Below are 52859 nucleotides of genomic sequence, written 5' to 3'. Positions count from 1 at the left end.
CCGACGCAGGCTGGGCTGCGGCGGTCGCGGTGTCGGACGCGGGAGCGGCAGCCGGCGCAGCAGGGCGCACAGGGTTCTTGCCGTACAACGGCGCGTTGGGGTCCCAGTTCTTGTTCTTCGTGGCCTCGTCCTGCTCGGACGCACGCGGCGTGCTCTTGTTCAGGAAGGGCACGGGCACCTTGGTCACATACACGGCCACGGCCAGCGCGGCTCCCAGGCCCACGATCACCCCGAGGATGAAGCCCACGATGGTGCCGCCGCGTTGCTGTTTCTTCATATCAGTGGTCACTTACATTCTGGCTGGCGCAGACACGCCCAGCACCGCCAATCCATTGTGCAATACCTGCGCTGTGGCCGCGACGAGCGCCAGCCGCGCCTGCTTGACAGCCTCGTCGTCCACCAGAATGCGTTCGGCGTCGTAATAGCTGTGGTAGGCGGCGGCCAGGTCGCGCAGGTAGAAGGTCACGTCGTGCGGCGCATTGCCGGCCGCGGCCGCGGTGAGCATCTCCGGATACTTGGCGAGCAGCAGCATCAGCGCCTGGGCCTGCGGGCCTTCCAGCGGCGACAGGTCCACATCGCGCAGCGCGGCCACGTCGTAGTCCTCGCGCCAGCCGCGCAGCACCGAGCAGATGCGCGCATGGGCGTACTGCACGTAATACACGGGGTTGTCGTTGTTCTGCGCCACGGCCAGGTCGACGTCGAAGGTGTATTCGGTGTCGGGCTTGCGCGACAGCAGGAAGAAACGCACCGCGTCCTTGCTGGTCCACTCGATCAGGTCGCGCAGCGTCACGTAGCTGCCGGCGCGCTTGCTGATCTTGACCTCCTCGCCATTGCGCACCACGCGCACCATGGTGTGCAGCACGTAGTCGGGGTAGCCCTGGGGGATGCCCACGTCCGCCGCCTGCAGGCCGGCGCGCACGCGCGCGATGGTGCCGTGGTGGTCCGTGCCCTGGATGTTCACCACCTTGGTGAAGCCGCGCTGGAACTTCTGGATGTGGTAGGCCACGTCAGGCACGAAGTAGGTGTATGTGCCATCCTGCTTGCGCATGACACGGTCCTTGTCGTCCCCGTAGTCGGTGGACTTGAGCCACAGCGCGCCGTCCTGCTCGTAGGTCTTGCCGTTGGCGACGAGGCGCTGCACGGTCGCGTCCACATGGCCGTTGGCGTAGAGGCTGGACTCCAGGTAGTACTGGTCGAATTGGAGGTTGAAGGCCTGCAGATCCTTGTCCTGCTCATTGCGCAGGTAGGCCACGGCGAACTGGCGGATGTTCTCGTAATCCTCGACATCGCCATTCGCCGTGAACGCGCGGTCATCGGCCTGGACGGTGGACTTGGCGAGGAAGGCGTCGGCGATGTCCTGGATGTAGTCGCCGTTGTAGAAATTCTTGGCCAGCGGGTTGTCCGCGTCGGTGGGCCAGCAGTCATCCCCCGGTTTGAAGCCCTTGGCGCGCAGTTGCGTGCTCTTGGTGAGGGTGTCGATCTGCACGCCCGCGTCGTTGTAATAGAACTCGCGGTGCACACTCCAGCCCTGGGTGGCGTACAGATGGCTGATGGCGTCGCCGATGGCGGCCTGGCGGCCGTGACCGACGTGCAGCGGGCCGGTGGGGTTGGCGGAGACGAACTCCACCAGGACTTTCTCGCCGCGCGCCGGCTGGTAACCATATTGCGCGCCTTGCGCCAGCACCTCGTGCACCACCTGCTGCTTGGCGGCGGGCTTGAGGCGGATGTTCAGAAAACCGGGGCCGGCGATCTCGATGGCCTGTACCCATTTTTGGAACGCGGGCGTGGCCTCCAGCGCGGCCTGTAGCTGTTCGCCCAGTGCGCGGGGATTCTGCTTGAGGGGCTTGGCCAGCTGCATGGCGGCCGTGCACGCGAGGTCGCCATGAGCAGCGACCTTGGGAGATTCGAAGGCCGCGCGGCTGCCTGCGCCGGGCGACACCTTTTCCAGCTCGTCGGCCAGCGCCGCGAGCAATTCCTGTTTGACGGAGAGCATGGGGGCGGATTCTACGGGCCGACCCGTCATCCATTCGTGACCGCCCGGCGTTATGCTGGGTGGCCCGTGGGGCACTGCGTTGCCGGCGGGCGCATTCACCTTTTCCTTTTTTGCAGGAGCATTACATGAAGAAACTGCTTCCCCTGTTGGCCGCTGCCGGCTTTGCCCTTTCGTTCGCCGCACACGCTGCGGACGCCCCCGCGGCCGGCGCCTCTGCCCCCGCCAAGGCGCCCACGGCGCAGCAGACGCGCATGAAGACCTGCAATGCCGACGCCGGCGCCAAGAACCTCAAGGGCGACGAGCGCAAAGCTTTCATGAAGGAATGCCTGAGCGGCAACAAGGCGTCCACCCAGCAGGACAAGATGAAGAGCTGCAACGCGGACGCCGGTGCGAAGAACCTCAAGGGCGACGCCCGCAAGGCCTTCATGAAAGAGTGCCTGAGCGGCGCGGCCAGCTAAAGGACCGACGCACCGCACGGGCCCGCCCATCGGGCCTGCACGAGCAAACCCCGCGCGCCTGCCGCCCGCGGGGTTTCTTTTTTTGCCCTTCCCTCGGCGCTCAGCGCGTGCCCACGCCGCGTGCCAGGAAGACGGCCAACAGCGGAATCAGCGCCAGCAGATGGGCCTCGATCATCACCAGACGGCGCGTGCTGCGCACCTGGTCATCCGAGGGCAGCGCGCCGCCGGCGCGCACCGCGCGGCGCCAGCGCAGGAAGCGCATGGTCGGGACGATGGACATCAGCCCGATCACCACGAACAACGTGACCTTGGCATGCAGCAGCGGCTGCGACCAGTACCACGCCCCGCCCTTCATGCCCCACCAGGTGCGCGCCAGCCCGGTGGCCAGCACCAGCAGCGCCGAGATACCGTACAGCATGTCCACCCGCGCCAGCCGCTCGACTGCGGCCGCGTTCATCCACTCCTTGCGGCACAGCGCGGTTTCGCTGGCGAGGAAGGTGGCGGCCATGAGGAAGGCCAAGATGTGGGCATAGGCGAGCAGGGCTTCGGTGGTCACGGGTTTCCTTTCGGCAGAGGTACGCGCGGCGCGCACAGGTCAGGGGCGGCGCGCGGAGAACTCCCGCGCCACCCAATCGTCGATCAGCGTCTTTTCGTGGCGCAGCTTGTCGCCAGGATAGCGGTCCCCGCGCATCTTGAATGCCAAGCCCGGCAGCGTGCGACTGCCTTCGGCCAGGGTGCGGCCGTCTGGCGAGAGGCGCTTGAACTCCAGCGCGATGCGCGGCGGGTGCACGTCGCGCACCACGCGCACCGCCTGGGCGGTGGCACCCGCCGCGGGCTCGAATGCACCGGCGCGGCGCACGTCGGTGATGTGCACCTCCGCGCGCTCGCCCTCCGGCAAGGCTGCGGCCACGCGCTCGGCCAGGTGCTCGCACAGCGCATCCATCCAGGCACGCCGGGCCGCGGCGGGCTCGTGCGGGGTTTGCTCGCGCGCCTCGGCAAAGCCGGCCGGATCCGCGTAGGTGACACTGACCATGCCGGCCGGCACCCCGTGCGCGCGCGGCGTGGTTTCCGCGTGCCGGGCGGGCAAGGCGCAGCCGGCGACCAGGGCCAGCGCCATGACGGCCAGCATCCAGCGAGCGGCGGGCAACGCGGGGAGAACAGAAAGAACGGGAATGCGCATGAAAGCTCCTGTACGGTGGGCCGTGCATACGGCCCCGGCATGATGGCGGCCGGGCGGGAGGAATGCCGCGGCATTGTGCCCCGCGTTCATGTCAGACAGAGGCGGGCCGTGCCCAGAATTCGGGCTGCGCGTAATGGTGCTTCAGGTACTCGATCCACAGCCGCACGCGCAGCGGCAGGTGCTTGCGCTGGGGAAAGACGACATAGATGCCGTTGGGCGGCGCGGCGAACTCCTCCAGCACCGCCACCAGGCGGCCGGCCGCGATCTCGGACTCCACCTCCCAGGTGCTGCGCCAGGCGATGCCCCAGCCGCCCAGGCACCAGTCGTGCAGTACCTGGCCGTCGGAGCAATCGAGGGGCCCGCCGGGCTTGAAGTGCACGACCTCGGTGGCGCCGCCACCGCCGGCCACCGGCACGCGAAACGCCCAGCCGCGCGTCTGCGAGGCATCGCTGGAGAGGGTCAGGCAGTCGTGCTGGGCCAACTCGCCCGGGTGAGTGGGTGTGCCGCGCCGCTGCAGGTACTGGGGCGTGGCCACGCACAGGCGACGGTTGTCCGCCATGCGCACGCTGACCAGGGACGAGTCGGGCAGGTCGCCCACGCGCACGGCGCAGTCGTAGCCCTCGCCCGCCAAGTCCACCACGCGGTCGCTCAGGTTCAGCGAGAGGGTCACCTCGGGGTGCAGGTCATGAAAGCGCGGCACCAGGGGCGCCACATGGCGCCGGCCAAAGCCCGCGGGCGCAGTGACGCGCAGATGCCCCGTGGCCTTCACGCCGCCGGCGGATACGCTGGCCTCGGCGTTGGCCACGTCGGACAGCAGGCGCTGGCAGTCCTCCAGAAAGGCGCTGCCCTCGTGCGTGAGCGAGATGCGCCGCGTGGTGCGCACCAGCAGCTTCACGCCCAGGTGCTCCTCCAGCGCGTCCAGACGCCGCCCCATGATGGCCGGGGCCACGCCCTCGGCCTTGGCGGCGGCGGTGAGACTGCCCCGCGTGGCCACCGACACGAATGACTCGAACGCTTTGAGTTTGTCCATGAATACAAGCCAAATCAGGCTTCAAGCCTTATACAGCAAGCGCAAGCAGCTATCAATTTCATGAAAGCATGCACCGCACTCCCCATGCGGAGTGTGCCAACCTTTGCAAAAAAGTCATTAGTTAAGAGATATGTGCGCGATTTATTAATGGAAATATTTCCAATACAGTGGCATGCAAGGCTCCGCCATGGGCCACGGCTTTTCAATTACCGCTAGGGGGTTTCTCATGACCGCACGTACCCACGTCCACGGCCTGCAGGTGGCCAACGAACTGCACGCCTTCATCAACGAGCAGGTGCTGCCGGGCACCGGCGTCGAGCCGGCAGCCTTCTGGAAGGGCTTCGATGCCCTCGTGGCCGACCTGGCGCCCAAGAACGCGGCCCTGCTGGCCGAACGCGACCGCCTGCAAAAGGAACTGGACACCTGGCACAAGGCCAACCCGGGCCCCATCCAGGACATGGCAGGCTACCGCGCCTTCCTGAGCCAGATCGGCTACCTGGTCGAGCCCCCCAAGGGCGCGCAGGCCACCACCACCAACGTGGATGCCGAGCTGGCCATCCAGGCCGGCCCACAGCTGGTGGTGCCCATCCTGAACGCACGCTACGCCCTGAACGCCGCCAACGCGCGCTGGGGCTCGCTGTATGACGCGCTGTACGGCACCGACGTGATCGGCGAAGAAGGCGGCGCCGAGAAGGGCAAGGGCTACAACCCCGTGCGCGGCGCCAAGGTCATCGCATTCGCACGCGACTTCCTGGACCAGGCGGCCCCGCTGGCCAGCGGCTCGCACAAGGACGCCACGGCCTACAGGGTAGAGGGCGGCACGCTGGCCGTCACGCTCCAGGGCGGTGCCACCACCGGCCTGAAGAACGCGGCCCAGTTCGTGGGCTACCAGGGCAATGCGGCCGAGCCATCGTCCGTGCTGCTGGTGAACAACGGCCTGCACATCGACATCCGCGTGGACCGCAACACCCCCATCGGCAAGGGCGACGCCGCCGGCGTGGCCGACGTGGTGGTGGAAGCTGCGCTGTCCACCATCCTGGACCTGGAAGACTCCGTGGCCGCCGTGGACGCCGAGGACAAGGTGCTGGGCTACAGCAACTGGTTGGGCATCCTCAAGGGCACGCTGACCGACACCTTCGACAAGGGCGGCAAGCAGGTCACGCGCGGCCTGAACCCCGACCGCGAATACAACGGCGCCGACGGCAAGCCCGTGAAGCTGCACGGCCGCTCGCTGATGTTCGTGCGCAACGTGGGCCATCTGATGACCAACCCCGCCATCCTGTGGGGCGGCGAGGGCAAGGAAATTCCCGAGGGCATCCTGGACGCCATGGTCACCACGGCCATCGCCATCCACGACCTCAAGGGTGGCGCGGGTGGCATCCGCAACAGCCGCACGGGCAGCGTCTACATCGTCAAGCCCAAGATGCACGGCCCTGCCGAAGTGGCGTTTGCCAACGAGCTGTTCGGCCGCGTGGAGCAGGTGCTGGGCCTGCCCGCCAACACCGTGAAGCTGGGCATCATGGACGAAGAGCGCCGCACCAGCGTGAACCTGAAGGCCTGCATTGCCGCCGCTCCGGCGCGCGTGGCCTTCATCAACACCGGCTTCCTGGACCGCACGGGCGACGAGATGCACACCGCCATGCAGGCCGGCCCCATGATCCGCAAGGGCGACATGAAGAGCAGCGCCTGGATCCAGGCCTACGAGCGCAACAACGTGCTGGTGGGCCTGTCCATGGGCCTGTCCGGCCGCGCGCAGATCGGCAAGGGCATGTGGGCCGCGCCCGACCTGATGAAGGCCATGCTGGAGCAGAAGATCGCCCATCCCAAGGCCGGCGCCAACACTGCCTGGGTGCCCAACCCCACGGGCGCCACGCTGCACGCGCTGCACTACCACCAGGTCAACGTGGCCGCCGTGCAGGCCGAGCTGCTCAAGGTGGACGCCGACGCCGAGCGCGACAACCTGCTGACCGGCCTGCTCACCGTGCCCGTGAGCAGCAACCCGAACTGGAGCGAGACCGAAAAGCAGCAGGAGCTGGACAACAACATCCAGGGCATCCTGGGCTACGTGGTGCGCTGGATCGACCAGGGCGTGGGCTGCTCCAAGGTGCCGGACATCAACGACATCGGCTTGATGGAAGACCGCGCCACGCTGCGCATCTCCAGCCAGCACGTGGCCAACTGGCTGCTGCACGGCGTGGTGACCGAAGGCCAGGTGCGCGCCACGTTCGAGCGCATGGCCGCCAAGGTGGACCAGCAAAACGGCGGCGACCCGCTGTACCAGCGCATGCACGGCCGCTTTGCCGAGTCCATGGCCTACCAGGCCGCCTGCGACCTGGTGTTCAAGGGCGTAGAGCAGCCCAGCGGCTACACCGAGCCGCTGCTGCACGCCTGGCGCCAGAAGGTGAAGGCCGCGCAGAAGAAGGCTTGATTGCTATCTAAATAATAGCTACTAGCGCTTGATGGACGGGCGCCAGGGGCCATTTTGACCACAACGGCACCCACGGGTGCCGTTGTGCTTTCGTACACTCTCCCCCCATGCCCACCGCCGCTCCTACCACCACGCACTGCCCGCTGTGCGGCCAATCCAACGGTTGCGCCGTGGCCGCCGGGCTGCCGGCGCAGCAATGCTGGTGCATGCACGAGAGCGTTTCGCGCGACGCACTGGCGCGCCTGCCCGCCGAGGCGCGCGGCCGCGCGTGCATCTGCCCGCTGTGTGCCCGCGAAGAGCCCGCCGCGCCGCAGGCCCCGGAGCCTATCCTTCCCCGTCCCTAAACCCCAACCGGAATCCCACCACCATGCCCACGTACCACATCGAGATGATGGAAGGCCGCACCGTCGAGCAAAAGCGCAAGCTGGTCGAGGAGATCACGCGCGTGTCCGTCGAAATCCTGGGAGGCTCCCCCGAGTCGGTGGACATCCTGATCACGGACGTGAAGCGCGAGAACTGGGCCACGGGCGGCAAGCTCTGGCTGGACCGGCAGTAAGCCGCCCTCCAACGCACCACAGGCCGATCGCCCATGTGCCAGCTCCTTGGCATGAATGCCAACACGCCCACCGACGTGACCTTCAGCTTCACGGGGTTTGCGCAACGCGCCGGCAACACGGCCGACCACACGGACGGCTGGGGCATCGCCTTCTTCGAGGGGCGCGGGCTGCGCCACTTCGTGGACCATGAGCGTGCCACCGATTCACCCGTGGCGGAGCTGATCCGCCGCTACCCCATCAAGAGCCGCAACGTCATCGCCCACATCCGCAAGGCGACCCAGGGCGTGGTGAGCCTGGAAAACTGCCACCCCTTCGTGCGCGAGCTGTGGGGGCGCTACTGGGTGTTTGCGCACAACGGCGACCTCAAGGACTTCCGTCCGCGCCTGCACGCCCACTTCCACCCGGTCGGCACCACCGACAGCGAGCATGTGTTCTGCTGGCTGATGCAAGAGCTGAGCAAGTCCCACGCGGGCATGCCGAGCATCGAGGAGCTGACGCTGACGCTGCGCGAGCTGGCGGCGCGCATTGCACCCCACGGCACGTTCAACTTCCTGCTGTCCAACGGGCAGGCGCTGTGGGCCCACGCGTCCACCCACCTGTACTACATCGAACGCCGCCACCCGTTCTCGCAAGCCCAGCTGTGCGATGAAGACCTGCGGGTGGACTTTTCCGCCCACACCACGCCCAACGACAAGGTGGCCGTGGTCGTCACGGCGCCGCTGACCTCCAACGAGCAATGGACCGCCTTCCAGTCGGGGGAGATGCGGGTGTTCGTGGACGGCCAGTGCCAGGCCGCCTGAGCGCCCCGGCCGGCGCAGCCGCACCGCAGTGGCGGTAGGAGACGGCTGACCCGCCCCTCCTGCACGGGCCGACAGCCCCTTCGCAGGGCCGTTTCGATACTGGCCCTTTTTTCTAGGGGGACAGCCATGCCAAAGATCTGCACCGCCAGGCTGGTGACCGCAGCCTGCGGACTGGTGCTCGCCGCAGCGGCCCATGCCGATGCCAGCACGAAAGACCGCGAATTCCTGACGCAGGCCGCTACCGGCGGGCTCTACGAGGTCCAAGCCGGCAAGCTTGCACAGAACCGCGCTACGGCCAACGAAGTGAAATCGTTTGGCGCGATGCTGGTGAAGGACCACACCGCCGCCAACGACGAACTCCGGGCCTTGGCGGCGCGCAAGGGCGTTGCGCTGCCCACCACCCTCCCCGGCGACAAGCAAAAGCAACTGGACCAGATCGCCAAGGCCCAGAACTTCGACCAGGAATTCCTCTCGCAGGTGGGCCTTAACGACCACCGCCACGATATCGCGCTGTTCGAGGCGGCCGGCAAAGACGCAGACGATCCGGAGATCCAGACCTTCGCCCTCAAGGCGCTGCCGAAACTCAAGGCACACAAGGACCACGCCGAAGACCTGGCGGTTTCCATCAAGCGATGAAGGCCCGGCCGATGGGTGGCCGCATCGCCACCCGCGGGAGGGAGGCGATGACTGACTCCGGCGGCCGGTGGCACGTCCAACCTGGCCCGACCTCACCGCACGCGGGCAGCAGCACACGCGGGTAGCGGCGCGCTAGGGCGTCAACACCACCTTGCGGCACTCCTCTTCCTTCTTCTCGAAGATTTCATAGCCGCGCGCGGCATCGGCAAGCTTCATGCGGTGGGAAATGATGACCTCCGGCCGCATGCGGCCGTTGGCGATGTGTTCCAGCAACTGAGGCATGTACTTTTGCGCGTGCGTCTGCCCCATGCGGAAGGTCAGCCCCTTCTCGAACGCATCGCCGAAGAGGAAGCCGTGGATGAAACCCGCATAGACCCCCGGCACGCTGAGGACGCCGCCCCGGCGCGTCGCGGCGATGCACTGGCGCACCGCCTTGCCACTGGAACCCTCCAGCCGCACGGCGGTGAGCGCCGTCTCCAGCGCGCTGCCCTTGGCCTCGAAACCCACGGCGTCGATCGTGGCATCCACGCCGTGCCCACCCGTGGCCGAGAGAATGGTTTCGGCCGGGTCCTCGTCCTTGTCGAAGTTGATGGGCACCACGCCGTACGTGGCCTGGGCAAACTGCAACCGGTACTCGTTGTGGTCCACCATGAAGATCTGCTCCGCGCCCAGGAAGCGCGCCGCCAGGGCGCTCATCAGCCCCACCGGTCCCGCGCCGAAGATCGCCACAGAAGAGCCCGCCCCGATCTGTGCATTGACCGCCGCCTGGTAGCCGGTGGGAAGGATGTCGGACAGGAAAAGCACCTGCTCGTCGCTCAGCACCTGGGGCACCTTCAGCGGCCCGACGTTGCCGTGCGGCACCCGCACGTACTCGGCCTGCCCGCCGGGGTAACCGCCGTAAAGGTGGCTGTAGCCGAACAGCCCTGCACCCGCGGTGGCGTTCTTTTTGTTGAGGATGGCGCCGCGTCCCGGATTGGTGTTCTCGCAGGCCGCGAACAGGGTTTTGTCGCAATAGAAGCAGGATCCGCAGGCGATGACGAACGGCACCACCACGCGATCACCAGGGCGCAGCGCCGTCACTGCAGGGCCCACCTCTTCCACGATACCCATGAATTCATGGCCGAGGATGTCGCCGTCCTTCATGCCAGGGATCTTTCCGCGGTAGATATGCAGATCCGAGCCGCAGATGGCCGTGGCAGTGACGCGCAGCAGCACATCGTCCTGTGCGAGCAGCACGGGGTCGGGCACGTTTTCCACGCGCACGTCCTTGGCGCCTTGGTAGGTGAGAGCTTTCATGCGATCACTCCGTCAATGGCCGGGGACACCGGGCGCACGGCGCGCAGGGCTGTGCGCCGGGGTTCAGATTTCCATGCCTTCGGGTTCGCCGGCCTCGATCAATGCGCTGTTCAACAGCGTGACGTCCGTTGCCAACGCGTTGCGGCGACCATCGCCGCCGATGCGGAAATGGGCCATGGGACTGTTGACGAACTGGAGCGCCGAGCCGAAGCAGGGAGAAGGCAGGATCAGCGTTCCCACCGCGGCGTTATCGACCAGTTGGAACGTCGGCAGCATGACGCGGTTGGACTCGGAAAACCCGATCTTCAGAAACGTGCGGAAGGACCCGGCGCGCATCCCCGTCAGCTCGATGAAGCCGGTGGCCATGGGCACGGTGAAGCCCTCCGCGCTAAAGGTGTCGATACCGGAAAGCAAGGCCGCCCGCACATGCTTGACCTTCGTGACGACGTAACTGTCCCAATCCGGTTGAAAGGTCTGGGCTTTTTGCAGATTCGTTCCCCAGGGATGGGGAGTTGATGTGGTCATGGGTAGTCCTATGGGAGCGGACCAGATGCTGTATCCACCAGAGTTCGATCACGTTTGAAACGTCTCATCCTGCGGACATGCCCTCGTACGGGATGTAGGAGCACGCTTATATAGCTGACAGCTTGGGGCTCAAGCGCGCGTGCCGACCCGCGCGGGACACCGGCTGGATCGAAGGCCCTGCCTACTGCGGGCCTCCGGTCCCGTGCCAGACGTCAACGGTCGTTCTTGTGGCTCTGGCTGCCGGCGTGTGCCTGCTGCTGGCCGCTGCCGCCCCGGGTATTGCCCGAGCCGGAAGAGGCGTTGTTGCCCCCACCGCCATGGCTCTTGGCCCCCGCAGCGCGGGCTTCCTGCGATGTGAACTCGTGGGCGTTGCCCGAAGCGTGCGCTGCACGCCCCCCCTCTGCGGCGATCTCGCGCTGACGGTCGGGGTCCATCGAGGCAAATCCGCGCCCCGAGCCCGACTGCCCTTGGTTGTTGTCCCGGCTCCCCTGGCTCTGATTGCGGTTGCCTTGGTTCTGGTTGCCCTGATTGGTGTTTGCCATTTCCATCTCCGGTAAGTTGAACAAGTCACACGGAAACTGCCGTGTGAAGTTCACTGTCGGGGGACTGCAAAGGGCCAACCGTAGGTTAGGGACTACCCGTCCGTAGGCGCGGCTTGACGAATGGACGGTGGGAACAAAAAAGCCCTTGGGAACAAGGGCTGGGGAATGTGGCGCGGCTGGCGGGGATCGAACCCACGACCCTTGGCTTCGGAGGCCAATACTCTATCCACTGAGCTACAGCCGCTGGGAAAGTCCGCCCGATGGCGAACAAGCGGCGGATTATCGCACGTGGCTGTGGCTACAGACGAAAACCCAACCCCCGCAGATAGGCGTCGATGGCGCCTCGGCTGACGGTCACCAGATCGAAGCGTCCATGGGTCAGCAACCAGGACTGCAGCAGGCCATCGAACAGCGCCTGTACACCCATCGCGGCGGTGTGTGGCTCCATCGGCAATTGCAGGTTCTGGTCTTCTGCCGCCGAACGCAATTCACCCTCGATCAGCGCGCAAAAATCTGCACAGCCTTCGATATGGTTGTCGCGCACCGCCGCGAGGTCGTTGACGTATTCGACCCGGTACAACGCGATCTCGAACACCCGGCGCGTGCGCTCGTCCTGGACGATGGTGCGTTGGACGAAGTCCACCATGGAGCGCAGCCGCTCCAACGGGGGCAGAGTGGCCATGCTGGCGCTCTTGCTGCCCACCTGCTCCAGCGGGTGGGTCACCCGGTCCATCATGGCATTGAACAAGGCCACTTTGTCCTTGAAATGCCAGTAGATCGCGCCGCGCGTGGCGCCCGCAGCCTGGGCAATGTCGCTCAGCGAGGCGCGCGACACGCCTTTTTCGTAGAACACACGCTCGGCAGCATCCAAAAGGCTGTTGCGCGTAGCATCTGCATCTTCCTTGGTACGTCGTGCCATGGATGGGAACCTCCAAAACGTGGATACGGCAACGGCCGCGCTTTCCACGTAATTATACATTCATGGATGTATGTATAATCATTCCCCTTTGCGCGTCTGTCATTCACCCGTGTCAGCATCACCCGCCGGTCTCAAACAACATCTAACGCATACCGCCGTCAAAGGATTTCCATGCCTCGCCTGAACAACGCAACAGCCCGTGCTATCTGCCCCTTCCAGCGCACCTCTGTCCCCGCAGCCCTCGCGGTTGCGCTGGCAGCGGCCCTTGCGCTCGGCGCCTGCAGCCAGAAAAGCGACGCCCCCACCGCGGGCGCATCACCCCGCGCACCGGAGGTGGGCGTGGTCACCGTGCAGCCAGGTGACATCGGGCTGGTCACCGAATTGCCCGGCCGGCTGGAAGCGTCGCGCGTTGCCGAAGTGCGCGCTCGGGCCGCGGGCATTCTGCAAAAGCGCCTCTTCAGGGAAGGCAGCGATGTGAAGGCCGGCCAGCAACTGTTCCTGATCGACAGCGCGCCCTACCAGGCCAGTGTGGCCCAGGCCGAAGCCAGCGTCGCCCAGGCCGAGGCGAGCCTGGCGCAAAGCCGTGCGCTGGCCGAGCGCTATCGCCCGCTGGTGGCCGTCAACGCCATCAGCAAGCAGGAATACGACAATGCGGTCGCCGCGCAGAAGACCGCCGAAGCCAATGTTGCCGCCGCAAAGGCCGCGCTGACCACGTCGCGCATCAACCTGGGCTATGCGACGGTCACCGCTCCGATTTCGGGCCGCATTGGCCGCGCCCTCGTCACGGAAGGCGCGCTGGTGGGCCAGGGCACACCCACCGAACTGGCGGTGATCCAGCAGATCGACCCGCTGTATATCAACTTCACGCAGTCCGCCTCGGAGGCCCTCAAGCTGAAGGCCGCCATGGCCAGCGGCAAGTACAAGCAGTCCGGTGCCAATGCGGCCAACGTGCGCGTAGTGCTGGAAGACGGCAGCGTGTATCCGCAGACCGGCCGCCTGCTGTTCACCGACCTCACCGTGGACGCCACCAGCGGCCAGGTGACCCTGCGTGCCGAAGTCCCCAACCCCGAGCGCGCCCTGCTGCCCGGCCTGTACGTGCGCGTGCGTCTCGAACAGGCCCAGGTGGACAACGGCATTCTGCTGCCCCAGCAGGCCGTCACCCGCTCCGGCAAGGCCGACACGGTGATGGTGGTGGGGCCCGACAACCACGTCACACCGCGCGTGGTCAAGCTCGGCCCGGCCCAGGGTTCCAACTGGGTGGTGCTCGACGGCCTGAAGTCGGGCGAACAGGTCATGGTGGACGGCTTTCAGAAGCTGCCCCGCGGCAAGCCGGGCGACCCGATCGTCGTCCAACCCGTGCCGTGGCAACCGCAAGGTGCCGCCAAGGCCCCAGCGGCGCCAGCGTCCGCCGCCAGCCAGCCCGCCGCAACGCCGGCCCAACAATAAGAACCAGGAGCGCGGCACATGGCCAAGTTCTTCATCGAGCGCCCCATTTTCGCGTGGGTGATCGCTATCTTCATCATGGTGGTCGGCGCGGTCTCGATCACCCAGCTACCCATTGCGCAGTACCCGGCGGTGGCGCCTCCGACCATCCAGGTATCGGTGGCCTATCCCGGCGCCACCGCCCAGACCCTGGAGGACAGCGTGCTCGCCGTCATCGAACGCGAGATGAACGGCGCCACCGGTCTGGCCTACATGGAAACCACCAGCCAGGCGAACGGCACGGGCTCGATCGTGCTGAGCTTCGAGCCAGGCACGAACGACGACCTGGCCCAGGTGGATGTGCAAAACCGCCTGTCGCGCGCCACCCCGCGCCTGCCAGCCGCGGTGACGCAGCAGGGCGTGCGCGTGGAAAAGTCGCGCTCCAACTTCCTGCTGTTCTCCATCCTCACGTCTGACAACCCCAACGTGAGCATCGAGGCACTCAACGACTATGCCGCGCGCAACGTGGTGCCTGAACTGCAGCGCCTGCCGGGCGTGGGCGGTGTGACGCAGTTCGGCTCCGAGCGTGCCATGCGCATCTGGATCGACCCGGTCAAGCTCAAGGGATTCAATCTCTCGCTCGACCAGGTCAATGCCGCGATCCGCGCCCAGAACGTGCAGGTGTCGGCCGGCAACCTGGGCGACCTGCCCGCCGCGGAAGGCCAGACCACCTCGGCCACCATCGTCGTCAAGGGGCAGCTGTCCACCGTGGAGCAGTTCGGCGACATCGTGCTGCGCGCCAACACCGACGGCTCCACCGTCCGCATGAAGGATGTGGCGCGCATCGAACTGGGCGCGCAAAGCTACAGCACCAGCGCGCGGCTGAACGGGTCGCCCTCGGTGGGCATGGGCGTGCAGCTCACCTCCACCGCCAACGCACTGGCCACGGCCGAAGCCGTGAAGACCAAGCTGGCCGACCTGCAGAAGTACTTTCCCGAAGGCGTGAAGTACGCGATTCCCTACGACACCTCCACCTTCATCTCGGTGTCCATCGAGAAAGTGGTCCACACGCTGCTGGAAGCCGTGGCGCTGGTGTTCCTGGTGATGTTCCTGTTCCTGCAGAACTTCCGCTACACCATCATCCCCACCATCGTGGTGCCGGTGGCGCTGCTGGGCACCTTCGGCGCCCTGCTGGCCATGGGCTTCTCGATCAACGTGTTGACCATGTTCGGCATGGTGCTGGTGATCGGCATCGTGGTGGACGACGCCATCGTGGTGGTGGAGAACGTGGAGCGCATCATGGCCGAGGAGGGGCTGCCGCCGCTGCAGGCCACGCGCAAGGCCATGGGCCAGATTTCTGGCGCCATCGTGGGCGTGACCGTGGTGCTGATCTCGGTGTTCGTGCCGCTGGCGTTCTTCGCGGGCTCCACCGGCAACATCTACCGCCAGTTCGCGGCCACCATGGGCACGTCGATTGCGTTCTCGGCCTTCCTGGCACTGTCGCTGACGCCCGCGCTGTGCGGCACGCTGCTCAAGCCCGTCGCGGAAGACCACCACGAGAAGAAAGGCTTCTTCGGCTGGTTCAACCGTGTCTTCAAGAGCACCACGCACCGCTATGAGTCGGGCCTGTCCCGCCTCGTGCGCCGCGGCGGCCGCATGCTGATCATCTACGCCGCGCTGATCGGTGCCGTGGGCATCGTGTACATGCGCCTGCCCACCTCCTTCCTGCCCAATGAAGACCAGGGCTACCTGATCGCCAACGTGCAACTGCCCGCCGGGGCATCGCTGGAGCGCACGCAGAGCGCACTGAGCGCGGTGGAGGACTTCGCCCTGAAGCAGACCGAGGTGAATGACATCGTCACCGTGGCGGGCTTCTCGTTCTCCGGCCAGGGGCAGAACGCGGGCCTGGCGTTCATCACCCTCAAGGATTGGAGCGAGCGCCCCGGCGCCGCGCACTCCGCCGACGCCGTGGCCGGCCGCGCTATGGGCGCGCTGTCGGGCTTCCGCGATGCCTTCATCTTCGCGCTCAGCCCGCCGCCGATTCCCGAGCTGGGCACGGCCTCGGGCTTCACGTTCCGGCTGCAGGACCGCGGGTCCAAGGGCCACGACGCCCTGGTGGCGGCACGCAACCAGCTGCTGGGCATGGCGTCGCAGAGCAAGGTGCTCGCTGGCGTGCGCCCCGACGGCATGGAAGACGCACCCCAGATGCAGATCAACATCGACCGCGACAAGGCCAATGCCCTGGGCGTGTCGTTCGATAGCATCAGCAGCGCCCTGGGCACCGCGCTCGGCTCGTCTTATGTGAACGACTTCCCTAACCAGGGCCGGTTGCAGCGCGTGGTGGTGCAGGCCGATGCCTCGGCACGCATGCAGCCCGAGTCGGTGCTGGATCTGCCCGTGCTCAACAACAAGGGGCAGGTGGTGCCGCTGTCTACTTTCGCGTCCACGCAATGGATCAGCGGTGCCATGCAGACTGTGCGCTACAACGGCTATCCGGCGATGAAGATCGCCGGCAATGCGGCACCGGGCTTCAGTACCGGCGACGCCATGCAGGAGATGGAGCGCCTGTCCGCGCAGCTGCCCGAGGGCTTCGGCTTCGAATGGACGGGCCAGTCGCGCGAGGAAAAGCTCGCGGGCTCGCAGGCCATGGTGCTCTACGCGTTCTCGCTGCTGGCGGTGTTCCTCTGCCTGGCAGCGCTGTATGAGAGCTGGTCCATCCCGTTCTCGGTCCTGCTGGTGGTGCCGCTCGGCGTGCTGGGCGTGGTGCTGGCAACGCTGCTGCGCGGCATGTCCAACGACGTGTACTTCCAGATCGGCCTGGTGACCATCATCGGCCTGTCGGCGAAGAACGCCATCCTGATCATCGAATTTGCCAAGGACCTGCAGGCCTCGGGCAAGAGCGTGATCGAGGCAGCCCTGGAGGCGGCCCACCTGCGCTTTCGCCCCATCATCATGACGTCGCTGGCCTTCACGCTGGGCGTAGTGCCGCTGTTCCTCGCATCGGGCGCCAGCTCGGCGAGCCAGCGCGCCATCGGCACCGGGGTGATCGGCGGGATGATCACCGGCACGCTGCTGGCCGTGGTCTTCGTGCCCGTGTTCTTCGTGGTGGTGCGCAGCTTCTTCAAGGGCAGCCGCCGCCAGCAAGAGCATGACGCCCAGCAGGCACTCCAACACCGCGGCGAGGCCTGAGCCCCGCCGGCAGGAGAACAACCTATGCAATCGCACACCCTGAACCGCGCGCGCCCTGCGCGCGCCCTCTCCCCCCTGCTAGCCGCGGCGCTGGTGGCGGGCTGCAGCTTCATCCCCACCTACGAACGTCCTGCGGCCCCCGTGCCGCAGGCCTATCCGCTGGCGGGGGCCGAATCCACCACCTCCGCGCGTGCCGCGGCGGACATCGACTGGAAGGAATACTTCACCGACCCCCGCCTGCAGCGGCTGATCGGCATGGCCCTGGGCAACAACCGCGACCTGCGCGTGGCCATGCTCAATGTCGAGCAGGCGCGCGCGCAATTCCAGATCCAGCGCGCCAACCAGTTCCCCACGGTCAACGCCATCGCCAGCGGCACGCGCCAGCCCAGCGCGACCACGGGCAGCTACGCCAACCAGTTCCAGGTGGGCCTGGGCATCTCGGCCTGGGAGATCGACTTCTTCGGGCGCGTGGCGGCCCTCAAGGAGCAGGCCCTGGCCCAGTACCTGGCCACGGACGAGGCGCGCAAGTCGGCGCAGATCAGCCTGGTGGCGGCCGTGGCCTCGGGCTGGCTCACACTGATGGCCGACGAGGAGCTGCTCGACATCTCGCGTCGCACGCTGGAAACGCGCGATGAGTCGGTCAAGCTCACACGCCTGCGCCTGGAGAACGGCGTGAGCTCCGAGCTCGACAACCGCCAGGCCGAGAGCCTGGCCCAGACCGCACGCGCCACCTATGCGCAGCAGCAGCGCCAGCGCATGCTCGATGAAAACGCGCTGGTCCTGCTGCTGGGCCAGCCGCTGCCCGACGACATCCGTGCCAGCCTGCCCTCCTCGCGCCTGGCCGACGCCACGCCCATGCAGGCGCTGCCCGCGGGCCTGCCTTCCGACCTGCTGGTGCGCCGCCCGGACGTGCGCATGGCCGAGCAGCAGTTGATCGGCGCCAACGCCAACATCGGCGCGGCGCGCGCGGCGTTTTTCCCGCGCATCTCGCTCACCGCCCAGTTCGGCACCGTGAGCGATGAGCTGTCGGGGCTGTTCAAGAGCGGCTCGTGGGCGTTCTCTCTGGCGCCGCAGCTGGCCCTGCCGATCTTCGATGCCGGCCGCAACCAGGCGGGGTTGGAGTCCGCGCGCGCGGGCCGCGAAATCGCCGTGGCCCAGTATGAGAAATCCATCCAGACCGCGTTCCGCGAGGTGTCCGACGCCCTGGCCGGCCAGGCCACGCTGCAGGAGCAGGTCGACGCCCAGCGTGCCCAGGCGCAGGCGGATGCCAAACGCTTCGAGCTGTCGGACCTGCGCTATCGCAACGGCGTGGCCAGCTACCTGGACCTGCTGGATGCGCAGCGCTCGCTGTTCGCCACCCAGCAGTCGCTGGTGGTGACACGCCTGCAGCAACTGCAGAACCAGGTGACGCTCTACAAGGTGCTGGGCGGCGGCTGGACCGCTCCCGCCGAAGAGACCCCACGCTCCTGACATAGGTCACGACGCGCGCCTGCCCGTTTTTTCCCCAACGGGCGGGTGTGGAGCGCGCTCCTATAATCGAAAAGTCTTTTCCCTTCAGCCCCCAGTACAACAGAATCACCAGAGGATCCCATGAGCGACACCCACGACGAAGCGCATACCGGACCGATCAAGAACCCCAAGCAACTCCTGGTCACCGTCATTTTTGCGTTTGTGCTCCCGGTGTTCGCCATCATCGGCCTGGTGCTGTTCGTCACGGCCGACAAGAAGCCGGCGGCCGGCTCCGCCAACCCCGAACTGGCCGTGGCCCAGCGCATCCAGAAGATCGGCAACGTCGAGGTGCGCGACGCCAACCGCCCGCTGCGCACAGGCGAAGCCGTCTTCCAGGGGCAGTGTGCCGCCTGTCACGCCACCGGCGCCGCGGGCGCGCCCAAGCTGGGTGACACCGCCGCCTGGGCGCCGCGCATTGCCACGGGCTTCGAAGCCCTGGTGCAATCGGCCCTCAAGGGCAAGGGCGCCATGGCACCGCAGGGTGGCGGCGACTTCGACGACACCGAGATCGCGCGCGGCGTGGCCTACATGGCCAATGCCGCCGGCGCCAAGTTCGAGGAGCCCAACCGTCCCGGCGCCGAAGGCGGCGCGGCCGCTGCGAGCGCACCTGCCTCCAACTAAGGCACTTTTCGCCTCGTCACAAGCCGGCCGCGTGCCGGCTTGTTGGTTTCTGGCAGGGGGTTTTCTGCAGTGCGGCGCGTTACGCAGGCAGTGGGCCCGCAGCCGCCTGCGGGCTCGGCACAAAGCCGTAGGCACCGGGCAGGTCGGCCGCCAGCACCTCGCGTGGCGTCCAGCGGCCCTGATCGATCTGGCGCGCCAACGCCTCCACATCCAGGCTGTGCACCAGGCCCAGGCCGGCGGTGCAGGCCAGGTACACGCGGCCGGCCTCGTCCACCAGGCACTCATTCACCCGACCGGCCGGCCGGCCGGTGTGCGCCACGGGCTCGCCGTCGGCGCCCAGACGCCAGATCAGCGGTGTGGCCTCCAGTTCCACATAGACGCGCTGCGGTCCGTTCTGGAAGAACCAGCGGCCTTCACCATCCGCCTCATAGTTGCGGTGGATGAATTCGATCAGCTTGGCATGCTCCAGCCGCGTTCCGCGCGCCACGGCGAAGCCGCCCTGTAACTGCACGGCGTCATCGCGCAGGTACCAGTGGCCGCGCGCATCCAGCCCCAGCCAGCCGTAGCAGGCCGGCACGTTGGGCCATTTGGCGATGGCCTGCTTGACGATGTCATCCATGACAGCGATTGTGCGCCCTCGTCCGCGCCCCCGCAGGCATTCACCCCAGCGCCGCATGGTCGGCCAGCCAGGCGGCCACGGCTTCGGGCAGGGCACGCACATGGCCGGGCCAGCCACCCTGCGCAAAGCCGACGTGGCCGCCATGCGCCGGCTGCCAGAGCGTGACCGCGGGCGCCACCTCACCGTCGCGCGGCAGGCTGGCGCCGGGCACGAAGGGATCGTTGCGCGCATTGACCAGCAGCGCCGGCACGCGCACCGCAGGCAGCAGCGGCTTGGCCGACGCGCGGCGCCAGTAGTCGTCTGCATCGCGAAAGCCGTGCAGCGGCGCGGTGAAGAGGTCGTCAAAAGCGTGCAGGTCGCGCGCGGCCAGCAGGGCCGCCCGGTCGAACAGGCCGGGGTACTGCGCCAGCTTGGCCAGCGCCTTGGGCACCATGGTGCGCAGGAACATGCGCGTGTACACCTGCCGGTTGAAGCCCCGTCCGATGGCGTGGCCGCCGGCCGCCAGGTCCAGCGGAGCGCACACGCTGGCGATGGCGTCCGCGCTGGCGAGCGCGCGGCCGCCCTGCTCGCCGGCCCAGCGCATCAGCGCATTGCCGCCCAGCGACACCCCCACGGCCAGCAGCGGCGCCCGCGCCCCACCGCCGGTCCGCTGCAACCCGGCCAGGCGCCGGAGGATCCAGTCGATCTCTTCATGGTCGCCCGAATGGTAGGCGCGCGGCGCGCGGTTGATCTCGCCGCTGCAGCCGCGAAAGTGCGGCACGGCAAAACCCCAGCCGCGCTCGCGGGCCACGCCGGCGAAGGCCTGCGCATAGTGGCTGCGCGACGAGCCTTCCAGTCCATGGAACAGCACCAGCAGCGGCGCGGGGGCCGCGCCCGCCGCGGCACACGGCCACAGGAAGTCCACGTCCACGAAATCGCCGTCGGGCGCCAGCCAGCGCTCGCGCACATAGGCCGGCGGCGGCCCCAGCGTGCGCCGCGCCCACAGCGCGGGCCAGATGGTCTGTGCATGGCCGCCGGGCAACCACCAAGGCGCTTCATATTTCATAGCTGGAAGCGATTGCTGGTATTGTGTTGAAGGCCAATTTGACCCATAAACCAGCCCATCAAAGGCTTGGCATCAATGCAGCAGGTGCCCGGCGGGCGCAGCGCCCTCGGCCTCGTGCATGCCGGCGGCGCTGGCATGGTGCGCCACCAGGCGCCAGCCTTGCGGGGTCTTGTGGTAGACGTTGGTGGCCTGCACCACGGCCTCGCGCGGACCGTCGGGCAGCATCACACGCACATGTTCCAGCACGCTGTGCACGGCACTCGCCAAGGCCTGCACGCGCATCACCTGCGCGGGATGCACGTTGAGGCCGCCCTGCTGCAGCAAGGTGGCGAACGCCGCGCGGATGGCGGCGGGCCCCACGTGGCGCGCGGCGCCGGGGTGCACGCAGACGATGTCGTCCTCGTCGGCCCAGCAGGCCATCACGCGCTCCACGTCGCCGGCTTGCAGGGCGTCGTAGAACGCGGCTTCCAGATCGTCGGGGGAACCGGCCAGGGCGGCCGCGCGCAGCGGGGTTCGGGGCATGGCGAAGTGTCGGTGGTTGCAACCCAGCCGCGTATTGTGCCGTTCGATGGCCCTGTCATGCGCCTGGCCGATGCATGCACAATGATCGGCATGCGCGGCGCCGTGCCGCCCGTCTTTCTTCTGCATTGCAAAGGCCTGTTCACCATGAAACGACTCATCGCCATGCTTGCCGCCGTGCTGGCCCTCTCGGGCTGCGGCTACAACGACTTCCAGCGCCTGGACGAGCAGTCCAAGGCCGCGTGGAGCGAAGTGCTCAACCAGTACCAGCGCCGCGCCGACCTGGTGCCCAACATCGTGGCCACCGTCAAGGGCGAGGCGGCATTCGAGCAGGAGACGCTGACTAAGGTGATCGAGGCGCGCGCCAAGGCCACCTCGATCCAGGTGACGCCCGAAACCCTCAACAACCCCGAGGCGTTCAACAAGTTCCAGCAGGCGCAGGGCGAGCTGTCCAGCGCGCTATCGCGCCTGATGGTGGTGGCCGAGCGTTACCCGCAGCTGCAGGCCAACCAGGCCTTCCGCGACCTGCGCGTGACGCTGGAGGGCACCGAGAACCGCATCACCGTGGCACGCAACCGCTACATCCAGACCGTGCAGGAGTACAACGTGCTCGCACGCAGCTTCCCCACCAACCTCACGGCCATGGTGTTCAGCTATGAACCCAAGCCCAGCTTCACGGTGGCGAACGAGGCCGAGATCTCTGCGCCGCCCAAGGTGGATTTCTCTAGCCCCGCACCCGCCTCCAAGCCCTGACATCAGGGTTGTAAGCAAAATATGCCGCTAGCGCTTGCCCTTCAAGCGCTGATAGCTATATTTCTTGTAGCTATCGGAGCCCTCCCCGCCACCGCGCAGCCCCTGCGCGCGGTGCCTGCATTGCAAGCGCGCGTGATCGACCAGACCGGCACGCTGAACGACACGCAGCGCCAGGGGCTGGAGGCGCGCCTGGCCGCCATCGAGCAGCAGCACGGCTCGCAGGTGGTGGTGCTGATGGTGCCCACCACCGCGCCCGAGGACATCGCCGCCTTCGCCAACCGCGTGGGCAACGCCTGGAAGATCGGCCGCAAGGACGTGGGCGATGGCGTGCTGGTGGTCGTGGCCAAGGACGACCGGCGCATGCGCATCGAGGTGGCCAAGGCGCTGGAAGGCGCCATACCCGACATCGCCGCCGCGCGCATCATCGACGGCGCGATGAAGCCGCGCTTTCGCGAGGGCGACTTTGCCGGCGGGCTGGACGCCGCGGTGCAGCAAATCGGCGCGCGCATCGCGGGCGAAAACCTGCCCGCGCCGCAAAGCAGCCAGCAAGGCGACTGGCAGGGCCGCGGCGCGTCCGCGGGCTTTGACTGGACAGACCTGGCCGTCTTCCTCTTCTTCGGCGTGATGGTGGCGGGCCCCGTGGTGCGCCGGCTGTTCGGCCAGCGCCTGGGCGGCCTGGTGATGGGCGGCGGCGCTGGGTTCCTGGCCTTCATCGTCACCTCCAGCCTGCTGCTGGCGGGTGGCGCGGGGCTGCTGGCGCTGCTCTACACCTGGATCTTTGCGGGCCGCGGCGGCCCCGTGGTGTGGCACGGCGGCGGCGGCGGCTGGGGAGGCGGTCACGGCGGTGGCTGGGGCGGTGGAGGCGGTGGTGGATTCGGCTCGGGCGGCGGCGGAGACTTCGGCGGCGGCGGTGCATCGGGCGACTGGTAGGGCGGCAAGCACAGAGCGAAACACCATGGTCACACCCTCTTCATCCCCACCTTCCGGCGTGCTGGCGCGCCTGGCGCGGCTGCTGCGGCACCGTTGGTCCGACGGCGGCCTGCACCAGGCCCTGCCACCCGAGGTGCTGGAGCGCCTGGGCCAGCGCGTGGCCGCCAGCGAGCGCCGCCACACCGGCCAGATCCGCATCTGCGTGGAAGGCGGCCTGCCGCTGTCGTACCTGTGGCGTGGCGCCACGGCGCGCGAGCGCGCGGTCACGCAGTTCGGTAAGCTGCGTGTGTGGGACACCGAACACAACAACGGCGTGCTCATCTACCTGATGCTGGCCGAGCATGCCATCGAGATCGTGGCCGACCGCGCTCTGGCGCGCCGCGTGCCCCCGGCGACATGGCGCAGCATGGTGTCGCACATGGCCGAGGCTTTCCGCCAAGGCCGGCACGAGGACGGTCTGACCCAGGCGCTGAGCGAGGTCTCTGCGCTGCTCGTGGAACACTTCCCGGCCACCAAGGGCGTGGACCGGCCGAACGAGCTGCCCGACGCCCCCGTCATCCCGGGCACGGTGGACTGAGTACCAGAGCACGCCTTGCGAGGCGGAACTCCCTTTTCGATCACCCCTTCAGGGCAACGCCCAGACGCGCCCCGCCCCCACCGCGAAGCGCTGGCGCCCCGGCGCGGCGGGCACGGCATGGCCGCCGGTGAACTCGCCAAAGGCCGGCAACACCAGCAGTCCCGGCTCCGCCACGAAACAGGGCATGCGCAACGCATCGCGCCCGCCGCCGTACAGCACGGCCGTGGGGTGCAGGTGTCCGGCCAGCACCCACTGCCCCGCGCGGTGCTGTGGATGGTGGCAGCAGGCGAAAGGTCCCAGAGACCAAGGCTCCTCCACGATGCGCGCGCCCAGCCACGCCGGTGGGTCGCCCGCGTGGCGGTCGTGGTTGCCGCACACCAGCACCAGTTCCAGTGCCGCATGGTCCTCGCGCCAAGCGGCCAACGCGCGCAGCAACGCGGGCGCGTGGGCCTCGGCCGCATGCAGGAAGTCGCCCAGCACCACCAAGCGCTGCACGCCGGGGTGGCGCGCCAGCAACTGCGCCAGCCGAGCCAGGTTGCCCTGCGTGGTGCCCGCGGGCACGGGCAGGCCGCGCGCGCGGAAGGTGGCGGCCTTGCCCAGGTGCAGGTCGGCCAGGCACAGCATGGCGCCCTCCGGCCACCACAGCGCGCGTTCGGGCAGCAGCCACACGGTGGTGCCGGCCAGGTCCACGGCCAGGTCGGCGGGCGGATCAGGCGCATGCATGGGTCACAGGCGCGGCAACGGGCGCGAAGGTTTGCGCGCGCGGCGCGGGGAACGGCCCCGCGCCGCGGCCGGCGCGGCGCCCGTGCCCTCGGAGGCATCGGCAAAGTCCAGCGTGTCGCGCAGTGCGTCGGTAACGGCGGACGATGCTTCCTGCCGCGGTGGCGCGGCCGGGGGGGCGGCGCGCCGGCGGCGCGGCGGGTCAGGGGGCACAACGTCCTGCACCGGTGGGGCGGATACGGGTTTGCGCGCGCTGGCGGCGGCTTCCATGTCGCCCAGCATGCGCGCGATGCGGTCGGCCAGCGCCTCGTTGCTGAGCTGCTCGCGAAAGCGCTCCACCATCAGCGGAAAGGCCAGCGGCCCGGGTCGCACGAGAGGCTGCACCATGAGCTGCTGCGCCTGCATGCGTGTGAGCGCCGCCAGCAGCTGTGCCACGTCCAGCTCCTGGCTCAGCACTTCCTGGTCGGCCTGGCGCAGCAGCAGGTTGCCCGCGTCATAACGCCGAAAGACCTCGAAGAACAACTGTGAAGACGCCTGCAACTGGCGCGCGCTGCGCTGCTCGCCCGGGTGGCTTTGAAAGATGAGCCCCGCCACGCGCGCAATCTCGCGAAAGCGCCGGCGCGCCATCTCGGTGGCGTTGAGACTGGCCAGCACCTCGTGCAGCAACGCTGCGCGCGCGTCACGCTCTTGCGGCACCGACTCGGGCGCCGTGGCGTTGGCAGTGTTGCGAATGGCCAGCGCCTCGTCGGGCGCCAGGGCGTGCGCCTGCCGGGCGGCCTGCGGCGCGGCGGCGTCGGTGCGCAGCAGGTCGGGCAGCAAGGCCGGCCAGTCGCGTTCTGTGGCGGACAGCAGCTCCAATCCATAGTCGTTCACCGCGATCGAGAAGGTGCCCGGCACCCCCTGGGCCGCGCGCCAGGCGAACAGGCTGGCCAGCCCGATGTGCGCATGCCGGCCGGCAAACGGGTAGAGGAACAGGTGCCAGCCCTCACGCGTGCGCAGCGTCTCGGCCAGCAGCGTGCCCGGCGTGGGCAGGGCGGACCAGCGGCGCTGCACCTCCAGCAGCGGGCGCACGGCGCGCAGCTCGGGGCTGGCGTAGCGGCCCCGCCCCGCCTGCGCGAGCTGTTGCACCACGTAGTCGGCCAGCACGGTGGACAGCGGCATGCGCGAGCCGTTCCAACGCGGCACCGTGGGCTGGCGCCCCGGCGCGCGCCGCACGAAGGCGGTCATCTCGCGCGTGCGCACCAGTTCCAGCACCTGCCCGGCGAACACGAAGCAATCGCCCGGCGACAGCCGCGCGATGAAGCCCTCTTCCACCGCGCCCAGGCGAGCGCCCTGCAGAATCTGCACCTGCATGCTGGCATCGCTCACGATGGTGCCGATGTTGGCGCGGTGGCGGCGCGCCAGGCGCGCATCGGGCAGGCGCCACACACCGTTCTCGTCCGGCACGACACGGCGGTAGTCCGGGTAGGCCGCCAGGGCGCTGCCGCCACGCGCAACGAAATCCAGGCACCACTGCCACACGCCGCGCGGCAGCGTGCGGTACGCGGCCGTGCGGCGCACCTCGGCATACAGCGCCTCGGGCTCGAAGCCCCCGCCCAGCGCCACCGTGGCCAGGTGCTGCACCAGCACGTCGACGGGCTGGTGTGGCGAGACGCGCTTTTCCACCCGCCCGGCATGCACCGCGGCGCGCGCGGCGGCGGCCTCCACCAACTCCAGGCTGTGCGTGGGCACCAGCGTGATGCGCGAGGGCCGCCCTGGTGCGTGGCCCGAGCGGCCGGCGCGCTGCAGCAGGCGCGCCACGCCCTTGGCCGAGCCGATCTGCAGCACGCGCTGTACCGGCAGAAAGTCCACACCCAGGTCCAGGCTGCTGGTGCAGACCACGGCGCGCAGGCTGCCGCTCTTGAGCCCCGCTTCCACCCATTCGCGCACACCGCGGTCCAGCGAGCCGTGATGGATGGCGATCTGCCCCGCCCAGTCCGGCCGCGCATCCAGCACCGCCTGGTACCACTGCTCGGCCTGCGAGCGCACGTTGACGAACACCAGCGTGGTGCCGGGCGACTCCTCCAGCGCGCGCACCACCGCCGGCAGCATGGCCAGGCCCAGGTGGCCGGCCCAGGTGAAGCGCTCGGGCCGCTCGGGCAGCAGGGTGTCCACCACCAGGCGCTTTTCCACGCGGCCGCGCACCAGCGTGCCGCCCTCCCGGCCCAGCAGCGTCTGCATGGCCTCGGGCAGGTTGCCCAGCGTGGCCGACATGCCCCAGACCATGAGCTGCGGGTTCCAGCCCGCGAGCCGCGCCAACGCCAACTGCACCTGCACGCCGCGTTTGTTGCCCAGCAGCTCGTGCCATTCATCCGCCACCACCAGGCGCACGCGGGCCAGTTGCTCGCGCGCGTCCGCGCGCGCCAACAGCAGCGACAGGCTTTCGGGGGTGGTCACGAGCACCGTGGGCAGACGCCGCGCCTGCGCGCTGCGTTCGGCGCTGCCGGTATCGCCCGTGCGGGCGCCCAGGCTCCAGCGCGCCAGGCCGGCATGCTGTGCGGCCAGGGCCTGCAGCGGCGCCGCCAGCGCACGCAGCGTGTCGGCGGCCAGCGCGCGCATGGGCGTGATCCACAGCACGGTGAGTGGTGCGGTCCGCGGTGCCGCTTCGCTAGTAATAGCGCTTAGCGCTGGATGGACGGGCGCTACAGGCCGTTTTGAGTCCCCGTCAGCGAAGGCCTGTAGCGCCCCGAGCCACACCGCATAAGTCTTGCCGGCGCCCGTGGTGGCGTGCAGCAGGCCCGAGCGTCCCTGCGCGATGGCGCGCCACACCTGGCGCTGGAAGGCGAATGGCGCCCAGCCGCGCGTGGCCAGCCAGCCCGTCGCGAGGGGGAAGCGCGGGGCGGTCACGGCACCCCCCGTTGCACCGCGCGGCCAAGGCATTGCCGCCGCGCGGGCCACTGCATTTCAAGGGAAAATCGCCTGCAGCGCCCGTCCATCCAGCGCCAACAGCTCTTGTATTCATAGCACCAGATCATGGCGTAGCAGGCAACAGCGCTGCCAGCGTATCCAGCGAATCAGCCTCGTCCACCGGCTTGTCCTCACGCCAGCGCAGCATGCGCGGGAAGCGCACGGCGATGCCGCTCTTGTGCCGCGCGCTGCGCGCTATGCCCTCAAAACCCAGCTCGAACACCAGCGTGGGCCGCACGCTGCGCACCGGGCCGAAGCTCTCCACCGTGGTCTTGCGGATGATGGCGTCCACCCGCGCCATCTCGGCATCGGTGAGGCCCGAATACGCCTTGGCAAACGGCACCAGCGTGCGCCCCTCGGTGCCCTGCGGCGCACTCCACACGGCGAACGTGTAGTCGCTGTACAGGCTGGCGCGGCGCCCGTGGCCTCGCTGCGCATAGATGAGCACGGCGTCCACGCTCATCGGGTCGATCTTCCACTTCCACCAGATACCCACGTCCCGGGTGCGGCCCACACCATAGTGCGCCGTGCGCCCTTTGAGCATCATGCCCTCCACGCCCAGGGCACGCGCGCTGTCCCGCAGGCGTGCCAGTTCGGCCCAGCTCTGTCCCTGCAGCACCGGGCTGGGCACCAGCGCCGGGTGGTCGGTGCGCGCCAGCAGCGCGTCCAGCCGCGCGCGCCGCGCCTGCAGCGGCAGGCCGCGCAGGTCCTGGCCGTGTTCCTCCAGCAGGTCGTAGGCCAGCAGCACCACGGGCACCTCGCGCAGCAGCTTGGCGCCCAGTGACTTGCGGCCGATGCGCTTTTGCAGGTCGGCAAACGGGCGCGGCTGCGCCGGCGCATCCGCTCGCGCGGGCTGCCAGACGACGATCTCGCCGTCGAGCACCGTGCCGTCGGGCAGGGCTTCGTCGCCCAGCGCCTGCAGTTCGGGGAAGCGATCGGTCACCAACTCCTCCCCGCGCGACCACAGCCAAGTGGCGCCCCCGCGCCGCACGAGCTGGGCGCGGATGCCGTCCCACTTCCATTCCACGATCCAGTCCGCCGGCGGGCCAAGCGCGGCGTCAAACTGCGCCACCGGCAGCTGCAGCGGGTGCGCCAGAAAGAAGGGATAGGGATGGCCCTGGGCTTCCGCAGCCTGCGCGCCCGCACCATCTCCCTGGGGCGCCACGAGGCGCTGGTAGTCGGCCGCCCCGGGCTGCGCGCCCACGTGGGTGTAGCCCATGAGGCGCTGGGCGATGCGCTTGGCGTCCACGCCGCTCACGGCCGCGAGCGCCTGCGTGACCTGCAAGCGCGACACGCCCACGCGGAAGGCCCCCGTGATGAGCTTGAAGTACACCAGCCGCTCCTCGGGCGCCAGCCGTGCCCATTGCGCACCCAGCCGTTCAGCCTGGGTGTCGGGCGCCAGGCCGCGCAGCGGCAGCAGGTGTTCGCGCATCCATGCGGCCAGCCCCAGGGCGTGCGCCTGCGTGCGCGGGGGCAGCAGCAGTGCGATGGTCTCGGCCAGATCGCCCACAGCCTCGTAGCTTTCGTCGAACAGCCATTCCGGCAACCCCGCCGCCTCGCGCGCCACCGCGCGCAGCAGCTTGGTGGGCACGAGTTGGCGTGGTTTGCCACCCGCGAGGAAGTAGACGGCCCAGGCGGCATCCTCGGGTGGCGCACCCCGCAGATAGTCGCGCAGCGCGGCCTGCTTGGCGAGGCTGGACGTGCTGGCATCCAGCGCCTGGTAGAGCGCGGCAAAGGCTTGCATCAGGAGGTGCCTCCGGCCGCGTCGCCTGCGTCGGCTTCCGGTGCAGTGGACGCTGCAGTTGGCGCGTCGGCCGGCGCTGCCTCGTCCTCGTCGCCGTATTCGGTGGCGAAAGCCTGGGCATCCAGCCCTTGCTCGCGCAGCCAGCGGACCATGACGGCCACGCTGCCGTGGGTGACGAACACGCGCTCGGCCCCCGTGGCGGCAATCGCCTGCTGCAGGCCCGGCCAGTCTGCGTGATCGGAGAGCACAAAACCACGATCCACCCCGCGGCGGCGACGCGTGCCGCGCAGCTGCATCCAGCCGCTGGCAAAGGCATCGGCGTGGCGTGGGAAGCGGCGCATCCATGGAGTGCCTTGCGCCGAGGGCGGCGCCAGCACCAGCGCGGTCTCGCGCGTCGCGGCGTCCAGTGACGCGTCGGTGGCCCCCTGCGTGGGCGGCAGGCGCACGCCGGCGGCGCGGTAAGCGGCATTGAGGGGCTCCACCGCGCCATGCATGAGCAGCGGACCAATGCTGGCATCTACGCCATGCAGGATGCGCTGGGCCTTGCCGAACGCGTAGCAAAACAGCACCGAAGGGCGGCGCAGGGCCGCGTTGGAACGCCACCAGTCGTTGATCTGGGTCTGCAGGACGGCCTGTGCGGGCCAACGGTAGATGGGCAGGCCGAAGGTGGATTCGGTGATGAACGTGTCGCAGCGCACGGGCTCGAACGGCGCGCAGGTGCCGTCGGCCTCCAGCTTGTAGTCACCCGAGGCCACCCACACGCGACCGCCGTGCTCCAGCCGCACCTGGGCCGAGCCCAGCACATGGCCCGCAGGGTGCAGTGAGATGCGCACGCCGTTGTGGTGCAGGGGTTCCCCGTAGGCCAGCGTTTGCAAAGCGATGTCCGCCCCCAGCCGACCGCGCAGGATACCCGCGCTGTGCTCGTGCGCCAGGTAGTGTCCGTGTCCGCGCCGCGCGTGGTCGCCATGGCCATGGGTGATGACGGCCCGGTCCACCGGCCGCCAGGGGTCGATGTAAAAGCCACCCGGTGGACAATACAGCCCTTCGGGGCGCGCTACCACCAGGGCGTCTGCCGCGGACTCTGCCAAAGGGTTGACCATGGCCCATGCTAGCGTCGCGTTGGGCCTGGCTGGCGTCGGACGGCGCCGATGGACGAGCGCCATAGCGGGCCCACCCATAACGACAAAAACCGCCCGAAGGCGGCTTTTGCGATGGAAGGCGATCAGTCGATCAGCGCTTCTGGCGGAACTTGCGCAGCGCGGCAATCTGCGCTGCCATCACGGCCAGCTCGGACTGGGCGCGCGCCAGATCGATCTCGCTCTTGGCGTTCTTCAGGGCTTCCTCGGCCGCAGCCTTGGCTTCCTGCGCCTTCTGGTCGTCCAGGTCACGGCCACGGATGGCGGTGTCGGACAGCACGGTCACGCAGTCGGGCTGCACTTCCAGAATGCCACCGGCCACGAAAACGAACTCTTCGTTGCCGTCAGGCAATTCGATGCGCACCGAACCCGGCTTGATGCGGGTGATGAGTGGCGTGTGGCGCGGATAGATGCCCAATTCGCCCGCTTCGCCGGGCAGCGCGACGAAGCGCGCCTCGCCGGAGAAGATGGACTCTTCGGCACTGACCACATCAACATGGATGGTGTTCATCTTTGCTCCTAGAAAAAGGGAATGGCAAGCCTGTAGGGCTCACGAGGGCCGGACGCGGGGCCGGCCTTCGGACCATCAGGCCACCTTCTTCGCCTTTTCGAAGGCTTCGTCGATGGTGCCAACCATGTAGAAGGCCTGCTCGGGCAGGTGGTCGCATTCGCCAGCCACGATCATCTTGAAGCCACGGATGGTCTCGGACAGCGGCACGTACTTGCCAGGCGAGCCCGTGAACACCTCGGCCACGTGGAACGGCTGCGACAGGAAACGCTGGATCTTGCGGGCACGGGCCACGACCAGCTTGTCCTCGGGGGCCAGCTCGTCCATACCCAGAATGGCGATGATGTCGCGCAGTTCCTTGTAGCGCTGCAGGGTACCCTGCACTTGGCGGGCCACTTGGTAGTGCTCTTCACCCACGACCTGCGGGTCCAGCTGGCGGCTGGTGGAGTCCAGCGGGTCCACGGCAGGGTAGATACCCAGAGCGGCGATGTCACGCGACAGCACCACGGTGGAGTCCAGGTGGGCGAAGGTGGTGGCGGGCGACGGGTCGGTCAAGTCGTCGGCAGGCACGTACACGGCCTGAATGGACGTGATGGACCCGACCTTGGTCGAGGTAATACGCTCTTGCAGACGGCCCATTTCCTCGGCCAGCGTAGGCTGGTAGCCCACGGCGGAAGGCATCCGACCCAGCAGGGCGGACACTTCGGTACCGGCCAGCGTGTAACGGTAGATGTTGTCCACGAAGAACAGCACGTCGCGGCCTTCGTCGCGGAAGGACTCGGCGATGGTCAGGCCGGTCAGGGCCACGCGCAGACGGTTGCCCGGGGGCTCGTTCATCTGGCCGTAGACCATGGCCACCTTGGACTCGCCCAGGTTCTCCAGATTCACGACGCCGGAGTCGGCCATCTCGTGGTAGAAGTCGTTGCCCTCGCGGGTACGCTCACCCACGCCAGCGAACACGGACAGACCCGAGTGCGCCTTGGCGATGTTGTTGATGAGCTCCATCATGTTCACGGTCTTGCCCACGCCGGCACCACCGAACAGGCCCACCTTGCCGCCCTTGGCGAACGGGCACACCAGGTCGATCACCTTGATGCCGGTCTCGAGCAATTCCTGCGAAGGGCTCAGCTCGTCATAAGCGGGGGCCTTGCGGTGGATGGAAGCCGTCAGGCTCTGGTCCACGGGGCCGCGCTCGTCGATGGGGTTGCCCAGCACGTCCATGATGCGGCCCAGCGTGGCCTTGCCCACGGGGACGGTGATGGGGTTGCCGGTGTTCGTGACCATCAGGCCACGCTTGAGACCGTCCGAAGAACCGAGCGCAATGGTACGCACCACGCCGTCGCCCAGCTGCTGCTGCACTTCCAGCGTCAGGGGCGAGCCCTCGAGCTTCAGGGCGTCATACACCTTGGGCATCTGGTCGCGCGGGAACTCCACGTCCACCACGGCGCCGATACATTGAACAATCTTGCCTTGCACTTGAGCCATTTGATTTGCTCCAAAAATTTAAACCGAGACCCGAAGGCGGCGTCAGACTGCCGCGGCACCTGCAACGATCTCCGAAAGTTCTTTCGTGATCGCCGCTTGGCGCGTCTTGTTGTAGACCAGTTTGAGCTCGTTGATGACGTTACCGGCGTTGTCGGTGGCGGCCTTCATGGCCACCATGCGCGCGGACTGCTCCGAGGCCATGTTCTCTGCCACTGCCTGGTAGATCAGCGACTCGACATAGCGCACCAGCAGTTCGTCGATCACGCTCTGCGCATCAGGCTCGTAGATGTAATCCCAACCATGGCCGGTCTTCTGGGCCTGCATCTGCTCAGACGACAGGGGCAGCAACTGCTCCACCACCGATTCCTGCTTCATGGTGTTGATGAACTTGGTGTAGCTTAGGTACACCGCGTTGATCTTGCCTTCCGCGTAAGCATCCAGCAGCACCTTCACCGGTCCGATCAGCTTGTCCAGGTGCGGCGTATCGCCCAGCCCGGTGGCATGCGCCACGACCTTGGCACCCACGCGGTTGAGGAAGCCCAACCCCTTGTTGCCAATAGCCACCGACTGCACATCGACACCCGTAGACTGCAGTTCGCGCAGCTTGGTGGTGACGGCGCGCAGCACGTTGGTGTTCATGCCTCCGCACAGGCCCTTGTCGGTCGTCACGACAATAATGCCAGCCGCCTTCGCATCGTTCGCCTTCATGAAAGGGTGCACGTACTCAGGGTTGGCCTCGCCGAGGTGGGCGGCAATGTTGCGCACCTTCTCGGCATAGGGTCGGGCGGCACGCATGCGGTCTTGCGCCTTGCGCATCTTAGACGCGGCCACCATTTCCATGGCCTTGGTGATCTTCTTGGTGTTTTCCACCGATTTGATCTTGCCGCGTATTTCCTTACCTGCTGCCATGATGGTTCCTCGTCCGATTTAAACGAACGACTTCTTGAACGCCGTGATGGCTTGCGTCAGTTCGGCTTCGTCCTTGCCTTCCTTGTCGAACGCGCGGTTCTGCTGCAGGCGGTCCAGCAGCGCACCGTGGCTCGTCTTCAGGTACTGGTGCAGGCCGGCTTCGAAGGCCAGCACCTTCTTCACGTCCACGTCGTCCAAGAAGCCCTTGTTCACCGTGAAGAGCGTCGCGCCCATCAGGGCCGTGCTCAGCGGGCTGTACTGGGGCTGCTTGAGCAGTTCCGTCACGCGGGCGCCGCGGTCCAGCTGCTTGCGCGTGGCTTCGTCCAGGTCGGAGGCGAACTGCGCGAACGCCGCGAGTTCACGGTACTGGGCCAGGTCGGTACGGATACCGCCGGACAGACCCTTGATCAGCTTGGTCTGGGCGGCACCCCCCACGCGCGACACCGAGATACCGGCGTTGATGGCGGGGCGAATACCAGCGTTGAACAGGCTGGTTTCCAGGAAGATCTGACCGTCGGTGATCGAGATCACGTTGGTTGGAACGAAGGCAGACACGTCGCCGGCCTGGGTTTCGATCACGGGCAGTGCGGTCAGCGAACCCGTCTTGCCCTTGACCTCGCCCTTGGTGAAGGCTTCCACATAGTCGGCATTCACACGGGCTGCACGCTCCAGCAGGCGGCTGTGGAGATAGAACACGTCGCCGGGGAAGGCTTCGCGGCCTGGCGGGCGGCGCAGCAGCAGCGAAACCTGGCGGTAGGCCACAGCTTGCTTGGACAGGTCGTCGTACACGATCAGCGCGTCTTCGCCACGGTCGCGGAAGTATTCGCCCATCGTGCAGCCGGAGTAGGCCGACACGTACTGCATGGCGGCGGACTCGGAAGCCGAAGCCGCCACGACGATGGTGTATTCCATGGCGCCGGCCTGTTCCAGGGCGCGCACCACGTTCTTGATCGACGATGCCTTCTGGCCGATGGCGACGTAGATACACGTCACGCCCTGGCCCTTCTGGTTGATGATGGCGTCGATGGCCACTGCCGTCTTGCCGGTCTGGCGGTCGCCAATGATCAGCTCACGCTGGCCACGGCCGATTGGCACCATGGAGTCGATGGACTTCAGGCCGGTTTGCAGCGGCTGGTCCACGGACTGGCGCGCGATCACGCCGGGAGCGACCTTCTCGATCACGTCCGTCATCTTGGCGTTGATCGGACCCTTGCCGTCGATCGGCTGGCCGAGAGCGTTCACCACGCGGCCGATCAGTTCCGGGCCCACCGGCACTTCCAGAATGCGGCCCGTGCACTTCACGGTATCGCCTTCAGAAATGTGCTCGTACTCGCCCAGAATCACGGCGCCGACGGAGTCGCGCTCGAGGTTCAGGGCCAGGCCGAAGGAGGGCTGACCGTCTGCCGCAGCAGGGAATTCGAGCATTTCGCCCTGCATCACGTCCGACAGGCCGTGGACGCGCACGATACCGTCGGTCACGGACACCACGGTGCCCTGGTTGCGGATATCGCTGCTGGCTGCCAGACCTTCGATGCGGCTCTTGATCAGTTCAGAAATTTCTGCGGGATTGAGTTGCATGACTCTTTCCTTCTTTCTTGGGGGTATAGCCGAGACCTCACGCCCATCAGGCGGTGAGGGCAGCTTTCATTTGTTCCAGACGGGCTTTGACGGAAGTGTCGAGCACCTCGTCGCCCACCACCACGCGCACGCCGCCGATCAGGGTCTCATCCAACTGCACGGAGAGATTGAGCTTGCGACCGAAGCGCTTTTCAAGCGTGGCACCCACATCGGTCAGAGCGCCCGCATCCAGCGGGAAGGCGCTATACACCACGGCATCCGAAGTGCCGTGGCTGCGATTGACCAGCGTACGGAACTGGGCCGCGATTTCAGGCAGCGCCTGCACGCGCCCGTTGTCGATCACGGTACGCAGGAAGTTCTTGGCCAGGTCAGGCAACGCCGAGCGGGCCACGCCCACGATGACGTCGAACACCTGCTCGCCCGTCACCTTGGGGTTGTCCGCCAGTTGGCGCAATTGGGGATTGGCGGCAATCGCCGCCAGCTCGTCCACCCAGGCTGTGGCGCCATTCAGGTCCACACCGGCTTGGTCGGTGCAGGCCTTGTACAGCGCCTCGGCGTAAGGGCGGGCAATGGTGGCGAGTTCAGCCATTGAATGCTCCCTTACAGCTCGGTCTTCAGACGGTTCAGCAGATCGGCATGAACGCCGGCATTGACTTCCTTGCGGAGAATCTGCTCAGCCCCCTTGACGGCCAGGGCCGCCACCTGCTCGCGCAGGGCTTCACGTGCCTGGATCGCTTGCTGCTCGGCCTCGGCACGGGCAGCAGCGACGATCTTGTTGCCTTCGTCGTTGGCGCGCGCCTTGGCCTCTTCGATGATGGCCTGTGCGCGGCGCTCAGCGTCGGCCAAGCGTGTCGCGGTTTCGTTGCTGGCGGCAGCCAGTTCCTGCTTCACACGCTGGTCGGCAGCAGCAAGCTCGGTCTTGGCACGATCGGCAGCTGCGAGACCATCGGCGATTTTCTGGGCTCGCTCATCCAGCGCCTTCGCGATCGGGGGCCACACGAACTTCATCGTGAACAGCACCAGGATCAGGAAAACAATGGCCTGAACGAACAGGGTCGCGTTGATACTCACGGCAACACCTTTCTTTCTAGGGCGTTGACGGAGGCTTAGGCCAGAACGAAGGGGTTGGCGAAAGCGAACAGCAGAGCGATGGCCACGCCGATCAGGAAGGCGGCGTCGATCAGACCTGCCAAGATGAACATCTTGGTTTGCAGTTCGTTGATCAGCTCAGGCTGGCGTGCGGAGGATTCCAGGAACTTGCCACCCATCAGGGCAATACCGATCGAAGCGCCGATAGCGCCGAGGCCCACGATCAGACCACAAGCCAGAGCGACGAGACCGAGAATGTTTTCCATGATGACTCCTAGGATGAAAAGAAAGGAAGGTTGAGAAAGGAAACGAAAGGATCAGTGAGCTTCATGCGCCTGGCCGAGATAAATCAGCGTCAGCATCATGAAAATGAAGGCCTGCAGGGTGATGATCAGGATGTGGAAGATCGCCCAGATAGAGCCCGCAATGATGTGCCCCACGGGGAGCAACACACCAGAGAGCGACATAGCCGCTGCGCCACCCATCAGGGCAATCAGCATGAACACCAACTCACCAGCGTACATGTTGCCGAACAGTCGCATGCCATGCGACACGGTCTTGGCAACGTATTCAATGATCTGCATGAGCAGATTGACCACGCCCAGGATCAGGGCGAAAACGGGGTTCTTGCTGGTACCGAAGGGCGCGGTCACCAGTTCATGCGCCCAGCCGCCCATTCCCTTGATCTTGATGCTGTACACGAAGCACAGGATCAGCACAGCGCTGGACAGACCCAAGGTGGTGGACAGGTCGGCGGTGGGCACGACGCGCAGGTAGGCATGCGAGTCACCTGTGGCGCCCTGCCAGAGCACGGGCAGCAGGTCCACCGGCAGCAGGTCCATAGCGTTCATCAGGAAAATCCAGACGAACACGGTGAGCGCCAGAGGTGCAATGAACTTACGGCTTTGCGCGTTGTGGATGTTGGCCTTGGCCTGGTTGTCCACCATCTCGACCAGCATCTCGACAGCCGCCTGGAAGCGGCCTGGCACACCGGAAGTGGCCGTGCGGGCAGCGAGCCACATGACGAACAGACCCAAAACACCCAAGATCACGCTGACGGCAACGGAATCGAGGTTGACAACCGAGAAGTCGATGATGGACTTCTGCTTGATGTTCTGGAGATGCTGCAGGTGGTGAACGATGTATTCACTTGCAGTCGGGGCGTGCGCATCTGCGGCCATCGGACAACTCTTCTCTCAAATATCAATCGGTTCGTCGGACACCAGGCCGCGCCAGCAGCGCGATCCAGTACGTTTTCATCGTTACCACCATGCCGACCAGCAACGCCAGCCAGCTGAGCCCCGGCACTACCCGGGGCGCCGCCGCCAACATGGCGACGGTCAATGCAATCTTGACCAACTCCCAACCCAGAAGCCCGACCATCGCAGCACCAGCCGTGGAGCGCCTGCGCGCCATGCCACGGGCAAACAGCGCCGCCGGCACCACGACGGACAGAGCCCCATACCCGGCGGACCATGCCACCGGCAGCCTGCCCGTCAGCCACCATGCCAGCAGGGCCACTACCGCCCCCACCGCCGCCTGGCCCCAGACAATGCGCCAGACCGACAGCGCCGGATGGCGTGACCGCCACTCCTGCGCCTCTTGTGCAGTCAGGGGCTTGAAGTCGGAATCCTCAACCTCAGATTCAGTCTCGGAGGCGATTTTTTTATCGTTGGAAGACGCCTGCGCCACAGACCAAAACTTTCACAAAGCCCTTGATTATAAGTAAAAACCCCGGCCGATCCACAATCAGTAACGGAGCGCGGGTGGATCACTGCACATAGCCGCACCATTGTGGCAACGCGCCAACGCCCATTGTGGTGCAGCGCGGCCACGGGGCCCGCCTAAAGCCACAGCGAACCGCGGGTATACCATCGCCACCCGCTTGGGGCACCCCTTCCCTTCGGCCCCTCCGGCCTTGAAAGAGCCTAATGACGACGCCCAGCCAGCCCTCTTCCGCCGATCCTCGCAAGGACTCGTTGATCGAATATCCGTCCCGCTTTCCCATCAAGGTCATGGGAGCAAACGTGAACGGGTTCGTGCATGCCGTCACCGAGGTTGCGCGCCGCTTCGACCCCGACTTCGACGCTTCCACCATCGAGTTGCGCGACAGCCGCGCGGGCAACTACCTGGGCGTGACCATCACCGTGACTGCCACCAGCCGGGAGCAGCTCGATGATCTGTACCGGGCCCTGACCTCGCACCCGATGGTCAAGGTCGTGCTCTGAACGTCCGCACCATGGAGTTGCGCATGCTGGGCCGGGTGGACTACCCGGCCACGGTGGCCGCCATGCAGCGCTTCACGGAGGAGCGCACTGACGAGACGCCCGACGAGCTGTGGATTTGTGAGCACCCCGCGGTGTACACACAGGGCCTGGCCGGCAAGAGCGACCACGTCCTCTCGCCCGGCGGCATCCCCGTCGTTGCCACCAACCGCGGCGGGCAGGTGACGCACCATGGCCCCGGCCAGGTCGTGGCCTATCCGCTCATCGATCTGCGCCGTGCGGGCTACTACGTCAAGGAATACGTGTACCGCATTGAGGAAGCCGTGATCCGCACGCTGGGCCACTACGGCGTGACGGGCCACCGCGTGGCCGGCGCGCCCGGCATCTACGTGCGCCTGGACGATCCGCGCGGCCACAGCATGCTGCCGCAGCGTCCGCAAAAACGTGCCCACGCCGACGGCCCACCCCAGCCGGACTTCACCGGCTTGGGCAAGATCGCCGCGCTGGGCATCAAGGTCGCGCGCCACTGCACCTACCACGGTGTGGCGCTGAACGTCGCCATGGACCTGGAACCCTTCTCCCGCATCAACCCTTGCGGTTACGCAGGTTTGCAAACGGTGGACCTTTCTACAATCGGCGTCCACACCACTTGGGACGATGCCGCGGCCATGCTGGGCCAACAGCTCGCACGCCGCCTCGCGCCCTGACCTCTCCCTCAGCAGCCATGAGCACTCCCGACGTCGTGCGCGAAGCGCAGTCCACCGAAGCCTACAACCCGCTGGCCAAGCAGAAGGCCGCAGCCAAGCTGTCGCGCATCCCGATCAAGGTCGAGCAGGGCGAGGTGCTCAAGAAGCCCGAGTGGATCCGCGTGAAGGCAGGCAGTCCCACCACGCGCTTTTACGAGATCAAGAACATCCTGCGCGAGCACAAGCTGCACACGGTGTGCGAGGAAGCCAGTTGCCCCAACATCGGCGAATGCTTTGGCAGGGGCACGGCCACGTTCATGATCATGGGCGACAAGTGCACGCGCCGCTGCCCGTTCTGCGACGTGGGCCACGGCCGCCCCGACCCGCTGGACAAAGACGAGCCGCTGAACCTCGCCAAGACGATTGCCGCGCTGCGCCTGAAGTACGTGGTCATCACCAGCGTGGACCGCGACGATCTGCGCGACGGCGGCTCGGGCCACTTCGTGGAGTGCATCCAGCGTACCCGCGAACTCTCGCCCAGCACGCAGATCGAGATCCTCACGCCCGACTTCCGCGGCCGCGACGACCGTGCGCTCGAAATCCTCAAGGCCGCGCCCCCGGACGTGATGAACCACAACCTGGAAACCGTGCCGCGCCTGTACAAGGAAGCGCGCCCCGGCTCCGACTACCAGTTCAGCCTCAACCTGCTCAAGAAGTTCAAGCAACTGCACCCCGGCGTGCCCACCAAGAGCGGCCTGATGGTGGGCCTGGGCGAGACGGACGAGGAGATCCTGGAAGTCATGCGCGACATGCGCGCACATGGCATCGAGATGCTGACCATCGGCCAGTACCTCGCCCCCAGCAACAGCCACCTGCCGGTGCGCCGCTACGTGCACCCCGACACCTTCAAGATGTTCGAGGAAGAAGCCTACAAGATGGGCTTCAGCCATGCCGCAGTAGGTGCCATGGTGCGCTCCAGCTACCACGCCGACCAGCAGGCGCACGCCGCTGGCGTTTGACTCGGAATACAAGTCAAATCGGCCTCCAGGCCAATACTGACAAGCGCTAGCAGCTATTATTTAAATAGCTATCAGGGCGCTTGTAACGACGCAGCCGGATCGTCCGCATCCAACAGTTGCTGCGCCCACTCGCCCAGCTTGCGCGCGTCGGCGCGCAGCACCTCCTGCTTGACGGCCAGGATCTGCGCCGGCTGCATGGAGAAGCTGCGCAGGCCCAGGCCCAGCAGCAGCCGGGTCATGGCGACATCGCCCGCCATCTCGCCGCACACGCTCACGCTCTTGCCCTGGCGCGCGCCCTCCGCGATCACGTCGGCCACCAGCCGCAGCACGGCCGGGTGCAGCGGGTCGTACAGGTGGGCCACGGCCTCGTCCGCTCGGTCGATGGCCAGCGCGTACTGGATCAGGTCGTTGGTGCCGATCGAGAGAAAGTCGAAGTAGCGCAGGAACTGGCGCACCATGAGCGCCGCAGCCGGCACCTCAATCATGGCGCCCAGCTGCACCGCACCGTAGGCAGCGCCACGTGCGTCCAGCTCGGCGCGCGCCAGGTCCACCTGGGCCAGCGTTTGCCGGATCTCGCTCACATGCGCGAGCATGGGGAACAGCAGCCGCACCGGGCCGTTTGCCGCCGCGCGCAGCACCGCGCGCAGCTGGGTTCGGAACATGGCCGGATCGGCCAGGCTCCAGCGGATGGCGCGCAGGCCCAGCGCCGGGTTGAGCGAACTGTCCTTGTACCCCTTGTCCAGCGGCTTGTCGGCGCCCACATCGACGGTGCGGATGGTCACGGGCAGGCCCTGCATGCCCTCCACCGCCTCGCGGTAGGCGCGGTACTGCTCCTCCTCGTCCGGCAGGCGGCCGCTGCGGCCCATGAACAAAAATTCACTGCGAAACAGCCCCACGCCCGCCGCGCCCGCGCGCAACGCGGCACCCGCATCACCGGGCTGCTCGATGTTGGCCAGCAGCTCAATGGCCTGCGCATCCAGCGTGACGGCCGGCGTGTGGCGCAGCCGCATGAGGCGCTCGCGCTCCAGCGTGATCTGGCGCTGGCGAAAGCCGTATTCCGCCAGGATGATCGGCGTGGGGTCGACGATGACCACGCCGGCATCGCCGTCGATGATGACCCAGTCGTCCTGTCGCACCAACTGGCTGGCGCTGCGCGCACCCACCACGGCGGGGATGTCCATGCTGCGCGCCACGATGGCCGTGTGGCTGGTCTTGCCCCCCACGTCGGTCACGAAGCCGGCGAACACGCTCTGCTTGAACTGCAGCATGTCGGCCGGCGACAAATCGTGCGCCACCAGCACCAGCGGCGCATCGGCCGCGCCGCCCAGCAGGAACTCTGCCTCCGCACCCGCCTCGGCCTGGCGACGGGGGGCGGAGGGCGGCGGCGCGACGGGGCTGGCCACGCCGCGCATGTGGCGCAGGATGCGCTCCACCACCTGCTCCAGGTCGGCCTTGCGCTCGCGCAGGTAGTCGTCCTCCATTTCGTCGAACTGGCGACTGATGATCTCCAGCTGCGTGGTCAGCGCCCACTCGGCGTTGTAGAGGCGGTCGGTGATCCAGTGCTTGACGCCGTTGACCAGCATCTCGTCCTGCAGCAGCATCAGGTGCACGTCCAGCAGCGCGGCCAGCTCGGGCGGCGCGTCGTGCGGCATGTCGGCCTGCAGGCGCTGCAGCTCCTCGGCCACCGCGTCCCGTCCGCGGCGCGCACGCAGGATCTCGGCCTCGACCTGGCCGGGCTCGATGAAGTAGTGCACCACCTCCATGCGGCTGGATACCGCGAGCACCGCCCGCCCGATGGCGATGCCGCGCGCGACAGCCAGACCGTGGATGGAGAAGGTCATGCGTGCCTCGCCTGCGGTTTATTCGCCCTCGCCGAACTTGCCATCGATGAGCGCGACAAGCGCATCCATGGCTTCCTGCTCCTGCGCGCCATCGGTCTCGATCTCGACCTCGGACCCCATGCCCGCCGCCAGCATCATCACCCCCATGATGCTCTTGGCATTGATGCGGCGCTCTCCCTTGCTCATCCAGACGTCGCAGGGAAAACTGCCCGCCATCTTGGTGAGCTTGGCGGAGGCGCGGGCATGCAGGCCCAGCTTATTGCTGATGGTGATGTTCTTCTTGATCATGAGACGGACGTCGGTTTTGATTCTGCGGCGCAGCTGCGCCCACCTGCATCACGCCCTGCGTGCCACCCACGAGGGCGCGTGCCACCAGCGCATCCAGCGGCTCGCTACGGTAGCTCACGGCGCGCAGCAGCATGGGCAGGTTCACGCCCGCCACCAGGCGGGAGTGCAGGCCGTCCACCAGCCGCTGGGCCACGTTGCAGGGCGTGGCGCCGAACAAGTCGCTCAGCACCAGCACCGAGGCCTCGCCCTGCTGCTCCATCAGCGCGCGGGCGGCCGACAGCGTGGCCTCGGGGGCCTCATGGGGCGGCACGTCCAGCGCCAGCACCTCCTGCCAGCAGTCGGGGAACACGTGCAGCGCGCATTCACGCAGCGCATGGGCCAAAGGGGCGTGGGCGATGATGAGAAGGCGCGTATTCATGGGGTGCTGCAGTGCAGTGCATTATCACCGTGCCCGCGCCGCGCCATGAACCATGCATAGGCTCCCGCCGTGCAGGCCAGGTGTAGCGCCATGGCGGCCCGGTAGGCGCGCGCCATGTCCAGCCCGGCGGCCACGAACGCGTCCACCGCCAGGCCAATACCCCATTGCACGGCAAACACCCCCGCAAAGATCACCAGGTTGTACGCCGACAGCGCGCGCCCCGCCAGCGCCTGCGGGAACGCTAATGCCACCGCGGGCTGCGACAGCGCCACACTGGTGCATGACACGCAATACAGCGCCCAGGCCGCGGCGCCCGCACGTCCGCCCGCCAACACAATGCCCGCCAGCACCAGCAGCGACAGCGGCAAACTCGCGGCCATCACCGGGTCGGCCCCGCCCACGCGGCGCAGCAACCACGGGCTGGCCATGCCCCAGGTCCAGAAGGTGAGCAGCATGCTCACATTGATCCAGAACAGCCCGGTGGCGGCCTGCAACGGCGTATAGCCGGCCACGTGCTGCATCCAGGGCGCGGCCCACAGCGTCTGCACCGCGACCATGCCGCCATAGCAGAAGAAGCCCAGCGGCGCCGTGCGCAGGAAGTACGGATGGCGCCACACCTGTGCATAGCCCGTTTCTACGCCTGCACCCGACTCTGCCGGCGCCTGCGGCCAGCGCGGCACGCCCAGCGCCAGCAGCGCCATGGCCAGCACGATGAGCGCCGCCAGCCCCCAGAACAACGGGCGCCACCCTGCCAGTGGCAGCAGCCACTGCACCGGCAGCGTGGACGCCACCATGCCCAACGAACCGGTCATCAGCATCCAGGAGTTGGCGCGCAGCTGCGCACCAGGCTCCAGCCAGCGCCGGAATCCCGTGAGCGGAGCCATCAGGCAGGCGCTGACGCCCGCGCCGCACAGCATGCGCCCCGCAAGCAGCCCCGAGAAGCCCGTGGCCCACGAGAACACCAGGCACCCCGCCACCGCCACGCCCAGAAAGCCCAGCAGCACCACGCGCGGGCCGTGACGATCCAGCCACCGGCCCAGCGGCAGTTGCGTGAGCGCGAAACCCAGGAAGTAGCCACCCGCCAGCAGCCCCAGGTCGCGCGCGTGCAACTGGAACTCGGCCTCCAGTGTGGGCGCCAGAGTGGCGGTGATCGCGCGCAGCAGCGCCGAGATGAAGTAGGTGAACGCAAAGGCCAGGAAGACGGCCACGGCCGTGCGCCGCGTGAGCACGCTCATGGCTGCAGCGCCAGGCAGGCGAAGAAGGTGTCAGCCGCCGTGGCCGTCGTGCGACGCGGCGCATAGACCGCCGCGTGGTACAGACGTGCCTGGCCGCCCTCCAGGCGCGCGAACCACACGGCATCGACGGTGACGGCCGAGCCGCCGGGCGCCTGGCCCTGCGCCTGCAGCCGCACCGACTGCGGCACAGCCAGCGCGCGCGTGGGCACGAAGGCGACGGGTGCAGCCGGCTGCGAAGCGCGCATGCCGGCCTGTACGGCCGCCTGCCAGCGCGCCAGCATCGCCCCGGCCTGCGCCGCTTCGGCCAGCGGCATGTGGGATACGGCGAAGGTGGCGCCATCGGCCTCGCAGCCGACCATGGCGAGCGGCACGGCGCCCGTGCCCAGGTCCACGGGCCGGCTCGCATATTCGGGCTTGCAGGGCAGCGTCAGCGCCAGGCCGGCGTCGGGCAAGGTGACGCTGCGCCAATTCAGCGCAGGGCTGCAGGCGGCCAGCGCCAGCATGCTGGCCGCGAAGGCCAGGGTCAGGAGACGGCGCGCGCCGGCAGGAGCAAGGGTCATGTGCCTGATTATTCCCAGCGCCGCCCTGGCTGGCTGCTGGCGGTTGCCCCTCTAGACGGCGCACGGTATGGGCCCCAGGGCTTTGCGCTGGCGCAAACCGCGCGCTCGAGGCCGGCCGTCCGGTGAACTTACCGCCTTGCAGGCAATCCCATGGTGGCGAGTGCTGGAACGCCCCGCGCGGCACAATCCCGTACCTATCGCGTCAAACACACGAACGGCCACCCGAACGGCGGCCCACACGGAGTACCTGGTTATGCAGATCAAGAAATGGCTGGCGGCGGGCGCCCTGGTGGCGGGCGCTGCCGTGGGCGCCGTGGTGGTGCTGGGCTCTGGCACGTCCCAGGCACCGCAGTCCACGTTTGTTCTGCTCGACGGTTCGCAGCAGACCACCGCCGACCTCAAGGGCAAGGTGGCGCTGGTGAACTTCTGGGCCACCAGCTGCACCACCTGCGTGGCGGAGATGCCCGAGATCGTCGCAACCTACGACAAGTACAAAGGCCAGGGCTTCGAGACGCTGGCCGTGGCCATGAGCTACGACCCGCCGAGCTACGTGGTCAACTTCACCGAGACGCGCAAGCTGCCGTTCAAGGTGGCCATCGACAACACCGGCGCCGTGGCCAAGGCCTGGGGCGACGTGAAGCTCACCCCCACCACGTACATCGTCAACAAGCGCGGAGAGATCGTGAAGAGCTACATCGGCGCACCCGATTTCGAGGAGCTGCACAAGCTCATCGAACGCCTGCTGGCCGAAGCCTGAAGCACCTTTCTTCAGAAAAAAGGCCGATTTCCTGAACGAAATCGGCCTTTCGCGCTTATGCAGCAAGCGCTAGCAGCTACTAGTTCAATAGCGCATCAACGTGCGCGGTAGGCGTCGTGGCACGCCTTGCAGGAATTGGCCGCCGGGCCGAACGCGGCCTTCAGGTTGTCTAGGCTGCCCGTCTTGGCGGCGGCGGCCAGCTTGGCGGCCTCGGCCTGGAACTTGTCGGCATGCTCCTGGAACTTGGCCTGTTCGGTCCACACGCCGGGCTTGGCCTTGGTGGGCGCGCCCTTGTCCGTGCCGGGGCCGAAGCCGGCCCACGGCAAAGCGGCCAGGGCGGCGACGGTATCGGCATTCTCTTGCGCAGCCTTCGCGTCGAACGGCACGCGGCCATTGGCCATTGCGCCGATGCGGCCGAAATGCTGTCCTATCACGAACAGCGCACCCTGGCGGTACTTGATGGCATCTTCTGGCTTGGCGAACTGGGCAGCGGCGGGCAGCGACACCAGCGTGGCGGCTGCTGCGGTGGCGGCAAGAGCGAGGGCTTTGATTGGCATGGAATGCACCTTGTCGTGGGGAAGGGAATGGCTGCGGCGACGGCTGGACGCCCTGCGCCGGCGCGCAGTATGGCGCGGCCGCGTGACGCCATGGCCGCAAGCGCCCGAAGGGCAGTCGGATATAGCCCGCCGGGGGCACGCTGGGCACAATAGCCGCGTCCTCCGCTCCCCCGCTTCGCCATGCCGCACACCGTACGCATCTGGGATTTGCCGACCCGGCTGTTCCACTGGTCGCTCGCCGTGACCACCGTCGCCCTGGTCGTCACCGCCAAGCTGGGCGGCAACGCCATGCAGTGGCATCTGCGGCTGGGCTACGTGATGCTGGCGCTGCTGGCCTTTCGCCTGGCCTGGGGCCTGGTGGGCGGACGCTGGTCGCGTTTTGCGAGCTTCCTACCCACACCCGCGCGCCTGCGCAGCCACTTCGCCAACCAGGAAGGCAAGGTGACCAGCCCCGGCCATTCGCCGCTGGGCGCACTGTCGGTCTTTGCCCTGCTGGCGGTGCTGCTGGCCCAGGTAGGCACCGGCCTGCTGAGCGACGACGAGATCGCCTTCGCCGGTCCGCTCACGCGCTTCGTTTCTGGCGAGTGGGTATCGCAGGCCACTTGGTATCACGAGGACGTGGGCCAATTCCTGCTGTTGGGGCTCGTCGCGCTGCACCTGGCGGCGATTGTTTTCTACGCCCTGGTGCGCCGTCAGGCCCTGGTGGGTGCCATGGTGCACGGCGATCGTCAACTGCCCGGGGCCACACCCGCGTCGCGCGACGATGCGCTCAGCCGCGCAGGGGCGGCCCTTGTGGCGGCTCTGAGCGCGCTGCTGGCCTGGTGGGTCGCCAGCCTGGGGGCTTTTTGAGTGCCCACAGCGGTGCGGCTACACTGGCCCCTGCCTTTTTCCATGCCGGATTCTTTCTGCACAGTGGACCATTCCCCTGACGTTACGCTGCTGAGCCCCGCCCTGCCCCACGAGATGCACGTGGTGCGCGACATCTTCCAGGAATATGCCGACACCCTGGACGTGGACCTGTCGTTCCAGAACTTTGCGCAGGAACTCGCCACCCTGCCGGGCGAATACGCGCCGCCGCGCGGCCATATCCTGTTGGCCGAAGTGGAGGGCAGCATTGCCGGGTGCTGCGCCCTGCGGCCGCTGGACACCGCTGACTACCCCAACGCCTGCGAGATGAAGCGCCTGTACGTGCGCAAGGCGTTCCGCGGCTTCGGCCTGGGGCGGCAGTTGGCCGAGGCCATGCTGGACCAGGCACGGCAGGCCGGCTATGCCTGCGTGTTGCTGGACACGCTGGACGGCATGGAATCGGCGCGTGCGCTGTATTCCGAACTGGGCTTCGAGGAAATACCGCCGTACTACCACAACCCCCTGCCGGGTTCGCACTACCTGAAAGCGGAAATTTACTAGCCTTTTAGGCCTCTAGCGCTTATGTGGAAAGCGTTGAAAGCTATCTAAACAATAGCAAAACCGCCCACATCTCGCGACGGGGCGGCGTTTCGCCTGCGGCGTGGTGCCAGCACCGGAGTCCTCCGATGCCAGCGCCAGCAGCCTCAGCCCTTGGCCTGGCCGAGCAGGGTAGCGGCGTCGCTCACCTCGAACTTGCCCGGCGCCTCGACGTTCAGGGCAACCACCTTGCCGTCCTTGACCAGCATGGAATAGCGGTTGCTGCGCAGGCCCAGGCCCTTGCCGTTCAGGTCCAGCGTCAAACCGGTGGCCTTGGCGAAGGCGGCGTCGCCGTCCGCCAGCATGCGCACCTTGCCATCGGTCTTCTGGTCGCGCGCCCAGGCGCCCATCACGAAGGCATCGTTCACCGACAGGCACCAGATCTCGTCCACGCCGGCAGCCTTCAGGGCGCCCGCCTGCTCCACATAGCCGGGAACGTGCTTGGCCGAGCAGGTGGGCGTGAAGGCGCCCGGCACCGCGAACAGCGCAATCGTCTTGCCCGCGGCGGCCTTTTGCACATCCACCGGGTTCGGGCCGAGGCTGCAGCCATTGCCCTCGACTTCCGAGTACTCCATCAGTGTGATGGCGGGCAGCGTGTCGCCGACTTGGATCATGAGAATCTCCTTGCTGGGTTGGAGGGCCCTGCCAGGATCTGCGGGCCCCAAAAAGAAAAACGACCCACATTGTGGGTCGTTTCTCGGAGGCGCGCAGACGGCGTCTGCGAAGGCTTAGAGCAGCCCGGCCTTTTGCACCAGGCGCGTGGCCACCCAGTTCTTGGTCTTGGAGAGCGGACGGCTCTCCGTGATCTCGATGGTGTCGCCCATCTTGTACTCGCCATTCTCATCATGGGCGTGGTACTTGCTCGACTTGATCATGATCTTGTCGTAGATGGGGTGCTTCACACGGCGCTCGACCAGCACGGTCACGGTCTTGGCGCGCTTGTCGCTGACCACCTTGCCAACCAAGGTGCGCTTGAGGGATTTTTTAGCTTCCGTCATGTCGGCTCCTTACTTGGCGGCTTGCTTTTCAGCAAGAATGGTCTTGGCGCGGGCGATGTCGCGGCGCGTGGCCTTCAGCGTGGCAGTGTTGCCCAGCTGTTGCGTGGCCTTTTGCATGCGCAGGCCGAAATGGGCCTTTTGCAGCGATTTGATTTCGGCTTCCAGGCCGGCCACGTCTTTTTGGCGGAGTTCAGCAGATTTCGTCATGTTGATTTCTCCTTAGGCGCCAATCTGACGGGCAACGAACGTGGTGCGCAGCGGCAGCTTGGCGGCAGCCAGGCGGAACGCTTCGCGGGCCAGTTCTTCAGGCACGCCAACGATCTCGAACACCACCTTGCCGGGCTGAATCTCAGCCACGTAGTACTCGGGGTTGCCCTTACCGTTACCCATACGCACTTCAGCGGGCTTGGTAGAGATCGGCTTGTCGGGGAACACGCGGATCCAGATACGGCCACCGCGCTTGACGTGGCGGGAGATCGCACGGCGTGCGGCCTCGATCTGGCGGGCCGTCAGACGGCCACGGTCCGTGCACTTCAGACCGAAGTCACCGAAAGCCACCGAATTGCCACGCGTGGCAACGCCGGTGTTGCGGCCTTTTTGCTCCTTACGGAACTTGCGGCGAGCAGGTTGCAGCATGTTTATTCTCCTTTACCGTCCGCCGCTGCGGCAGCGGGCGCGCTCTTGACGCGCTTAACGGAATCGCCACCAGCGCCGGCAGGCTTGTCGCTACCGTCGGCAGGGGCTGCATTGGTGCCCATCGGGCGGCGGCCGCCACGGCCAGCACCGGCGCGGTCGCCTGGGCGGCCATCGCGGCGTGGGCCACGGGGACGGCGCTCTTCTTCAGGACGCGGCGTCTCGGCGGCGGGCAGGTCGTTGCGGCCCAGCGTGTCGCCCTTGTAGACCCACACCTTCACGCCGATCACACCATAGGTGGTCTTGGCTTCGGAGGTGCCGTAGTCGATGTCGGCGCGCAGGGTGTGCAGCGGCACACGGCCTTCGCGGTACCACTCGGTACGGGCGATTTCGATGCCGTTCAGACGGCCCGAGGACATGATCTTGATGCCCTGGGCGCCCAGGCGCATCGCGTTCTGCATGGCGCGCTTCATGGCGCGGCGGAACATGATGCGCTTTTCCAGCTGCTGGGTGATCGAGTCGGCGATCAGCTTGGCATCGATTTCGGGCTTGCGCACTTCTTCGATGTTCACGGCGACAGGCACGCCCAGGCGGGTCGCGAGTTCCTTCTTCAGGTTCTCGATGTCCTCGCCCTTCTTGCCGATCACCACGCCGGGACGTGCCGAGAAGATCGTGATACGGGCGTTCTTGGCAGGACGCTCGATCAGGATGCGCGACACGGCGGCGTTCTTGAGCTTGGCCTTCAGGTACTCGCGCACCTTGATGTCTTCGGCCAGCATGCCGGCGAAGTCACGGTTGCTGGCATACCAGCGGCTGGCCCAGTTGCGGCTTACAGCAAGGCGGAAGCCGGTAGGATGGATTTTCTGTCCCATATTCTTCCTTTAGGCCTCAGTTACCCACGGTCACGTAGATGTGGCACGTGGGCTTGCTGATGCGGTTGCCGCGACCCTTGGCGCGCGCGGTGAAGCGCTTGAGCGTGGTGCCTTGCTCGACGAAGATGGTCTTGACCTTCAGGTCGTCGATGTCGGCGCCGTCGTTGTGCTCGGCGTTGGCGATGGCGGACTCCAACACCTTCTTGACGATCACGGCAGCTTTTTTCTGCGTGAAGGCCAGGATGTTCAGGGCTTGGTCCACTTTCTTGCCGCGGATCAGGTCAGCGACCAGGCGACCCTTGTCCACCGACAGACGGACGCCCCGGAGGACTGCACGTGTTTCAGACATGGTCGTTCCTTACTTCTTCTGGACTTTTTTGTCCGCGGGGTGACCCTTGAAGGTGCGCGTCAGGGCGAATTCGCCCAGCTTGTGGCCCACCATCTGGTCGGTGACATAAACCGGCACGTGCTGCTTGCCGTTGTGCACGGCAATGGTCAGACCGATGAACTCGGGCAGAACCATGGAGCGACGCGACCAGGTCTTGACTGGCTTCTTGTCCTTGGTAGCAATGGCCTTTTCGACCTTGGCGACCAGGTGATGGTCAACAAACGGACCCTTTTTGAGAGAACGAGTCATTTGCTACCCCTTACTTCTTGCGACGCGACACAATCATCACTTGTGTGCGCTTGTTGTTGCGGGTGCGGTAGCCCTTCGTCAGGTTGCCCCATGGGTCAACAGCATGACGGCCCTCGCCGGTACGGCCCTCACCACCACCGTGCGGGTGGTCGATCGGGTTCATGGCAACGCCACGCACCGTGGGACGGATACCCATCCAACGCTTCACACCGGCCTTGCCCAGTTGGCGCAGGCTGTGCTCTTCGTTGGCGACTTCGCCGATCGTGGCGCGGCACTCGATGTGGATCTTGCGCACTTCGCCGGAACGCATACGCACCTGGGCGTACACGCCTTCGCGGGCCAGCAGCGTGGCCGACGTACCAGCGGAGCGGGCGATCTGAGCACCGGCACCGGGCTTGAGCTCGATGCAGTGGATGGTCGAGCCCACGGGAATGTTGCGGATCGGCAGCGTGTTACCGACGCGGATCGGCGCCTCGGAGCCGCTGACGATCGTGGCGCCCACTTCCAGGTTGCGCGGAGCAATGATGTAGCGGCGCTCGCCGTCGGCGTAGCACACCAGGGCGATGTGGGCCGTGCGGTTCGGGTCGTACTCGATGCGCTCCACCTTGGCAGGGATGGCATCCTTGTTGCGACGGAAGTCCACCACGCGGTAGTGGTGCTTGTGGCCACCGCCCTTGTGACGGGTGGTGATGTGACCGTTGTTGTTGCGGCCGGCCTTCTGGAACTGGGGTTCCAGCAGACCTGCAAACGCTTCACCCTTGTACAGGTGGTCACGCGAGATCTTCACCGTGCCGCGCTGGCCCGGGGAAGTCGGTTTGATCTTGATAACGGCCATGGTTTACGCAGCCTCCCCGGACAGGTTCAGCTCTTGACCTTCCTTCAGCAGCACATAGGCCTTGCGCACGTTATCGCGGCGGCCCATGGTCTTGCCAAAGCGCTTGGTCTTGCCTTTGGTGTTCACCACAGAAACGCCCTTCACTTCCACCTTGAACATGAGTTCCACGGCGGCCTTGATCTCGGGCTTGGTTGCGTTCTGCAGCACCTTGAACGTCACAGCATTGGACTTCTCGGCAACCATGGTGGCCTTTTCGGACACGATGGGAGCGACCAACACTTGCATCAGACGACCTTCGTCAAACTTGAGCGTGCTCATGCGAACATCTCCTTGAGTTTGTCGATCGCGCCCTTGGTGACGAGCACTTTCTTGTAGTGCACCAGCGACACGGGATCTGCATAACGCGGCTCGGTCACGAACACGTTCTTCAGATTGCGGGATGCCAGGTACAGGTTTTCGTCCACTTCATCGGCGATCACCATCACCGATTGCAGGTTCATGGCCTTGAACTTGTCGGCCAGGACCTTGGTCTTGGGCGTATCAAGCTTCAAGGAGTCCACCACAGCCAGGCGGCCTTCACGGGCCAGCTGCGACAGGATGGAAGCCATGCCAGCGCGGTACATCTTCTTGTTGATCTTCTGCGAGAAGTTTTCTTCAGGCAGGTTCGGGAAGATGCGACCGCCCCCACGCCACAGAGGCGAGGAGGTCATACCGGCACGTGCATTGCCAGTACCCTTTTGCTTGAAAGGCTTCTTGGTCGAGTGCTTGACCTGCTCGCGGTCCTTCTGGGCGCGCGTGCCTTGACGGGCGTTAGCCTGGTAAGCGACGACGATCTGATGGATCAGGTCTTCGTTGTACTGACGGTCGAACACGGTCTCGGGCACGTCCACCTTGGACGCTGCCTGGCCCTGTTCATTCAGGAGTTCGAGCTGCATTAGTTCGCTCCTTTGGAAGCTTGCGCCTTGACAGCCGGACGCACCGTGATGAACCCACCCTTGGAGCCCGGAACAGCGCCCTTGATCAAGAGCAGTTGGCGTGCTTCGTCGATGCGAACCACGTCGAGGTTTTGCGTCGTGACGGTGACATCACCGAGGTGACCCGTCATCTTCTTGCCAGGGAACACACGGCCCGGATCCTGCGCCATACCGATGGAGCCAGGAACGTTGTGCGAACGGCTGTTACCGTGCGAGGCGCGCTGCGAACCGAAGTTGTGGCGCTTGATCGTGCCGGCGAAGCCCTTACCGATCGAGGTGCCCTGCACGTCGACCTTCTGGCCCACGGCGAACACATCAGCCACGGGCACAGCAGCGCCAGCGGCGTACTTGCCTGCGACTTCGGGGGTCACGCGGAATTCACGGATGATTTCACCGGCTTCGACACCCGCCTTGGCGAGGTGGCCAGCTTCAGGCTTGGTCACGCGAGATGCCTTGCGCGAACCGAACGTGACCTGCAGGGACACGTAGCCATCGTTCTCTTGGGTTTTCACCTGGGTCACGCGGTTGTTGGACACATCCACCACCGTGACGGGCACTGCGTCCCCGTCATCGGTGAACAGACGCATCATGCCCACCTTGCGGCCCAGCAACCCGAGGGAGTTGCTCAGACTCATTGGTTGTTCTCCAAAACTTCCGCCGCCCCGACTTCAATTGGCCAGAACGTTTGCACGACGGGCGCTGGCCTCGACGGCTTGCACCTATGTGCGCGAAAGAAGGTTGATAAAACTCCGCATCACGCATCCAAAATTGGACGCAAAAACGCGAAGCTGCAAAGTATAACGCGGACTGCTTTTACAAGCAAGTCCGCGTTGGGGGTGCCCGGTCCTCAGCGAGGACCGGGACGAAGCAACAGGAAGGGATTACTGGAGCTTGATTTCGACGTCCACGCCAGCCGGCAAGTCCAGCTTCATCAAGGCGTCCACCGTCTTGTCCGTGGGATCGACGATGTCCATCAGGCGCTGGTGCGTGCGGATTTCGAACTGGTCGCGGCTGGTCTTGTTGACGTGCGGCGAACGCAGGATGTCGAAGCGCTTCATGCGCGTCGGCAGGGGCACGGGGCCCTTGACGATGGCGCCGGTACGCTTGGCGGTGTCAACGATCTCGGCTGCAGACTGATCGATCAGCTTGTAGTCGAATGCCTTCAGGCGGATGCGGATCTTTTGCTTGGACATTGTGTATTCCTTCAGTGCTTTGCTG

Annotated in this window: 62 protein-coding genes and 1 tRNA gene (1 of these 63 running past the window's edge); 19 read left to right on the top strand and 44 right to left on the bottom strand. The window is 66.7% G+C overall.

The window, feature by feature from the left end:
* A protein-coding gene (locus AC1PPL_RS16290) for an SPOR domain-containing protein (protein WP_047349343.1) crosses the window boundary here: on the bottom strand, positions 1-277 show its 5' end (the start). Its footprint begins 350 nt before the window's first position; only the first 277 of its 627 coding nucleotides appear in the window; the start codon lies at positions 275-277; the stop codon falls past the left edge of the window.
* A 12-nt stretch (positions 278-289) separates the two neighbouring features.
* Complete coding sequence (argS, locus tag AC1PPL_RS16285; RefSeq protein WP_047349344.1) at positions 290-1993, bottom strand: arginine--tRNA ligase; 1704 nt, start codon at positions 1991-1993, stop codon at positions 290-292.
* A gap of 125 nt (positions 1994-2118) precedes the next feature.
* On the opposite strand from argS, the gene AC1PPL_RS16280 reads away from it, so the two are divergent.
* On the top strand, positions 2119-2451 hold the full coding sequence (locus AC1PPL_RS16280; protein ID WP_012655402.1) for a PsiF family protein: 333 nt from the start codon (positions 2119-2121) through the stop codon (positions 2449-2451).
* Positions 2452-2551: 100 nt separating this feature from the next.
* On the opposite strand, the gene AC1PPL_RS16275 is transcribed toward AC1PPL_RS16280, so the two are convergent.
* From AC1PPL_RS16275 to AC1PPL_RS16265, 3 genes are all read right to left on the bottom strand, one after another.
* Positions 2552-3007, bottom strand: coding sequence for a DUF2214 family protein (locus tag AC1PPL_RS16275; protein WP_011803804.1), 456 nt, complete (start codon positions 3005-3007; stop codon positions 2552-2554).
* Positions 3008-3046: 39 nt separating this feature from the next.
* Positions 3047-3631, bottom strand: a complete 585-nt coding sequence (locus AC1PPL_RS16270) for a DUF3016 domain-containing protein (protein WP_479973705.1) — start codon at positions 3629-3631, stop codon at positions 3047-3049.
* 91 nt (positions 3632-3722) lie between these two features.
* Entirely contained in the window at positions 3723-4661 is a 939-nt protein-coding gene (locus tag AC1PPL_RS16265) for a LysR family transcriptional regulator (protein WP_011803802.1), read from the bottom strand.
* 226 nt (positions 4662-4887) lie between these two features.
* Here AC1PPL_RS16265 and AC1PPL_RS16260 point away from each other — a divergent pair, with 226 nt between their 5' ends.
* The 5 genes from AC1PPL_RS16260 (at position 4888) to AC1PPL_RS16240 (ending at position 9082) form a co-directional block, all read left to right on the top strand.
* Positions 4888-7089 carry a malate synthase G gene (locus AC1PPL_RS16260; protein ID WP_479973704.1) on the top strand — a complete coding sequence of 734 codons (2202 nt, stop codon included), beginning with the start codon at positions 4888-4890 and terminating at the stop codon, positions 7087-7089.
* A 107-nt stretch (positions 7090-7196) separates the two neighbouring features.
* Complete coding sequence (locus AC1PPL_RS16255) at positions 7197-7433, top strand: cysteine-rich CWC family protein (protein ID WP_479973703.1); 237 nt, start codon at positions 7197-7199, stop codon at positions 7431-7433.
* Positions 7434-7456: 23 nt separating this feature from the next.
* Positions 7457-7645, top strand: a complete 189-nt coding sequence (locus AC1PPL_RS16250) for a 4-oxalocrotonate tautomerase (RefSeq protein ID WP_011803799.1) — start codon at positions 7457-7459, stop codon at positions 7643-7645.
* A 33-nt stretch (positions 7646-7678) separates the two neighbouring features.
* Positions 7679-8446, top strand: coding sequence for a class II glutamine amidotransferase (locus tag AC1PPL_RS16245; protein ID WP_011803798.1), 768 nt, complete (start codon positions 7679-7681; stop codon positions 8444-8446).
* A gap of 126 nt (positions 8447-8572) precedes the next feature.
* A complete protein-coding gene (locus tag AC1PPL_RS16240) occupies positions 8573-9082 on the top strand; it encodes a DUF4142 domain-containing protein (RefSeq protein WP_312843933.1) in 510 nt (169 codons plus the stop codon).
* Positions 9083-9214: 132 nt separating this feature from the next.
* On the opposite strand, the gene AC1PPL_RS16235 is transcribed toward AC1PPL_RS16240, so the two are convergent.
* The 5 genes from AC1PPL_RS16235 to AC1PPL_RS16215 form a co-directional block, all read right to left on the bottom strand.
* The gene (locus AC1PPL_RS16235; RefSeq protein ID WP_479973702.1) at positions 9215-10378 is read right to left on the bottom strand and encodes a zinc-dependent alcohol dehydrogenase; all 1164 of its coding nucleotides are present in this window, start codon (positions 10376-10378) and stop codon (positions 9215-9217) included.
* Between the two features lie 63 nt (positions 10379-10441).
* Entirely contained in the window at positions 10442-10903 is a 462-nt protein-coding gene (locus AC1PPL_RS16230; RefSeq protein WP_012655393.1) for a hypothetical protein, read from the bottom strand.
* 212 nt (positions 10904-11115) lie between these two features.
* A complete protein-coding gene (locus AC1PPL_RS16225) occupies positions 11116-11445 on the bottom strand; it encodes a KGG domain-containing protein (RefSeq protein WP_479973701.1) in 330 nt (109 codons plus the stop codon).
* Positions 11446-11613: 168 nt separating this feature from the next.
* Positions 11614-11689 (bottom strand) — tRNA-Arg (locus AC1PPL_RS16220).
* A 54-nt stretch (positions 11690-11743) separates the two neighbouring features.
* Positions 11744-12364: a TetR family transcriptional regulator gene (locus AC1PPL_RS16215; RefSeq protein ID WP_012655391.1), complete on the bottom strand. Its 621-nt coding sequence runs from the start codon at positions 12362-12364 to the stop codon at positions 11744-11746.
* Between the two features lie 171 nt (positions 12365-12535).
* Between AC1PPL_RS16215 and AC1PPL_RS16210 the strand changes: the two genes are divergently transcribed.
* The 4 genes from AC1PPL_RS16210 (at position 12536) to AC1PPL_RS16195 (ending at position 19105) form a co-directional block, all read left to right on the top strand.
* A complete protein-coding gene (locus tag AC1PPL_RS16210; protein ID WP_287744771.1) occupies positions 12536-13810 on the top strand; it encodes an efflux RND transporter periplasmic adaptor subunit in 1275 nt (424 codons plus the stop codon).
* An 18-nt stretch (positions 13811-13828) separates the two neighbouring features.
* A complete protein-coding gene (locus tag AC1PPL_RS16205) occupies positions 13829-16975 on the top strand; it encodes an efflux RND transporter permease subunit (RefSeq protein WP_088887817.1) in 3147 nt (1048 codons plus the stop codon).
* A 24-nt stretch (positions 16976-16999) separates the two neighbouring features.
* Entirely contained in the window at positions 17000-18445 is a 1446-nt protein-coding gene (locus AC1PPL_RS16200) for an efflux transporter outer membrane subunit (RefSeq protein WP_479973700.1), read from the top strand.
* Between the two features lie 120 nt (positions 18446-18565).
* Complete coding sequence (locus tag AC1PPL_RS16195; RefSeq protein WP_374608033.1) at positions 18566-19105, top strand: c-type cytochrome; 540 nt, start codon at positions 18566-18568, stop codon at positions 19103-19105.
* Positions 19106-19184: 79 nt separating this feature from the next.
* On the opposite strand, the gene AC1PPL_RS16190 is transcribed toward AC1PPL_RS16195, so the two are convergent.
* The 3 genes from AC1PPL_RS16190 to AC1PPL_RS16180 form a co-directional block, all read right to left on the bottom strand.
* Positions 19185-19724, bottom strand: coding sequence for a DUF2946 family protein (locus AC1PPL_RS16190; RefSeq protein WP_011803783.1), 540 nt, complete (start codon positions 19722-19724; stop codon positions 19185-19187).
* Between the two features lie 40 nt (positions 19725-19764).
* The gene (locus AC1PPL_RS16185) at positions 19765-20769 is read right to left on the bottom strand and encodes a YheT family hydrolase (RefSeq protein ID WP_287744766.1); all 1005 of its coding nucleotides are present in this window, start codon (positions 20767-20769) and stop codon (positions 19765-19767) included.
* A 72-nt stretch (positions 20770-20841) separates the two neighbouring features.
* The gene (locus tag AC1PPL_RS16180) at positions 20842-21291 is read right to left on the bottom strand and encodes a YybH family protein (protein WP_011803781.1); all 450 of its coding nucleotides are present in this window, start codon (positions 21289-21291) and stop codon (positions 20842-20844) included.
* 144 nt (positions 21292-21435) lie between these two features.
* Between AC1PPL_RS16180 and AC1PPL_RS16175 the strand changes: the two genes are divergently transcribed.
* The 3 genes from AC1PPL_RS16175 to AC1PPL_RS16165 are packed head-to-tail and all read left to right on the top strand — an operon-like array spanning position 21436 to position 23548.
* Complete coding sequence (locus AC1PPL_RS16175) at positions 21436-22041, top strand: LemA family protein (RefSeq protein ID WP_287744764.1); 606 nt, start codon at positions 21436-21438, stop codon at positions 22039-22041.
* Between the two features lie 21 nt (positions 22042-22062).
* Positions 22063-22971, top strand: a complete 909-nt coding sequence (locus AC1PPL_RS16170; protein WP_312844568.1) for a TPM domain-containing protein — start codon at positions 22063-22065, stop codon at positions 22969-22971.
* A 25-nt stretch (positions 22972-22996) separates the two neighbouring features.
* On the top strand, positions 22997-23548 hold the full coding sequence (locus AC1PPL_RS16165; RefSeq protein WP_479973699.1) for a TPM domain-containing protein: 552 nt from the start codon (positions 22997-22999) through the stop codon (positions 23546-23548).
* Positions 23549-23596: 48 nt separating this feature from the next.
* Here AC1PPL_RS16165 and pdeM read toward each other — a convergent pair whose 3' ends face one another.
* From pdeM to AC1PPL_RS16100, 13 genes are all read right to left on the bottom strand, one after another.
* Positions 23597-24271: a ligase-associated DNA damage response endonuclease PdeM gene (pdeM, locus tag AC1PPL_RS16160; protein ID WP_479973698.1), complete on the bottom strand. Its 675-nt coding sequence runs from the start codon at positions 24269-24271 to the stop codon at positions 23597-23599.
* 3 nt (positions 24272-24274) lie between these two features.
* On the bottom strand, positions 24275-27187 hold the full coding sequence (locus AC1PPL_RS16155; RefSeq protein ID WP_479973697.1) for a ligase-associated DNA damage response DEXH box helicase: 2913 nt from the start codon (positions 27185-27187) through the stop codon (positions 24275-24277).
* A gap of 91 nt (positions 27188-27278) precedes the next feature.
* Positions 27279-28958, bottom strand: a complete 1680-nt coding sequence (locus AC1PPL_RS16150; RefSeq protein ID WP_479973696.1) for an ATP-dependent DNA ligase — start codon at positions 28956-28958, stop codon at positions 27279-27281.
* Positions 28958-30058 carry a ligase-associated DNA damage response exonuclease gene (locus tag AC1PPL_RS16145; RefSeq protein WP_479973695.1) on the bottom strand — a complete coding sequence of 367 codons (1101 nt, stop codon included), beginning with the start codon at positions 30056-30058 and terminating at the stop codon, positions 28958-28960. The genes AC1PPL_RS16150 and AC1PPL_RS16145 overlap by 1 nt, the downstream gene beginning before the upstream one ends.
* Positions 30059-30188: 130 nt before the next feature.
* Positions 30189-30605, bottom strand: a complete 417-nt coding sequence (locus AC1PPL_RS16140) for a F0F1 ATP synthase subunit epsilon (RefSeq protein WP_011803773.1) — start codon at positions 30603-30605, stop codon at positions 30189-30191.
* A gap of 75 nt (positions 30606-30680) precedes the next feature.
* Positions 30681-32087, bottom strand: a complete 1407-nt coding sequence (gene atpD, locus AC1PPL_RS16135) for a F0F1 ATP synthase subunit beta (RefSeq protein WP_012655377.1) — start codon at positions 32085-32087, stop codon at positions 30681-30683.
* A 42-nt stretch (positions 32088-32129) separates the two neighbouring features.
* Positions 32130-32996: a F0F1 ATP synthase subunit gamma gene (gene atpG / locus AC1PPL_RS16130; RefSeq protein WP_011803771.1), complete on the bottom strand. Its 867-nt coding sequence runs from the start codon at positions 32994-32996 to the stop codon at positions 32130-32132.
* A gap of 18 nt (positions 32997-33014) precedes the next feature.
* Positions 33015-34574, bottom strand: a complete 1560-nt coding sequence (atpA, locus tag AC1PPL_RS16125) for a F0F1 ATP synthase subunit alpha (RefSeq protein WP_011803770.1) — start codon at positions 34572-34574, stop codon at positions 33015-33017.
* A gap of 46 nt (positions 34575-34620) precedes the next feature.
* Positions 34621-35163 carry a F0F1 ATP synthase subunit delta gene (locus AC1PPL_RS16120; protein ID WP_011803769.1) on the bottom strand — a complete coding sequence of 181 codons (543 nt, stop codon included), beginning with the start codon at positions 35161-35163 and terminating at the stop codon, positions 34621-34623.
* A gap of 11 nt (positions 35164-35174) precedes the next feature.
* Complete coding sequence (locus tag AC1PPL_RS16115; protein WP_012655376.1) at positions 35175-35645, bottom strand: F0F1 ATP synthase subunit B; 471 nt, start codon at positions 35643-35645, stop codon at positions 35175-35177.
* A 35-nt stretch (positions 35646-35680) separates the two neighbouring features.
* Positions 35681-35929 carry a F0F1 ATP synthase subunit C gene (atpE, locus tag AC1PPL_RS16110; RefSeq protein ID WP_011803767.1) on the bottom strand — a complete coding sequence of 83 codons (249 nt, stop codon included), beginning with the start codon at positions 35927-35929 and terminating at the stop codon, positions 35681-35683.
* Positions 35930-35980: 51 nt separating this feature from the next.
* Positions 35981-36844: a F0F1 ATP synthase subunit A gene (gene atpB, locus AC1PPL_RS16105; protein WP_012655375.1), complete on the bottom strand. Its 864-nt coding sequence runs from the start codon at positions 36842-36844 to the stop codon at positions 35981-35983.
* A gap of 22 nt (positions 36845-36866) precedes the next feature.
* Positions 36867-37355 (bottom strand): ATP synthase subunit I, encoded by a 489-nt coding sequence (locus AC1PPL_RS16100; RefSeq protein ID WP_123674819.1) that lies wholly within the window; start codon positions 37353-37355, stop codon positions 36867-36869.
* Between the two features lie 239 nt (positions 37356-37594).
* Between AC1PPL_RS16100 and AC1PPL_RS16095 the strand changes: the two genes are divergently transcribed.
* The 3 genes from AC1PPL_RS16095 to lipA are packed head-to-tail and all read left to right on the top strand — an operon-like array spanning position 37595 to position 39593.
* Positions 37595-37891, top strand: a complete 297-nt coding sequence (locus tag AC1PPL_RS16095; protein WP_012655374.1) for a YbeD family protein — start codon at positions 37595-37597, stop codon at positions 37889-37891.
* 11 nt (positions 37892-37902) lie between these two features.
* The gene (gene lipB / locus AC1PPL_RS16090; RefSeq protein ID WP_479973694.1) at positions 37903-38595 is read left to right on the top strand and encodes a lipoyl(octanoyl) transferase LipB; all 693 of its coding nucleotides are present in this window, start codon (positions 37903-37905) and stop codon (positions 38593-38595) included.
* A 17-nt stretch (positions 38596-38612) separates the two neighbouring features.
* Complete coding sequence (gene lipA, locus AC1PPL_RS16085; protein ID WP_011803762.1) at positions 38613-39593, top strand: lipoyl synthase; 981 nt, start codon at positions 38613-38615, stop codon at positions 39591-39593.
* Between the two features lie 71 nt (positions 39594-39664).
* On the opposite strand, the gene ptsP is transcribed toward lipA, so the two are convergent.
* From ptsP to AC1PPL_RS16060, 5 genes are read right to left on the bottom strand one after another with little or no spacing between them, the layout of a single operon-like run.
* Positions 39665-41434, bottom strand: coding sequence for a phosphoenolpyruvate--protein phosphotransferase (ptsP, locus tag AC1PPL_RS16080; RefSeq protein WP_287983426.1), 1770 nt, complete (start codon positions 41432-41434; stop codon positions 39665-39667).
* Positions 41435-41452: 18 nt separating this feature from the next.
* A complete protein-coding gene (locus tag AC1PPL_RS16075) occupies positions 41453-41722 on the bottom strand; it encodes an HPr family phosphocarrier protein (protein ID WP_012655371.1) in 270 nt (89 codons plus the stop codon).
* Positions 41691-42140: a PTS sugar transporter subunit IIA gene (locus AC1PPL_RS16070; RefSeq protein ID WP_287983428.1), complete on the bottom strand. Its 450-nt coding sequence runs from the start codon at positions 42138-42140 to the stop codon at positions 41691-41693. The genes AC1PPL_RS16075 and AC1PPL_RS16070 overlap by 32 nt, the downstream gene beginning before the upstream one ends.
* Positions 42137-43375, bottom strand: coding sequence for an MFS transporter (locus tag AC1PPL_RS16065; protein WP_479973693.1), 1239 nt, complete (start codon positions 43373-43375; stop codon positions 42137-42139). The genes AC1PPL_RS16070 and AC1PPL_RS16065 overlap by 4 nt, the downstream gene beginning before the upstream one ends.
* A complete protein-coding gene (locus AC1PPL_RS16060) occupies positions 43372-43935 on the bottom strand; it encodes a hypothetical protein (RefSeq protein WP_479973692.1) in 564 nt (187 codons plus the stop codon). The genes AC1PPL_RS16065 and AC1PPL_RS16060 overlap by 4 nt, the downstream gene beginning before the upstream one ends.
* Before the next feature lie 253 nt (positions 43936-44188).
* Between AC1PPL_RS16060 and AC1PPL_RS16055 the strand changes: the two genes are divergently transcribed.
* A complete protein-coding gene (locus AC1PPL_RS16055; RefSeq protein WP_011803756.1) occupies positions 44189-44692 on the top strand; it encodes a TlpA disulfide reductase family protein in 504 nt (167 codons plus the stop codon).
* Positions 44693-44787: 95 nt separating this feature from the next.
* On the opposite strand, the gene AC1PPL_RS16050 is transcribed toward AC1PPL_RS16055, so the two are convergent.
* Positions 44788-45249 (bottom strand): c-type cytochrome, encoded by a 462-nt coding sequence (locus AC1PPL_RS16050; RefSeq protein WP_011803755.1) that lies wholly within the window; start codon positions 45247-45249, stop codon positions 44788-44790.
* A 180-nt stretch (positions 45250-45429) separates the two neighbouring features.
* Between AC1PPL_RS16050 and AC1PPL_RS16045 the strand changes: the two genes are divergently transcribed.
* Together AC1PPL_RS16045 and AC1PPL_RS16040 are read left to right on the top strand one after the other, a co-directional pair.
* Complete coding sequence (locus AC1PPL_RS16045) at positions 45430-46098, top strand: cytochrome b/b6 domain-containing protein (RefSeq protein ID WP_479973691.1); 669 nt, start codon at positions 45430-45432, stop codon at positions 46096-46098.
* 42 nt (positions 46099-46140) lie between these two features.
* Complete coding sequence (locus tag AC1PPL_RS16040) at positions 46141-46656, top strand: GNAT family N-acetyltransferase (RefSeq protein WP_088887834.1); 516 nt, start codon at positions 46141-46143, stop codon at positions 46654-46656.
* Between the two features lie 143 nt (positions 46657-46799).
* Here the strand turns inward: AC1PPL_RS16040 and AC1PPL_RS16035 are convergent, their stop codons facing one another.
* From AC1PPL_RS16035 to rpsJ, 12 genes are all read right to left on the bottom strand, one after another.
* Entirely contained in the window at positions 46800-47306 is a 507-nt protein-coding gene (locus AC1PPL_RS16035; protein ID WP_041835851.1) for a peroxiredoxin, read from the bottom strand.
* A 114-nt stretch (positions 47307-47420) separates the two neighbouring features.
* Positions 47421-47690 (bottom strand): 30S ribosomal protein S17, encoded by a 270-nt coding sequence (gene rpsQ, locus AC1PPL_RS16030; RefSeq protein ID WP_011803751.1) that lies wholly within the window; start codon positions 47688-47690, stop codon positions 47421-47423.
* A 9-nt stretch (positions 47691-47699) separates the two neighbouring features.
* Positions 47700-47897, bottom strand: a complete 198-nt coding sequence (gene rpmC / locus AC1PPL_RS16025; RefSeq protein ID WP_011803750.1) for a 50S ribosomal protein L29 — start codon at positions 47895-47897, stop codon at positions 47700-47702.
* A 12-nt stretch (positions 47898-47909) separates the two neighbouring features.
* Positions 47910-48326, bottom strand: coding sequence for a 50S ribosomal protein L16 (rplP, locus tag AC1PPL_RS16020; protein WP_011803749.1), 417 nt, complete (start codon positions 48324-48326; stop codon positions 47910-47912).
* Between the two features lie 2 nt (positions 48327-48328).
* Positions 48329-49195: a 30S ribosomal protein S3 gene (gene rpsC / locus AC1PPL_RS16015; RefSeq protein ID WP_012655363.1), complete on the bottom strand. Its 867-nt coding sequence runs from the start codon at positions 49193-49195 to the stop codon at positions 48329-48331.
* Positions 49196-49211: 16 nt separating this feature from the next.
* Positions 49212-49544, bottom strand: coding sequence for a 50S ribosomal protein L22 (rplV, locus tag AC1PPL_RS16010; protein WP_011803747.1), 333 nt, complete (start codon positions 49542-49544; stop codon positions 49212-49214).
* A gap of 9 nt (positions 49545-49553) precedes the next feature.
* A complete protein-coding gene (gene rpsS, locus AC1PPL_RS16005) occupies positions 49554-49832 on the bottom strand; it encodes a 30S ribosomal protein S19 (protein ID WP_011803746.1) in 279 nt (92 codons plus the stop codon).
* A 10-nt stretch (positions 49833-49842) separates the two neighbouring features.
* Positions 49843-50667: a 50S ribosomal protein L2 gene (gene rplB / locus AC1PPL_RS16000; RefSeq protein ID WP_012655362.1), complete on the bottom strand. Its 825-nt coding sequence runs from the start codon at positions 50665-50667 to the stop codon at positions 49843-49845.
* 3 nt (positions 50668-50670) lie between these two features.
* Entirely contained in the window at positions 50671-50985 is a 315-nt protein-coding gene (gene rplW, locus AC1PPL_RS15995; protein WP_011803744.1) for a 50S ribosomal protein L23, read from the bottom strand.
* Positions 50982-51602, bottom strand: coding sequence for a 50S ribosomal protein L4 (gene rplD, locus AC1PPL_RS15990; protein ID WP_011803743.1), 621 nt, complete (start codon positions 51600-51602; stop codon positions 50982-50984). The genes rplW and rplD overlap by 4 nt, the downstream gene beginning before the upstream one ends.
* Positions 51602-52276: a 50S ribosomal protein L3 gene (rplC, locus tag AC1PPL_RS15985; RefSeq protein ID WP_479973690.1), complete on the bottom strand. Its 675-nt coding sequence runs from the start codon at positions 52274-52276 to the stop codon at positions 51602-51604. Before rplC ends, rplD begins: the two co-directional genes overlap by 1 nt.
* 246 nt (positions 52277-52522) lie before the next feature.
* A complete protein-coding gene (rpsJ, locus tag AC1PPL_RS15980; RefSeq protein WP_003059431.1) occupies positions 52523-52834 on the bottom strand; it encodes a 30S ribosomal protein S10 in 312 nt (103 codons plus the stop codon).
* Positions 52835-52859: the final 25 nt, after the last annotated feature.

Source organism: Diaphorobacter sp. B2A2W2, assembly GCF_056730635.1.
Note: the sequence above shows the minus strand (reverse complement) of the source record. Positions and strands in the feature narration are given on the sequence as shown.

Bases quoted from the DNA above. Each gene is read 5' to 3' on its own strand.
- rplW (WP_011803744.1), bottom strand. From the start codon at position 50,985: ATGAGCACGCTCAAGTTTGACGAAGGTCGTCTGATGCAAGTGTTGGTC.
- atpG (WP_011803771.1), bottom strand. From the start codon at position 32,996: ATGGCAGCAGGTAAGGAAATACGCGGCAAGATCAAATCGGTGGAAAAC.
- AC1PPL_RS16260 (WP_479973704.1), top strand. From the start codon at position 4,888: ATGACCGCACGTACCCACGTCCACGGCCTGCAGGTGGCCAACGAACTG.
- AC1PPL_RS16200 (WP_479973700.1), top strand. From the start codon at position 17,000: ATGCAATCGCACACCCTGAACCGCGCGCGCCCTGCGCGCGCCCTCTCC.
- AC1PPL_RS16035 (WP_041835851.1), bottom strand. From the start codon at position 47,306: ATGATCCAAGTCGGCGACACGCTGCCCGCCATCACACTGATGGAGTAC.
- AC1PPL_RS16190 (WP_011803783.1), bottom strand. From the start codon at position 19,724: ATGGATGACATCGTCAAGCAGGCCATCGCCAAATGGCCCAACGTGCCG.
- AC1PPL_RS16185 (WP_287744766.1), bottom strand. From the start codon at position 20,769: ATGAAATATGAAGCGCCTTGGTGGTTGCCCGGCGGCCATGCACAGACC.
- atpD (WP_012655377.1), bottom strand. From the start codon at position 32,087: ATGGCTCAAGTGCAAGGCAAGATTGTTCAATGTATCGGCGCCGTGGTG.
- ptsP (WP_287983426.1), bottom strand. From the start codon at position 41,434: ATGACCTTCTCCATCCACGGTCTGGCTGTCGCGCGCGGCATCGCCATC.
- rpmC (WP_011803750.1), bottom strand. From the start codon at position 47,897: ATGACGAAATCTGCTGAACTCCGCCAAAAAGACGTGGCCGGCCTGGAA.
- AC1PPL_RS16240 (WP_312843933.1), top strand. From the start codon at position 8,573: ATGCCAAAGATCTGCACCGCCAGGCTGGTGACCGCAGCCTGCGGACTG.
- AC1PPL_RS16075 (WP_012655371.1), bottom strand. From the start codon at position 41,722: ATGATCAAGAAGAACATCACCATCAGCAATAAGCTGGGCCTGCATGCC.
- lipA (WP_011803762.1), top strand. From the start codon at position 38,613: ATGAGCACTCCCGACGTCGTGCGCGAAGCGCAGTCCACCGAAGCCTAC.
- AC1PPL_RS16055 (WP_011803756.1), top strand. From the start codon at position 44,189: ATGCAGATCAAGAAATGGCTGGCGGCGGGCGCCCTGGTGGCGGGCGCT.
- AC1PPL_RS16175 (WP_287744764.1), top strand. From the start codon at position 21,436: ATGAAACGACTCATCGCCATGCTTGCCGCCGTGCTGGCCCTCTCGGGC.
- AC1PPL_RS16165 (WP_479973699.1), top strand. From the start codon at position 22,997: ATGGTCACACCCTCTTCATCCCCACCTTCCGGCGTGCTGGCGCGCCTG.
- AC1PPL_RS16150 (WP_479973696.1), bottom strand. From the start codon at position 28,958: ATGCAAGCCTTTGCCGCGCTCTACCAGGCGCTGGATGCCAGCACGTCC.
- AC1PPL_RS16145 (WP_479973695.1), bottom strand. From the start codon at position 30,058: ATGGTCAACCCTTTGGCAGAGTCCGCGGCAGACGCCCTGGTGGTAGCG.
- AC1PPL_RS16140 (WP_011803773.1), bottom strand. From the start codon at position 30,605: ATGAACACCATCCATGTTGATGTGGTCAGTGCCGAAGAGTCCATCTTC.
- AC1PPL_RS16270 (WP_479973705.1), bottom strand. From the start codon at position 3,631: ATGCGCATTCCCGTTCTTTCTGTTCTCCCCGCGTTGCCCGCCGCTCGC.
- AC1PPL_RS16265 (WP_011803802.1), bottom strand. From the start codon at position 4,661: ATGGACAAACTCAAAGCGTTCGAGTCATTCGTGTCGGTGGCCACGCGG.
- rplD (WP_011803743.1), bottom strand. From the start codon at position 51,602: ATGCAGCTCGAACTCCTGAATGAACAGGGCCAGGCAGCGTCCAAGGTG.
- rpsQ (WP_011803751.1), bottom strand. From the start codon at position 47,690: ATGACGGAAGCTAAAAAATCCCTCAAGCGCACCTTGGTTGGCAAGGTG.
- AC1PPL_RS16170 (WP_312844568.1), top strand. From the start codon at position 22,063: ATGCCGCTAGCGCTTGCCCTTCAAGCGCTGATAGCTATATTTCTTGTA.
- AC1PPL_RS16095 (WP_012655374.1), top strand. From the start codon at position 37,595: ATGACGACGCCCAGCCAGCCCTCTTCCGCCGATCCTCGCAAGGACTCG.
- lipB (WP_479973694.1), top strand. From the start codon at position 37,903: ATGGAGTTGCGCATGCTGGGCCGGGTGGACTACCCGGCCACGGTGGCC.
- rplB (WP_012655362.1), bottom strand. From the start codon at position 50,667: ATGGCCGTTATCAAGATCAAACCGACTTCCCCGGGCCAGCGCGGCACG.
- AC1PPL_RS16070 (WP_287983428.1), bottom strand. From the start codon at position 42,140: ATGAATACGCGCCTTCTCATCATCGCCCACGCCCCTTTGGCCCATGCG.
- AC1PPL_RS16060 (WP_479973692.1), bottom strand. From the start codon at position 43,935: ATGACCCTTGCTCCTGCCGGCGCGCGCCGTCTCCTGACCCTGGCCTTC.
- AC1PPL_RS16040 (WP_088887834.1), top strand. From the start codon at position 46,141: ATGCCGGATTCTTTCTGCACAGTGGACCATTCCCCTGACGTTACGCTG.
- atpB (WP_012655375.1), bottom strand. From the start codon at position 36,844: ATGGCCGCAGATGCGCACGCCCCGACTGCAAGTGAATACATCGTTCAC.
- AC1PPL_RS16065 (WP_479973693.1), bottom strand. From the start codon at position 43,375: ATGAGCGTGCTCACGCGGCGCACGGCCGTGGCCGTCTTCCTGGCCTTT.
- AC1PPL_RS16280 (WP_012655402.1), top strand. From the start codon at position 2,119: ATGAAGAAACTGCTTCCCCTGTTGGCCGCTGCCGGCTTTGCCCTTTCG.
- AC1PPL_RS16210 (WP_287744771.1), top strand. From the start codon at position 12,536: ATGCCTCGCCTGAACAACGCAACAGCCCGTGCTATCTGCCCCTTCCAG.
- rpsS (WP_011803746.1), bottom strand. From the start codon at position 49,832: ATGACTCGTTCTCTCAAAAAGGGTCCGTTTGTTGACCATCACCTGGTC.
- AC1PPL_RS16045 (WP_479973691.1), top strand. From the start codon at position 45,430: ATGCCGCACACCGTACGCATCTGGGATTTGCCGACCCGGCTGTTCCAC.
- AC1PPL_RS16205 (WP_088887817.1), top strand. From the start codon at position 13,829: ATGGCCAAGTTCTTCATCGAGCGCCCCATTTTCGCGTGGGTGATCGCT.
- AC1PPL_RS16120 (WP_011803769.1), bottom strand. From the start codon at position 35,163: ATGGCTGAACTCGCCACCATTGCCCGCCCTTACGCCGAGGCGCTGTAC.
- atpA (WP_011803770.1), bottom strand. From the start codon at position 34,574: ATGCAACTCAATCCCGCAGAAATTTCTGAACTGATCAAGAGCCGCATC.
- AC1PPL_RS16195 (WP_374608033.1), top strand. From the start codon at position 18,566: ATGAGCGACACCCACGACGAAGCGCATACCGGACCGATCAAGAACCCC.
- argS (WP_047349344.1), bottom strand. From the start codon at position 1,993: ATGCTCTCCGTCAAACAGGAATTGCTCGCGGCGCTGGCCGACGAGCTG.
- AC1PPL_RS16250 (WP_011803799.1), top strand. From the start codon at position 7,457: ATGCCCACGTACCACATCGAGATGATGGAAGGCCGCACCGTCGAGCAA.
- rplP (WP_011803749.1), bottom strand. From the start codon at position 48,326: ATGCTGCAACCTGCTCGCCGCAAGTTCCGTAAGGAGCAAAAAGGCCGC.
- AC1PPL_RS16050 (WP_011803755.1), bottom strand. From the start codon at position 45,249: ATGCCAATCAAAGCCCTCGCTCTTGCCGCCACCGCAGCAGCCGCCACG.
- AC1PPL_RS16245 (WP_011803798.1), top strand. From the start codon at position 7,679: ATGTGCCAGCTCCTTGGCATGAATGCCAACACGCCCACCGACGTGACC.
- rplC (WP_479973690.1), bottom strand. From the start codon at position 52,276: ATGAGTCTGAGCAACTCCCTCGGGTTGCTGGGCCGCAAGGTGGGCATG.
- rpsJ (WP_003059431.1), bottom strand. From the start codon at position 52,834: ATGTCCAAGCAAAAGATCCGCATCCGCCTGAAGGCATTCGACTACAAG.
- rpsC (WP_012655363.1), bottom strand. From the start codon at position 49,195: ATGGGACAGAAAATCCATCCTACCGGCTTCCGCCTTGCTGTAAGCCGC.
- pdeM (WP_479973698.1), bottom strand. From the start codon at position 24,271: ATGCATGCGCCTGATCCGCCCGCCGACCTGGCCGTGGACCTGGCCGGC.
- atpE (WP_011803767.1), bottom strand. From the start codon at position 35,929: ATGGAAAACATTCTCGGTCTCGTCGCTCTGGCTTGTGGTCTGATCGTG.
- rplV (WP_011803747.1), bottom strand. From the start codon at position 49,544: ATGTCTGAAACACGTGCAGTCCTCCGGGGCGTCCGTCTGTCGGTGGAC.
- AC1PPL_RS16230 (WP_012655393.1), bottom strand. From the start codon at position 10,903: ATGACCACATCAACTCCCCATCCCTGGGGAACGAATCTGCAAAAAGCC.
- AC1PPL_RS16225 (WP_479973701.1), bottom strand. From the start codon at position 11,445: ATGGCAAACACCAATCAGGGCAACCAGAACCAAGGCAACCGCAATCAG.
- AC1PPL_RS16235 (WP_479973702.1), bottom strand. From the start codon at position 10,378: ATGAAAGCTCTCACCTACCAAGGCGCCAAGGACGTGCGCGTGGAAAAC.
- AC1PPL_RS16255 (WP_479973703.1), top strand. From the start codon at position 7,197: ATGCCCACCGCCGCTCCTACCACCACGCACTGCCCGCTGTGCGGCCAA.
- AC1PPL_RS16155 (WP_479973697.1), bottom strand. From the start codon at position 27,187: ATGCCTTGGCCGCGCGGTGCAACGGGGGGTGCCGTGACCGCCCCGCGC.
- AC1PPL_RS16215 (WP_012655391.1), bottom strand. From the start codon at position 12,364: ATGGCACGACGTACCAAGGAAGATGCAGATGCTACGCGCAACAGCCTT.
- AC1PPL_RS16180 (WP_011803781.1), bottom strand. From the start codon at position 21,291: ATGCCCCGAACCCCGCTGCGCGCGGCCGCCCTGGCCGGTTCCCCCGAC.